The 57,305-nt window shown below is 75.2% G+C and carries 48 protein-coding genes (2 of these 48 only partly in view); 31 read left to right on the top strand and 17 right to left on the bottom strand.

What is annotated here, in order from left to right; translation table 11 throughout:
* The 11 genes from ftsZ to nrdR form a co-directional block, all read left to right on the top strand.
* Window positions 1–1,170: the 3' portion of a cell division protein FtsZ gene (gene ftsZ / locus LQU92_RS02575; protein WP_230660491.1), read on the top strand. Its footprint begins 72 nt before the window's first position; 1,170 of the gene's 1,242 nt are visible here — the last part of the coding sequence; the start codon falls outside the window, past its left edge; it ends in the stop codon at window positions 1,168–1,170.
* Between the two features lie 91 nt (window positions 1,171–1,261).
* Window positions 1,262–1,993 (top strand): polyphenol oxidase family protein, encoded by a 732-nt coding sequence (locus tag LQU92_RS02570; protein WP_230660488.1) that lies wholly within the window; start codon window positions 1,262–1,264, stop codon window positions 1,991–1,993.
* Window positions 1,990–2,748, top strand: a complete 759-nt coding sequence (locus LQU92_RS02565; RefSeq protein WP_230660485.1) for a YggS family pyridoxal phosphate-dependent enzyme — start codon at window positions 1,990–1,992, stop codon at window positions 2,746–2,748. Before LQU92_RS02570 ends, LQU92_RS02565 begins: the two co-directional genes overlap by 4 nt.
* A 112-nt stretch (window positions 2,749–2,860) precedes the next feature.
* A complete protein-coding gene (locus LQU92_RS02560; RefSeq protein ID WP_101852533.1) occupies window positions 2,861–3,397 on the top strand; it encodes a cell division protein SepF in 537 nt (178 codons plus the stop codon).
* On the top strand, window positions 3,394–3,684 hold the full coding sequence (locus tag LQU92_RS02555) for a YggT family protein (RefSeq protein WP_058858573.1): 291 nt from the start codon (window positions 3,394–3,396) through the stop codon (window positions 3,682–3,684). The genes LQU92_RS02560 and LQU92_RS02555 overlap by 4 nt, the downstream gene beginning before the upstream one ends.
* A gap of 98 nt (window positions 3,685–3,782) precedes the next feature.
* Window positions 3,783–4,451, top strand: a complete 669-nt coding sequence (locus tag LQU92_RS02550) for a DivIVA domain-containing protein (protein ID WP_230660482.1) — start codon at window positions 3,783–3,785, stop codon at window positions 4,449–4,451.
* Window positions 4,452–4,473: 22 nt separating this feature from the next.
* Window positions 4,474–5,082, top strand: a complete 609-nt coding sequence (gene lspA, locus LQU92_RS02545; protein ID WP_230660480.1) for a signal peptidase II — start codon at window positions 4,474–4,476, stop codon at window positions 5,080–5,082.
* Window positions 5,075–6,022, top strand: a complete 948-nt coding sequence (locus LQU92_RS02540; protein ID WP_230660478.1) for an RluA family pseudouridine synthase — start codon at window positions 5,075–5,077, stop codon at window positions 6,020–6,022. Before lspA ends, LQU92_RS02540 begins: the two co-directional genes overlap by 8 nt.
* A 79-nt stretch (window positions 6,023–6,101) precedes the next feature.
* Window positions 6,102–9,650 (top strand): DNA polymerase III subunit alpha, encoded by a 3,549-nt coding sequence (gene dnaE, locus LQU92_RS02535; RefSeq protein ID WP_101852531.1) that lies wholly within the window; start codon window positions 6,102–6,104, stop codon window positions 9,648–9,650.
* Between the two features lie 72 nt (window positions 9,651–9,722).
* Window positions 9,723–11,078, top strand: a complete 1,356-nt coding sequence (hisD, locus tag LQU92_RS02530; protein WP_230660475.1) for a histidinol dehydrogenase — start codon at window positions 9,723–9,725, stop codon at window positions 11,076–11,078.
* A 6-nt stretch (window positions 11,079–11,084) separates the two neighbouring features.
* The gene (gene nrdR, locus LQU92_RS02525; protein ID WP_101852529.1) at window positions 11,085–11,657 is read left to right on the top strand and encodes a transcriptional regulator NrdR; all 573 of its coding nucleotides are present in this window, start codon (window positions 11,085–11,087) and stop codon (window positions 11,655–11,657) included.
* A 312-nt stretch (window positions 11,658–11,969) separates the two neighbouring features.
* Here the strand turns inward: nrdR and ppgK are convergent, their stop codons facing one another.
* Entirely contained in the window at window positions 11,970–12,782 is an 813-nt protein-coding gene (ppgK, locus tag LQU92_RS02520) for a polyphosphate--glucose phosphotransferase (protein ID WP_230660473.1), read from the bottom strand.
* A 38-nt stretch (window positions 12,783–12,820) separates the two neighbouring features.
* A complete protein-coding gene (gene map, locus LQU92_RS02515; protein WP_230660470.1) occupies window positions 12,821–13,717 on the bottom strand; it encodes a type I methionyl aminopeptidase in 897 nt (298 codons plus the stop codon).
* Between the two features lie 119 nt (window positions 13,718–13,836).
* Here map and LQU92_RS02510 point away from each other — a divergent pair, with 119 nt between their 5' ends.
* Window positions 13,837–14,013, top strand: coding sequence for an SPOR domain-containing protein (locus LQU92_RS02510; RefSeq protein ID WP_143709912.1), 177 nt, complete (start codon window positions 13,837–13,839; stop codon window positions 14,011–14,013).
* A gap of 10 nt (window positions 14,014–14,023) precedes the next feature.
* On the opposite strand, the gene panB is transcribed toward LQU92_RS02510, so the two are convergent.
* Window positions 14,024–14,869, bottom strand: a complete 846-nt coding sequence (panB, locus tag LQU92_RS02505; RefSeq protein WP_101852526.1) for a 3-methyl-2-oxobutanoate hydroxymethyltransferase — start codon at window positions 14,867–14,869, stop codon at window positions 14,024–14,026.
* A gap of 139 nt (window positions 14,870–15,008) precedes the next feature.
* On the opposite strand from panB, the gene glnA (LQU92_RS02500) reads away from it, so the two are divergent.
* Window positions 15,009–16,349, top strand: a complete 1,341-nt coding sequence (glnA, locus tag LQU92_RS02500) for a type I glutamate--ammonia ligase (RefSeq protein WP_230660467.1) — start codon at window positions 15,009–15,011, stop codon at window positions 16,347–16,349.
* Window positions 16,350–16,368: 19 nt separating this feature from the next.
* The gene (locus LQU92_RS02495; RefSeq protein ID WP_230660464.1) at window positions 16,369–19,434 is read left to right on the top strand and encodes a bifunctional [glutamine synthetase] adenylyltransferase/[glutamine synthetase]-adenylyl-L-tyrosine phosphorylase; all 3,066 of its coding nucleotides are present in this window, start codon (window positions 16,369–16,371) and stop codon (window positions 19,432–19,434) included.
* A gap of 79 nt (window positions 19,435–19,513) precedes the next feature.
* On the opposite strand, the gene glnA (LQU92_RS02490) is transcribed toward LQU92_RS02495, so the two are convergent.
* Window positions 19,514–20,938, bottom strand: a complete 1,425-nt coding sequence (gene glnA / locus LQU92_RS02490) for a type I glutamate--ammonia ligase (protein WP_058858583.1) — start codon at window positions 20,936–20,938, stop codon at window positions 19,514–19,516.
* A 204-nt stretch (window positions 20,939–21,142) separates the two neighbouring features.
* Here glnA (LQU92_RS02490) and LQU92_RS02485 point away from each other — a divergent pair, with 204 nt between their 5' ends.
* Window positions 21,143–21,586: an RDD family protein gene (locus tag LQU92_RS02485; RefSeq protein WP_101852522.1), complete on the top strand. Its 444-nt coding sequence runs from the start codon at window positions 21,143–21,145 to the stop codon at window positions 21,584–21,586.
* Between the two features lie 118 nt (window positions 21,587–21,704).
* Here LQU92_RS02485 and LQU92_RS02480 read toward each other — a convergent pair whose 3' ends face one another.
* The 3 genes from LQU92_RS02480 to lipB form a co-directional block, all read right to left on the bottom strand.
* Window positions 21,705–22,490, bottom strand: a complete 786-nt coding sequence (locus LQU92_RS02480) for a DUF4191 domain-containing protein (protein ID WP_101852521.1) — start codon at window positions 22,488–22,490, stop codon at window positions 21,705–21,707.
* Window positions 22,491–22,610: 120 nt separating this feature from the next.
* Window positions 22,611–23,618 carry a lipoyl synthase gene (gene lipA, locus LQU92_RS02475; protein ID WP_230660460.1) on the bottom strand — a complete coding sequence of 336 codons (1,008 nt, stop codon included), beginning with the start codon at window positions 23,616–23,618 and terminating at the stop codon, window positions 22,611–22,613.
* Window positions 23,619–23,686: 68 nt separating this feature from the next.
* Entirely contained in the window at window positions 23,687–24,388 is a 702-nt protein-coding gene (gene lipB / locus LQU92_RS02470; protein ID WP_230660457.1) for a lipoyl(octanoyl) transferase LipB, read from the bottom strand.
* A 486-nt stretch (window positions 24,389–24,874) separates the two neighbouring features.
* On the opposite strand from lipB, the gene LQU92_RS02465 reads away from it, so the two are divergent.
* Entirely contained in the window at window positions 24,875–26,449 is a 1,575-nt protein-coding gene (locus tag LQU92_RS02465) for a hypothetical protein (protein WP_230660454.1), read from the top strand.
* 37 nt (window positions 26,450–26,486) lie between these two features.
* On the opposite strand, the gene LQU92_RS02460 is transcribed toward LQU92_RS02465, so the two are convergent.
* From LQU92_RS02460 to LQU92_RS02445, 4 genes are all read right to left on the bottom strand, one after another.
* Complete coding sequence (locus LQU92_RS02460; RefSeq protein ID WP_101852518.1) at window positions 26,487–26,834, bottom strand: hypothetical protein; 348 nt, start codon at window positions 26,832–26,834, stop codon at window positions 26,487–26,489.
* A 110-nt stretch (window positions 26,835–26,944) separates the two neighbouring features.
* A complete protein-coding gene (gene sucB / locus LQU92_RS02455) occupies window positions 26,945–29,152 on the bottom strand; it encodes a 2-oxoglutarate dehydrogenase, E2 component, dihydrolipoamide succinyltransferase (RefSeq protein ID WP_230660451.1) in 2,208 nt (735 codons plus the stop codon).
* Between the two features lie 108 nt (window positions 29,153–29,260).
* Window positions 29,261–30,628: a dihydrolipoyl dehydrogenase gene (gene lpdA / locus LQU92_RS02450; protein ID WP_101852517.1), complete on the bottom strand. Its 1,368-nt coding sequence runs from the start codon at window positions 30,626–30,628 to the stop codon at window positions 29,261–29,263.
* A gap of 148 nt (window positions 30,629–30,776) precedes the next feature.
* The gene (locus LQU92_RS02445) at window positions 30,777–32,333 is read right to left on the bottom strand and encodes a leucyl aminopeptidase (RefSeq protein ID WP_230660448.1); all 1,557 of its coding nucleotides are present in this window, start codon (window positions 32,331–32,333) and stop codon (window positions 30,777–30,779) included.
* A gap of 225 nt (window positions 32,334–32,558) precedes the next feature.
* Between LQU92_RS02445 and LQU92_RS02440 the strand changes: the two genes are divergently transcribed.
* The 4 genes from LQU92_RS02440 to LQU92_RS02425 all read left to right on the top strand — a co-directional run bounded on the left by LQU92_RS02440 (window position 32,559) and on the right by LQU92_RS02425 (window position 38,179).
* Entirely contained in the window at window positions 32,559–33,476 is a 918-nt protein-coding gene (locus LQU92_RS02440; RefSeq protein WP_083529365.1) for a PAC2 family protein, read from the top strand.
* 87 nt (window positions 33,477–33,563) lie between these two features.
* On the top strand, window positions 33,564–34,859 hold the full coding sequence (locus LQU92_RS02435) for a nitrate/nitrite transporter (RefSeq protein WP_230660445.1): 1,296 nt from the start codon (window positions 33,564–33,566) through the stop codon (window positions 34,857–34,859).
* 116 nt (window positions 34,860–34,975) lie between these two features.
* Complete coding sequence (locus tag LQU92_RS02430) at window positions 34,976–36,376, top strand: DUF4192 family protein (RefSeq protein WP_230660442.1); 1,401 nt, start codon at window positions 34,976–34,978, stop codon at window positions 36,374–36,376.
* Between the two features lie 264 nt (window positions 36,377–36,640).
* Window positions 36,641–38,179, top strand: a complete 1,539-nt coding sequence (locus LQU92_RS02425; RefSeq protein ID WP_230660439.1) for an RNA polymerase sigma factor — start codon at window positions 36,641–36,643, stop codon at window positions 38,177–38,179.
* Between the two features lie 109 nt (window positions 38,180–38,288).
* On the opposite strand, the gene LQU92_RS02420 is transcribed toward LQU92_RS02425, so the two are convergent.
* On the bottom strand, window positions 38,289–38,489 hold the full coding sequence (locus LQU92_RS02420; protein WP_058858595.1) for a hypothetical protein: 201 nt from the start codon (window positions 38,487–38,489) through the stop codon (window positions 38,289–38,291).
* Window positions 38,490–38,774: 285 nt separating this feature from the next.
* On the opposite strand from LQU92_RS02420, the gene LQU92_RS02415 reads away from it, so the two are divergent.
* Together LQU92_RS02415 and LQU92_RS02410 are read left to right on the top strand one after the other, a co-directional pair.
* Window positions 38,775–40,883: a type IIA DNA topoisomerase subunit B gene (locus LQU92_RS02415; RefSeq protein WP_230660436.1), complete on the top strand. Its 2,109-nt coding sequence runs from the start codon at window positions 38,775–38,777 to the stop codon at window positions 40,881–40,883.
* Between the two features lie 89 nt (window positions 40,884–40,972).
* Window positions 40,973–41,998 (top strand): malate dehydrogenase, encoded by a 1,026-nt coding sequence (locus tag LQU92_RS02410; RefSeq protein WP_230660433.1) that lies wholly within the window; start codon window positions 40,973–40,975, stop codon window positions 41,996–41,998.
* 22 nt (window positions 41,999–42,020) lie between these two features.
* Here the strand turns inward: LQU92_RS02410 and LQU92_RS02405 are convergent, their stop codons facing one another.
* Window positions 42,021–44,519, bottom strand: a complete 2,499-nt coding sequence (locus tag LQU92_RS02405) for a DNA topoisomerase (ATP-hydrolyzing) subunit A (protein WP_101853176.1) — start codon at window positions 44,517–44,519, stop codon at window positions 42,021–42,023.
* Between the two features lie 123 nt (window positions 44,520–44,642).
* Here LQU92_RS02405 and LQU92_RS02400 point away from each other — a divergent pair, with 123 nt between their 5' ends.
* The 4 genes from LQU92_RS02400 to LQU92_RS02385 are packed head-to-tail and all read left to right on the top strand — an operon-like array spanning window position 44,643 to window position 50,747.
* Window positions 44,643–47,333, top strand: a complete 2,691-nt coding sequence (locus LQU92_RS02400) for a GNAT family N-acetyltransferase (protein ID WP_230660430.1) — start codon at window positions 44,643–44,645, stop codon at window positions 47,331–47,333.
* Window positions 47,334–47,345: 12 nt separating this feature from the next.
* Window positions 47,346–48,818, top strand: coding sequence for a serine/threonine-protein kinase (locus tag LQU92_RS02395; protein ID WP_230660427.1), 1,473 nt, complete (start codon window positions 47,346–47,348; stop codon window positions 48,816–48,818).
* 46 nt (window positions 48,819–48,864) lie between these two features.
* A complete protein-coding gene (locus tag LQU92_RS02390; RefSeq protein WP_101852506.1) occupies window positions 48,865–49,575 on the top strand; it encodes a DUF5998 family protein in 711 nt (236 codons plus the stop codon).
* The gene (locus LQU92_RS02385) at window positions 49,572–50,747 is read left to right on the top strand and encodes an alkaline phosphatase family protein (protein WP_230660424.1); all 1,176 of its coding nucleotides are present in this window, start codon (window positions 49,572–49,574) and stop codon (window positions 50,745–50,747) included. Before LQU92_RS02390 ends, LQU92_RS02385 begins: the two co-directional genes overlap by 4 nt.
* Before the next feature lie 7 nt (window positions 50,748–50,754).
* Here the strand turns inward: LQU92_RS02385 and LQU92_RS02380 are convergent, their stop codons facing one another.
* Entirely contained in the window at window positions 50,755–51,537 is a 783-nt protein-coding gene (locus LQU92_RS02380) for a hypothetical protein (protein ID WP_230660685.1), read from the bottom strand.
* 194 nt (window positions 51,538–51,731) lie between these two features.
* Window positions 51,732–52,961 carry a septation protein SepH gene (gene sepH / locus LQU92_RS14850; RefSeq protein WP_255666940.1) on the bottom strand — a complete coding sequence of 410 codons (1,230 nt, stop codon included), beginning with the start codon at window positions 52,959–52,961 and terminating at the stop codon, window positions 51,732–51,734.
* A 290-nt stretch (window positions 52,962–53,251) separates the two neighbouring features.
* Here sepH and LQU92_RS02370 point away from each other — a divergent pair, with 290 nt between their 5' ends.
* The gene (locus LQU92_RS02370) at window positions 53,252–53,551 is read left to right on the top strand and encodes a DUF4193 domain-containing protein (protein ID WP_058858605.1); all 300 of its coding nucleotides are present in this window, start codon (window positions 53,252–53,254) and stop codon (window positions 53,549–53,551) included.
* Between the two features lie 177 nt (window positions 53,552–53,728).
* On the opposite strand, the gene LQU92_RS02365 is transcribed toward LQU92_RS02370, so the two are convergent.
* Window positions 53,729–54,232 carry a DUF3093 domain-containing protein gene (locus LQU92_RS02365; RefSeq protein WP_101852501.1) on the bottom strand — a complete coding sequence of 168 codons (504 nt, stop codon included), beginning with the start codon at window positions 54,230–54,232 and terminating at the stop codon, window positions 53,729–53,731.
* Between the two features lie 137 nt (window positions 54,233–54,369).
* On the opposite strand from LQU92_RS02365, the gene dut reads away from it, so the two are divergent.
* The 4 genes from dut (at window position 54,370) to LQU92_RS02345 (ending at window position 56,780) form a co-directional block, all read left to right on the top strand.
* Window positions 54,370–54,798: a dUTP diphosphatase gene (gene dut / locus LQU92_RS02360; protein ID WP_308071570.1), complete on the top strand. Its 429-nt coding sequence runs from the start codon at window positions 54,370–54,372 to the stop codon at window positions 54,796–54,798.
* A gap of 100 nt (window positions 54,799–54,898) precedes the next feature.
* A complete protein-coding gene (locus tag LQU92_RS02355) occupies window positions 54,899–55,591 on the top strand; it encodes a DUF3710 domain-containing protein (RefSeq protein WP_230660419.1) in 693 nt (230 codons plus the stop codon).
* A 3-nt stretch (window positions 55,592–55,594) separates the two neighbouring features.
* The gene (locus LQU92_RS02350) at window positions 55,595–55,999 is read left to right on the top strand and encodes a hypothetical protein (protein WP_230660416.1); all 405 of its coding nucleotides are present in this window, start codon (window positions 55,595–55,597) and stop codon (window positions 55,997–55,999) included.
* Window positions 56,000–56,063: 64 nt separating this feature from the next.
* On the top strand, window positions 56,064–56,780 hold the full coding sequence (locus tag LQU92_RS02345; protein ID WP_230660413.1) for a DUF3159 domain-containing protein: 717 nt from the start codon (window positions 56,064–56,066) through the stop codon (window positions 56,778–56,780).
* 16 nt (window positions 56,781–56,796) lie between these two features.
* Here the strand turns inward: LQU92_RS02345 and LQU92_RS02340 are convergent, their stop codons facing one another.
* Window positions 56,797–57,305, bottom strand: the 3' portion of a protein-coding gene (locus LQU92_RS02340; RefSeq protein ID WP_230660410.1) for a TrkA family potassium uptake protein. 181 nt of this gene lie beyond the right edge of the window; 509 of the gene's 690 nt are visible here — the last part of the coding sequence; the start codon falls outside the window, past its right edge; it ends in the stop codon at window positions 56,797–56,799.

Here is a 57,305-nt window from a genome sequence, read left to right as displayed (position 1 = left end):
GCCGTCAACCGGATGATCGAGGAGGGGCTGCGCGGCGTCGAGTTCATCGCGATCAACACCGATGCGCAGGCCCTGCTGATGAGCGACGCCGACGTCAAGCTCGACGTCGGCCGGGAACTCACCCGCGGCCTCGGCGCCGGCGCGAACCCGGACGTCGGGCGGCAGGCGGCGGAGGACCACCACGAGGAGATCGAGGAGGTCCTCAAGGGGGCCGACATGGTCTTCGTGACCGCCGGCGAGGGCGGCGGCACCGGCACCGGCGGCGCCCCCGTCGTCGCGCGCATCGCCCGCTCCCTGGGGGCCCTGACCATCGGCGTGGTCACCCGCCCGTTCACCTTCGAGGGCCGCCGCCGCTCCAACCAGGCCGAGAACGGCATCGAGACCCTGCGCGACGAGGTCGACACCCTCATCGTCATCCCCAACGACCGGCTCCTGTCGATCTCCGACCGCAACGTCTCGATGCTCGACGCGTTCAAGTCCGCCGACCAGGTCCTGCTCTCCGGCGTCCAGGGCATCACCGACCTGATCACGACCCCGGGGCTGATCAACCTCGACTTCGCCGACGTGAAGTCCGTGATGCAGGGGGCCGGGTCCGCGCTGATGGGCATCGGCTCCGCCCAGGGCGAGGACCGTGCGGTCAAGGCCGCCGAGCTGGCCATCGCCTCGCCGCTGCTGGAGGCCTCCATCGACGGCGCCCACGGCGTGCTGCTGTCCATCCAGGGCGGGTCCGACCTCGGGCTGTTCGAGATCAACGAGGCCGCCCGCCTGGTCCAGGAGGTCGCCCACCCCGAGGCCAACATCATCTTCGGCGCCGTCATCGACGACGCCCTGGGCGACCAGGCCCGCGTCACCGTCATCGCCGCCGGCTTCGACTCGGTGAGCCCGGAGACCAACGCCAACAACACCAGCCCCGCGGCGCAGCAGGCCGCGAGCACCCGGGCGGCCTTCGGCTCCGGCGCGGCGCAGCCCGCCGGGGTCGGCCGCGCCCCGCAGCGCGGCGGCTCGCCCTCCTACGCCCAGCAGCCGGCCCCGCAGAAGTGGTCCCAGCCGGCCGCCAACGACGACGTGCCCGACGACGCCGGGTTCGACGTCGACCTCCCGGCGGAGGCCGAGACCGGGGCGGGCCCGGCCCGCAAGGACTCCCTGGACTTCCCCGACTTCCTGAAGTGAGCACCGGCCGGGGGGCCGGGCGCGCACCGCGCGCCCGGCCCCCGGCCGTCCGCGCAACGGCACGTCAGGCAGCAGGAGCAGGAGGAGCCAGGTGTTCTGGTGGCAGGAGGACGCCGGGGACGGCGTCCGGGTGGCGTTCACGGACCGTGCGGCGGGCAACCTCGCGCTGCACACGGGCGACGACCCGCAGGCGGTGCGGGCCCGGCGCGCGGCCCTCGAGCGGGAGATGGGCGTGCCCCGCGGCACGCTGCTGTTCCTCGACCAGGTGCACGGCACCGACGTCGTCGACGCCGACGCCCCGGACCGCCCGCAGGTCCCGCGGGCGGACGCCGCGGTCAGCGCCGGCGCGACGCCGCTGGCGGTGATGGTCGCCGACTGCGTGCCCGTGCTGCTCGCCGGGACGTCCCCTGCCGGACCGGTGACGGGGGTGGCCCACGCCGGACGACGGGGCCTGCTGGAGGGCGTGCTCGAGCGCACCGTGGACCGGCTGCGCGCGCGGGGGGCCGAGCGGCTGCGGGCCTGGATCGGGCCCGCCGTGTGCGGGGCCTGCTACGAGGTCCCCGCGGCCATGCAGGCCGACGCGCTGCGGCACCTGCCGGCCGCGGCGGCCACGACCCGCCACGGCACCCCGGCCCTCGACCTGCCCGCCGGCGCCCGCGACGTCCTCGGACGCCTGGGCGTGGCCGTGCGCACCCCGCAGGGCGGGCCCGGCCCGGCGTGCACCCTCGAGAACGAGGGGCTCTCCTCCCACCGCCGCGACCCCGCCTCCGGGCGGATCGCCGGCCTCGTGTGGCGGCCCGCCGCCGGGGAGCGTGCCGCGTGAGCGCCGCCCCCGACGACCCCCGCACCCGCGAGCTGGCCGCCGCCCTGGAGCGCGTCCGCCGGCGCGTGCGCACGGCCGCCGCGGCGGCCGGGACCGCCGAGCCCGTGCTCGTGGCCGTGACCAAGTTCTTCCCCGCCGCGGACGTCGTGCGCCTGCACGCACTGGGCGTGCGCGACGTCGGGGAGAACCGCGACCAGGAGGCCGCCGCCAAGGCCCGGGAGGTCCGCGCGCTGGTCGAGGACCCGCCCGCGTGGCACTTCGTGGGACAGCTGCAGTCGAACAAGGCCAGGTCGGTCGTGCGCTACGCCTCGTGGGTGCACTCCGTGGACCGCGCCTCGCTCGTCGACGCCCTCGGCCGGGCCGTGGCCCGCCACCGCGAGGCGGCCGCGGCGGGGGAGCAGGAGCCGGGCCCGTGCGCCGCCGCGGACCTCGTGTGCCTGGTGCAGGTCTCCCTCGACGCCGAGGAGCACCGCGGGGGAGCCCGCCCCGAGGACGTCGTCGAGCTCGCCCGCCGGATCGAGGACACCGAGGGCCTGCGCGCGGGCGGCGTCATGGCGGTGGCCCCGCTCGGGGCCGAGCCCGGGCCCGCCTTCGACCGGCTCCGGGAGGTCTCGCACCGGCTGCAGGAGGCCCTGCCGGGGGCCCGTGCGGTCTCGGCGGGCATGAGCCAGGACCTCGAGGAGGCGGTCGCCCGGGGGGCCACGCACGTGCGCGTCGGCTCGGATATTCTCGGTTCCCGGCCGCCCGTAGGATAGCTTGGAGGACGGCCCGCACCCGGTCCCCCGACGGGCACGGCGCCGCCCAGGATCACGGTCCTTCCCCCACCGCCGACATCCGCACCGACAGACCTTCCCCAAGGAGAGCACCATGGCCGGAGCCCTGCGCCGCACCATGATCTATCTCGGCCTGGCCGAGACGGACGAGGACTACGACGACGCACCGGCCCGTGAGGAGCACTCGTCCGCGGTCGCGGTCCGCGAGGAGCCGCGGGAGGCCCGCACCCCCGAGCCGGCGGCCGCCGTCGCGACGCGGCGCCCCGCGGAGTACCGGGCCCCGGTCACCCCCATCAAGCGGGCCGGCGCCCGTTCCCGAGAGGACAGCTCGACCTTGCGCACGATCACCACGGTCCACCCCCGGTCCTACAACGACGCGAAGTCCATCGGCGAGGCCTTCCGCGAGGGCACGCCCGTCATCATGAACGTCTCCGACATGGGGGAGGCCGAGGCCAAGCGGCTCGTCGACTTCTCCGCCGGACTGGTGTTCGCGCTGCACGGGTCCATCGAGCGGGTCACCGGCAAGGTGTTCCTGCTCACCCCGTCCTACGTCGAGGTCGTGGGCCAGGCCGGCCCTGCCGAGGACGCGGACGGGACCGACGACGACCGCGAGGACCGGGACACCCCATGAGCCTGCTGCTGTCCGTGCTGTACCTGGCCCTCCACCTCGTCTACGTGGCGCTGCTGGGCCGCCTGGTCCTGGACTGGGTGCAGATGTTCGCCCGGAACTGGCGGCCCCGCGGTGCCGCCCTCGTGGTGGCCTCGGCCGTCTACACGCTCACGGACCCCCCGATGCGCCTGCTCCGCCGCCTCGTGCCGCCGCTGCGCTTCGGCGGCGTGGCCCTGGACCTCGGCTTCCTCATCCTGATCTTCGCGGTCAGCATCGTGCAGAGCATCGTCGGCTCCCTGCTCGTCTGACCCGCCCGCCCGGCCCCGGTAGCCTGGGACCGGGCGGACCCCCGCCGCCACCGGGCGCGCCCGTCGCCGCGCCCGCCCTTCCCGAGGAGGAGAGCCCCATGGCCCTGAGCCCCGAAGACGTCATCAACAAGCGGTTCCAGCCCACCAAGTTCCGCGAGGGCTACGACCAGGACGAGGTCGACGACTTCCTCGACGAGATCGTCGTGGAGCTGCGCCGGCTGAACCAGGCGAACGCCGACCTCGAGAAGCAGCTCGAGGCCGCCGGCCACCCCGTGGCCCCGAAGGGGACGGGCCCCGCCGCCGCGCCCGCCGAGGAGCAGCCCGGCCCGGCGGAAGGCACCTCCGCCGCCCCGGCGGCCGGGGTCGAGGAGACCCCCGCCGCCGCGGTCGCCGCGGGGCCGGCGGCCGGGCCGGCCACCGCGGCCCCCGACGCCGCGCAGTCCGCCGCCGGCGTGCTGGCCATGGCCCAGAAGCTGCACGACGACTACGTCGCCGAGGGCACCGCCGAGCGCGACCGCCTCGTCGCGGAGGGCCGCGCCCAGGCCGAGGAGCTCGTCGAGGACGCCCGCCGCACCCGCGAGCAGACGCTGTCGGTGCTGGAGCAGGAGCAGAGCGAGCTCGAGGCCCGGGTCGCCGGGCTGCGCGACTTCGAGCAGCGCTACCGCACGGGCCTGAAGGGCTACATCCAGGACCAGCTGCGCGACCTCGACGCCACCCCGTCCCCCGAGCCCGAGCCGTCCGCCGAGGTCCCCGCGGACCGTGCCTGAGCCGGACCCGGCCGAGGAGACCATGACCGACCGCCCCCGGGACCCCGCGGCCCGCCCCGCGCCCGCCGCCCGCCGCGGCGTGCTGCCCCTGGCCGTCGGGGCCGCACTGCTGGTCTACGCCCTGGACCAGCTCACCAAGTGGTGGGCCGTGGCCCGGCTCGTGCCGGGCGTGCGCGTGCCCGTCGTCGACGGGCTGCTGTGGTGGCAGTTCATCCGCAACCCCGGGGCGGCGTTCTCCCTCGGGGAGGACATCACCTGGGTGTTCACCCTCGTGATGGCGGTGGTCTCCGTCGCCGTCGCCCTCACGCTGCGCAGGGTGCGCTCCCGCGCCTGGGCCCTCGCCCTCGGGCTCGTCCTCGGCGGGGCCCTGGGCAACCTCACGGACCGGCTGCTGCGCGAGCCCGGCTTCGGCGTCGGGCACGTGGTGGACTTCATCGCCGTGCCCCGCTTCGCGATCTTCAACGTCGCCGACTGCGGCGTGGTCGTGGGCGTGGGCCTGGTCGTCCTGCTCACCCTGCTGGGCCGCGAGCTCGACGGCACGAGGACCGGGCGCGGCGCCGGGGGGACCGCGGCGCCCGGGGACGGGCAGCCCGCCGGCGCGCCCGGACCGGAGGAGCAGGCCCGTGGCTGAGCCCGCGCACACCGAGGAGCGCTTCACCGTCCCGGCCGAGCTCGAGGGCGCCCGGGCGGACGCCGCCGTGGCCGCCCTCACCGGCCTGTCGCGCACCGTCGCCGCGGAGCTGTGCGCCCAGGGCCGGGTCCTGCACCGGGGCCGGGCCCTGGCCAAGTCCGCACGCGTGGAGGCCTCGCAGACCCTCGTCGTGCACGTGCCCGTCCCGGAGGACCCCGGAGCGGTCGTCCCGCAGCTCGTGGAGGACTTCCGGGTGGTCCACCTCGACGACGACATCGTGGTGGTGGACAAGCCCCCGGGCGTCGCGGCCCACCCCTCGCCCGGGTGGCGGGGCCCGACCGTCGTCGGCGCCCTGGCCGGGGCCGGGATCGCGATCACCACCTCGGGCGCGCCCGAGCGGCAGGGCATCGTGCACCGGCTCGACGTCGGGACCTCCGGGCTGATGGTCGTGGCCCGGACCGAGCGCGCCTACACCCTGCTCAAGCGGGCGTTCAAGGAGCGGACGGTCACGAAGGTCTACCACACCGTGGTCCAGGGCCTGCCCGACCCCCTGCGCGGCACCGTCGACGCCCCCGTGGGCCGGCACCCGGGCTACGAGTGGCGCTTCGCGGTCGTCGAGGACGGCCGGCGGGCGGTGACCCACTACGAGGTGCTGGAGGCCTTCGGGCGCGCCGCCCTCGTGGAGGTCCACCTCGAGACCGGGCGCACCCACCAGATCCGCGTCCACTTCGCGGCCCTGCGCCACCCCTGCTGCGGGGACCTGACCTACGGCGCCGACCCGGCGCTGTCCGCCGGGCTGGGCCTGACCCGCCAGTGGCTGCACGCCCGCCGCCTGGGCTTCGAGCACCCCGGCACGGGCGAGCCGGTCGAGTACGAGAGCCCGTACCCGCCGGACCTCGCCTTCGCCCTGGAGACCCTCCGGGACGGCGGGCCCGCCTGACCCGGCGGGCCCCCGGGCCCGCCCGGGCGCGCGCCCGGGCGGCGGACGCGCGCACGGCGCGGGCCACTACACTGGTCGGGTGACGACGGCGACCGGCAAGAACAGCTTCACCCACCTGCACGTGCACACCGAGTACTCGATGCTCGACGGCGCGGCCCGCCTCGACGACCTCTTCGAGGCCTGCCACGAGCTCGGCATGACGTCCCTGGCGAGCACCGACCACGGCTACGTGTTCGGCGCCTTCGACTTCTGGGACAAGGCCCGCAACGCCGGGATCAAGCCCATCATCGGCGTCGAGGCGTACCTGACCCCGGGCACCGCCCGCAGCGACCGCACGCGCGTGAAGTTCGCCGACGGCGGGCGCGACGACGTCTCCGGCGGCGGCGCCTACACGCACATGACCCTGCTCGCGGAGACCACCGAGGGCATGCAGAACCTCTTCCGGGCCTCCTCCCTGGCCTCCCTCGAGGGCCAGCTGTACAAGCCCCGCATGGACCGCGAGCTGCTCAACACCTACGGCAAGGGGCTGATCGCCACGACCGGCTGCCCCTCCGGGGAGGTCCAGACCCGGCTGCGCCTGGGCCAGTACCAGGAGGCCCGGGCCGCCGCGGCCGAGTTCCGCGACATCTTCGGGGCCGAGAACTTCTACTGCGAGCTCATGGACCACGGCCTGGGGATCGAGAAGCAGGTCACCTCGGACCTGCTCAGGCTCGCCAAGGACCTGCAGCTGCCGCTCGTGGCGACCAACGACCTGCACTACACCCACGCCGAGGACGCGAAGTCCCACGCGGCGCTGCTGTGCGTGCAGTCGGGCTCGACGCTGGCCGACCCCAAGCGGTTCAAGTTCGACGCCGACGAGTTCTACCTGAAGTCCCCGGCGGAGATGCGCGAGCTCTTCCGCGACTTCCCCGAGGCCTGCGACAACACCCTCGAGATCGCCGAGCGCTGCAACGTCGAGTTCGACACCTCCGCGAACTACATGCCGCGCTTCCCGGTGCCCGAGGGCGAGGACGAGGAGTCCTGGTTCGTCAAGGAGGTGCAGAAGGGCATGCACCACCGGTTCCCGGGCGGGATCCCGGAGGAGTGCCAGCGCCAGGCCGACTACGAGATCGGCATCATCATCCAGATGGGCTTCCCCGGCTACTTCCTCGTCGTGGCGGACTTCATCAACTGGGCCAAGAACAACGGCATCCGCGTCGGACCGGGCCGCGGGTCGGGGGCCGGCTCCATGGTGGCCTACGCGATGCGCATCACGGAGCTGAACCCGCTGGACCACGGGCTGATCTTCGAGCGCTTCCTCAACCCCGAGCGCGTGTCCATGCCCGACTTCGACGTCGACTTCGACGACCGCCGCCGCTCCGAGGTGATCCGCTACGTCACCGAGAAGTACGGCGACGAGCGCGTGGCGATGATCGTCACCTACGGCACGATCAAGGCCAAGCAGGCCCTGAAGGACTCCTCCCGCGTGCTCGGCTACCCGTTCTCCATGGGCGAGCGGCTCACCAAGGCGATGCCGCCGGACGTCATGGGCAAGGGCATCTCCCTCAAGGACGTCTACGACACCTCCGCCAAGCGCCACGGGGAGGCCGAGGAGCTGCGCGAGATCCTCGCCGAGGACCCCGAGGCGAAGAAGATCTTCGAGACCGCCCAGGGCCTCGAGGGCCTCAAACGCCAGTGGGGCGTGCACGCCGCCGGCGTGATCATGTCCTCGCACCCGCTCATCGACGTCATCCCGATCATGCGCCGCGAGCAGGACGGCCAGGTCATCACGCAGTTCGACTACCCCACGTGCGAGGGGCTCGGGCTGATCAAGATGGACTTCCTGGGCCTGCGCAACCTCACGATCATCTCCGACGCCCTGGAGAACATCGCGTTCAACCGGGACGGCTTCGAGCTCGACCTCGAGACCCTCGCCCTCGACGACGCCGCCTCCTACGAGCTGCTGGGGCGCGGCGACACCCTCGGGGTGTTCCAGCTCGACGGCGGGCCGATGCGCCAGCTGCTCAAGCTCATGCGCCCGGACAACTTCGAGGACATCTCGGCGGTGCTCGCCCTGTACCGCCCGGGGCCCATGGGCGTGAACTCGCACACCAACTACGCCCTGCGCAAGAACGGCCAGCAGGAGATCACCCCGATCCACCCGGAGCTCGAGGAGCCGCTCGCGGAGATCCTCGACACCACCTACGGGCTGATCGTCTACCAGGAGCAGGTCATGGCCGCGGCGCAGAAGCTGGCCAACTACTCCCTGGGCCAGGCGGACCTGCTGCGCCGGGCGATGGGCAAGAAGAAGAAGTCCGAGCTGGACAAGCAGCAGGCTGTCTTCTTCGAGGGGATGCAGGCCAACGGCTACTCCCTGGACGCCTGCCAGACGCTGTGGAACGTCCTGGAGTCCTTCTCCGACTACGCGTTCAACAAGGCCCACACCGCCGCCTACGGGCTCGTCTCCTACTGGACGGCCTACCTCAAGGCCCACTACCCGGCCGAGTACATGGCCGCGCTGCTGACCTCCGTGGGCGACGACAAGGACAAGCTCGCGCTCTACCTCAACGAGTGCCGGCGGATGGGCATCACCGTCCTGCCCCCGGACGTCAACGAGTCGGCCCTGAACTTCACCCCCGTCGGCACGGACATCCGCTTCGGCATGGGCGCGGTGCGCAACGTCGGCGCCAACGTGGTCACCGCGATGGTCGAGGCCCGCGAGGAGAAGGGGGAGTTCACCTCCTTCAACGACTTCCTGGCCAAGGTCCCGGCCGTCGTGTGCAACAAGCGCACCATCGAGTCGCTCGTGAAGGCCGGGGCCTTCGACCGCCTCGGCCACACCCGCCGGGGGCTGGTGATGTGCCACGAGGAGGCGGTCGACGCGACCGTGGCCGTCAAGCGACAGGAGGCCGCCGGCCAGTTCGACCTGTTCGGCGGCATGGGCCTGGACGAGGACGACCCGACGGCGTCCCTGACCGTCGCGGTCCCGGAGGTGCCGGAGTGGGAGCGCAAGGACCTGCTCGCCTTCGAGCGGGAGATGCTGGGGCTCTACGTCTCCGACCACCCGCTGCGCGGGCTCGACGAGGCGCTGGGCCAGTACGCGGACACCGCGGTCCAGCCGCTGCTGGGGGAGGACGGGCGCCCGGACGGCGCGGTCGTGACGGTCGCGGGGATGATCACCTCCCTGTCGCGGCGGATCGCGAAGACCTCCGGCAACGCCTACGCCCGCGTGGAGCTCGAGGACCGCACGGGCTCGATCGAGGTGATGTTCTTCGGCAAGGCCTACGCGCCCATCGCCGGCGTGCTCGCCGAGGACCTGATCTGCGTGATCAAGGGCCGGCTGCAGCGCCGCGACGACGGCTCGGTGACCATCTCCGCCCAGGAGCTCACCGTGCCCGAGCTCAGCGCCGACGGGCACAGCGGGCCGGTGCTCATCGCGCTGCCGGAGTTCCGGGCCACCGAGGCGACCGTCAAGGAGATCGGCGCGGTCCTGCGCAACCACCGCGGCGACTCCGAGGTGCGCATCCACCTCGAGACCCGGCAGAAGGTGCAGGTGCTGCGCCTGGGACCGGACCTGCGGGTCAACCCGTCGCCGGCGCTGTTCGGCGACCTCAAGGTCCTGCTCGGGCCCACCTGCCTGGAGGTCTGAGGCCGGGCCGCCCCGCCGGCGGGACCGGGCGGCCGCGGCCCGGCCAGCGGCGGGCCGCCCCGGTGGAATACCATGGATGCCGTGACGACAGCTGAGACGACCACGACCCCGGCCCTGCGGACCATCGACCTGCGCGGGCGCCGCCTGTCCTGGTCCGAGCTGCGCGCGGTCGTCCCGCGGCAGAGCGCCGGCTCGCGGGCCTCCGCCGAGGAGGCCGTCGAGCAGATCCTCGCGGCCGTGCGCACCGAGGGTGCGGCCGCCCTGCGCGGCTACGCCCGCCGCTTCGACGGCGTGGAGCAGGAGCGCCTGCGCGTGGACCCGGCGGAGATCCGCCGCGCCGTCGACGCCCTCGACCCCGCGGTGCGCCGCGGTCTGGAGACCGCGATCGCGCGCACCCGGGCCTTCGCCGAGGCCCAGCGCCCGGCCGACGCCCGGCTCGAGGTCGCCCCCGGCGCCGTGCTCGTGCAGCGGTGGACCCCCGTGCGCCGCGCCGGGCTCTACGTGCCCGGTGGCCTGGCGGTCTACCCCTCCTCGGTGGTGATGAACGTCGTGCCCGCCCAGGCCGCCGGCGTGGACTCCGTGGTGCTGTGCTCCCCGCCGCAGCGCGAGTTCGGCGGGCTGCCCCACCCCACGATCCTGGCCGCCGCCGGGCTGCTGGGTGTCGAGGAGGTGTGGGCGATCGGCGGGGCGCAGTCCCTGGCCGCGATGGCCTACGGCGTGCGCGACGGCGAGGACGTCCTCGAGCCGGTCGACACCGTCACGGGCCCGGGCAACGTCTACGTCGCCACCGCCAAGCGGCTGCTGCGCTCGGTGGTGGGCGTGGACGCCGAGGCCGGGACGACCGAGATCGCCGTGCTCGCCGACGACACCGCCGACCCCGCCTACGTGGCCGCCGACCTCATCTCCCAGGCCGAGCACGACCCCGCCGCCGGGTCCGTGCTCATCACGGACTCCCCGGAGCTCGCGCGGCGGGTCGCCGCCGAGCTCGAGCGCCAGGTCCCCGCCGCGAAGCACCGCGAGCGGATCACGACCGCCCTGACCGGGCCGCAGTCGGGCGTCGTGCTCACCGACGACCTCGACGCCTCGGTGGCCGTGGCCGACGCCTACGCCGCCGAGCACCTGGAGGTCCACACCGCCGACGCCCGGGAGGTCGCCGCCCGGGTCCGCAACGCCGGGGCGATCTTCGTGGGCCCGTACAGCCCCGTCCCGCTGGGCGACTACGCCGCAGGGTCCAACCACGTGCTGCCCACCGGCGGCACCGCGGTGCACACCCAGGGGCTGTCCACCACCTCGTTCCTCAAGGCCGTGCAGGTCGTGGAGTACACCCGGGACGCACTGGCCGAGATCGGCGAGGACGTCGTGGCCCTGGCCGAGTGCGAGGACCTGCCCGCCCACGGGCGGGCCGTCACGATGCGCACCGGGGACTGATCCCGCGTGCACTGCCCCTTCTGCCGGCACACCGACTCGCGCGTCGTGGACAGCCGCACCACGGACGACGGCACCTCCATCCGCCGCCGCCGCCAGTGCGCCGAGTGCGGGCGGCGCTTCACGACGCTGGAGACCACGACCATCTCCGTGATCAAGCGCTCGGGGGTGACCGAGCCGTTCGACCGGCAGAAGATCGTCAACGGCGTGCGCAAGGCCTGCCAAGGGCGCCCGGTCAGCGAGGACGACCTCGCGATGCTCGCCCAGGAGGTCGAGGAGACGATCCGTGCGGCGGGCGCCGCCGAGATCGAGGCCCACGAGGTGGGCCTGGCGATCCTCGCGCCGCTGCGCCGCCTCGACGTGGTCGCCTACCTGCGCTTCGCGAGCGTCTACCAGGCCTTCGGCGGACTGGAGGACTTCGAGGACGCCATCGAGCTGCTGCGCGCCCAGCAGGCCGAGCACAGCGGCCAGCAGACCATCCCCGCGACCGTCGACCCGCCGGGCGCGGGGCCGAAGAAGCGCTCCGGGCGGCGGCCCCGGGCCCGCAACGGGGAGGGCCTCACGCAGCCCCGCCTGCTCTGAGCACGCCTCGCCCTCGGGTGGAGGTTGAAGGTTTTCCACCCCTCGAGGTCTCGACCTGAGGACGAGGTGAAGAAATCCGGCGTGTCTCTTGCCCGATGCGGGGACCGGTCGTAGAGTGGTGCTCACAACAGGCTCCCGCCGGGGCCGCGGAGGGGAAGCCGCGGCCCCGGCGGGTTTATTTCTGCCCGGGTGCTCTCCCGGACCGGCACGGTGCGCCGCGCCCGCCGGACGTGCTCCCCGGACGACGGACGCCCGGGGTCCCGCCGCTGCGGCGGGACCCCGGGCGTCCGGTGCGCGGGTGCGGCCGGGCGCTCAGCCCTCGGCGTCGTGCGGCACGGAGGCCCACAGGGCAGAGCCCACGATGCCCGCGTTGTTGCGCAGACGGGCCACCTCCACGGGCGTGCGCAGGGAGAGGTGGGGGAGGAACTTCTCGGCCTTCTTCGACACGCCCCCGCCCACGATGAACAGGCTCGGGGTGAAGAGGAACTCCACGTGGCTGAAGTAGCGCTGCAGGCGCGTGGTCGCCCACTTCTTCCACGGCAGGTCCTCCCGCTCGCGGGCCGCGGCGGAGGCGCGGGTCTCGGCGTCGTGGCCGTCGATCTCGAGGTGGCCGAGCTCCGCGTTGGGCACGAGCTTGCCGTCCATCACGAGCGCCGAGCCGATCCCGGTGCCGAGGGTGATGACGATCACCAGGCCCTTCACGCCGCGCCCGGCCCCGTAGACCGCCTCGGCCAGCCCGGCCGCGTCGGCGTCGTTGAGGGCCTCGACGGGCCGGCCCAGGCGCTCGGTCATCAGGGCGTCGACGTCGGTGCCGATCCAGGACTTGTCGATGTTCGCCGCCGAGAGCGCGACCCCGTCCTTGATGATCGCGGGGAAGACGATGCCGACCGGGGAGTCGGGCTCGGGCGCCTCCGGGCGGGACTGGAGCTCGTCCACGATCTGCGCCACGACCTCGGCCACGGCCTCGGGGGTTGCCGGCCGCGGCGTGGCGATGCGGAAGCGCTCGCCCACGAGCTCACCGGTGTCCAGGTCGACGATGCCGCCCTTGGTCCCGGTGCCCCCGAAGTCGATGCCGATCACCCGGCGGCTGGGCACGGGGACGACGGTGGTGTCTGGCGTGGTCATGGAGCGGTCCTCTCGGGGCGGGAGTTCAGGGCGGCAGTCTACGGCAGGGTCAGGACGTCGGCGCCGTCCTCGGTGACCGCCAGCGTGTGCTCGAACTGGGCGGTGCGGCGGCGGTCCCGGGTGGTGACCGTCCAGTCGTCGTCCCACTGCTCCCACTGCACGGTGCCCAGGGTCAGCATGGGCTCGATGGTGAAGACCATGCCGGGGACCATGACCGTGGCATAGGAGGGCGCGGCGTCGTAGTGCGGGACGATCAGCCCGGAGTGGAACTCGCGGCCGACCCCGTGGCCGGTGAAGTCGCGCACCACCCCGTAGCCGAAGCGCTGGGCGTACTTCTCGATCACCCGGCCCACGACGTTGATCTCCCGGCCGGGGCGCACCGCCCGGACGGCCCGCCGCAGCGCCTCCTCGGTGCGCTCCACGAGCAGCCGGGACTGCTCGTCGACCTCGCCCACCAGCAGCGTGCGGTTCGTGTCGCCGTGGAAGCCGTCCTTGTACGCGGTCACGTCGAGGTTGACGATGTCGCCGTCCTCGAGGACCGTCGAGTCCGGGATGCCGTGGCAGATGACCTCGTTGAGGGAGGTGCAGATCGACTTCGGGAACCCCCGGTAGCCCAGGGGCGAGGGGTAGGCGCCGTGGTCGCAGAGGTACTCGTGGGCGATCCGGTCGAGCTCGTCCGTGGTGGTCCCGGGCACGGCGGCGCACCCGGCCTCCTGCAGCGCGCGGGCGGCGATCCGCCCGGCGGCCCGGATCCGTTCGACGTCCTCGGGGGAGTAGACGTCCCCGGACCGGCCCTCGTCCGGCTCCGCGCGCCCGACGTACTCGGGGCGGGGGATGGCGGGCGGCACGGGGCGGGCGGGGCCCACGGTGCCGGGGGCGAGGGTGCCGAGCGGTGCGGCGCCGGCGGCGGGAGCGGGGCTGTTGTGCGAGGGCACGGGGGACTGGACCTCCTGGATCGGGACCGCCCGGCCCCGTCGGTGCGGGTCCGGGCCTAGGATCTACCCTAACGCGCCGGGGCGCCGAGCAGCCCGGGTGCCCGAGACGAGGAGGCGGCATGAGCGAGTACTGGTTCAACCTCTACACCGAGCAGGTGGAGGAGGGCCCGCAGTCCGACTACCGCAAGCTCCTGGGGCCCTACGCGACCCGGCAGGAGGCCGAGAACGCGCTGCGGCTGGCCGCCGAGCGCACCCGCCGCTGGGACGAGGAGGACGAGGCCTACCGCGAGGGGTGAGCCGACCGGCTCAGAAGCCGTGCTCGGGGGCCGGGAAGCGGCCCTCGCGCACGTCCTCGACGTAGCGGCCCACGGCCTCGGTGACGACCCCGTGCAGGTCCGCGTAGCGGCGCACGAAGCGCGGCATGCGCCCCTGGCGCAGGCCCAGCATGTCCTGCCACACCAGCACCTGGCCCGTCGTCGTCGCCCCCGCGCCGATGCCCACGGTCGGCACCTGCACGGCGGCGTCCACGGCGGCGGCCGCCTCGGCCGGGACCATCTCCATCAGCACGGCGAAGGCCCCGGCCTCCTCCAGGGCCCGGGCGTCCTCGACGAGGGCCCGCCCGGCCTCGCCGCGGCCCTGCACCCGGTAGCCGCCCAGGGCGTGCTCGCTCTGCGGGGTGAAGCCGATGTGCGCCACGACCGGGACCCCCGCCTGCGTCATCGCCCGCACGTGCGGGGCGAACCACGCCCCGCCCTCGACCTTGACGGCGTGCGCGCCGCCCTCCTTCAGGAACCGCACGGCGGTGCCGACCGCCTGCTCCGGGGAGGCCTCGTAGGAGCCGAAGGGCAGGTCGACGACGACGAGCGCCCGCTGCGCCGCCCCGGCGACCGCCCGGCACAGGGGCAGCAGCTCCCCGACCGTCACCGGCAGGGTCGTCGCGTGGCCCAGCACGGTGTTGCCCGCCGAGTCCCCCACGAGCAGCACGTCGACGCCGGCGGCGTCGAAGACCGCCGCGGTGAGCGCGTCGTAGCACGTGAGCATGGCGAACCGCTCCCCGCGCCGCTTGGCCTCGCGCAGGTGGTGGGTGCGGACCCGGCGCACGTCGAGCGCGCCGGTCGCCGGGCGGGGGCCGTCCTGGGGCTGCTGGGTCATGCGCCCAGCCTATCGGGCGCGCCCGCGCCCCCGGGCCCGCTCCGGCGGCGCGTTAGAGTGGGCGGGACAGCCACGTCCCCGGTTCCCCGGTCCCGCCAGCGGCCGGGGCGGGCCGGGGAGACGACGAGGGAAGAGGACCATGGACCGTCAGCAGGAGTTCGTGCTCAGGACCATCGAGGAGCGCGACGTCCGCTTCGTCCGCATGTGGTTCACCGACGTCGTGGGCGCCCTGAAGTCCGTCGCGCTCGCGCCCGCCGAGGTGGAGGCCGCCTTCGAGGAGGGCCTGGGCTTCGACGGCTCCTCCATCGAGGGGCTCTCCCGCGTGTCGGAGTCCGACATGCTCCTGCAGCCGGACCCCTCCACGTTCCAGATCCTGCCGTGGCGCGGGGAGACGGAGCCGACGGCCCGGATGTTCTGCAACATCCTCACCCCCGACGGCGAGCCGTCCTCCTCGGACCCGCGCGGCGTGCTGGGCCGGGTGCTGGAGAAGGCCTCGGACATGGGCTTCACCTGCTACACGGCGCCCGAGATCGAGTTCTACCTGCTGAAGTCCGACCAGCTCGACGCCGAGGGCGAACCCGTGCCGGTGGACCACGAGGGCTACTTCGACCACGTCCCCGGCGGCGTGGTCCAGGACTTCCGCCGCAAGGCCGTCGCGATGCTCGAGGCCGTGGGGATCTCCGTGGAGTTCTCCCACCACGAGGCCGGTCCCGGGCAGAACGAGATCGACCTGCGCTACGCCGACGCGCTGCAGACGGCCGACAACATCATGACGTTCCGCACCGTCGTGAAGGAGGTCGCGCTCTCCCAGGGCCTCTACGCGACCTTCATGCCCAAGCCCTTCACCGAGCACCCCGGCTCGGGGATGCACACCCACTTCTCGCTGTTCGAGGGCGACACCAACGCGTTCTTCGAGGCGGGCGCGGAGTTCCGGCTCTCCCGCACGGCCCGGCACTTCATCGCGGGGCTGCTGCGCCACGCCCCGGAGTTCACCTCGATCACCAACCAGTTCGTGAACTCCTACAAGCGGCTGTGGGGCGGCGGGGAGGCCCCCTCCTACCTGTCCTGGGGGCACAACAACCGCTCCGCCCTGGTGCGGGTGCCGCTGTCGAAGCCCGACAAGGTGCAGGCCGCGCGCGTGGAGTACCGCGGGATCGACTCCGCCACCAACCCCTACCTCTCCTACGCGGTGCTGCTCGCCGCCGGGCTCAAGGGCATCGAGAACGAGTACGAGCTGCCGCCGGCCGAGCTGGACGACATCGCCGCCATGAGCTCCGCGGAGCGCCGCGCGCTCGGCCACAACCCGCTGCCCTCGAGCCTCTACGACGCGATCCGCGAGACCGAGGACTCCGAGTTCATGGCGGAGCTGCTGGGCGAGCAGGTCTTCGAGCACTTCCTGCGCAACAAGCGCCGCGACTGGAACGACTACCGGCGGGTCGTGACGCACTTCGAGCTCAAGAACAACCTCGGCATCCTCTGAGCCGCGGACGGAGCGGGCCATGACGCAGCCTCCCCAGCCCAGCGGCACGGCCGCGCCCGTCCCCGCGAGCCGGCTCATCCGGGTGGGCTTCGCGAACCTGGAGAAGGCCCAGCGCTGGCTGGGTTTCCGCGAGCTCGCGGGCGTGGACCGCGAGCGCCTGCTCGACGGCCTGGCGCTCGCGGCCTCCCCGGACACCGCCCTGCGCCAGACCGTGCGCCTGATCGAGCGGGTCCCGGACCTGGCGCGGCGCGTCGACGCCGGGCCGGAGGCCTCCGCCACGATGTTCCGTCTGCTGGGCGCCTCCGAGGCGCTCGGGGAGTTCCTGCTGCGCCGACCGGAGCACCTCGACGTGCTCGACGAGCCCGCCGCCGCGGAGCCGGAGGAGATCCCGGCCGGGCAGTTCCGCACGGCGCTGCTCGAGGCCGTCGGCGCCGACCCCGGGGCCGCCACCCCCGTGGCGGCGGAGACCGGCGAGCCCGCCCGCACCGCCCTGCGCACCGCCTACCGGCGGGGGCTGGCCCGGGTGGCGGTCCGGGACCTGGGCGCCGCCCGCCCGGCCGAGCACATGCCCGCCGTCGGGCGCCAGCTGGCCGACCTCGCCGCCGCCGCCCTGGAGGCCGGGCTCGCCGTGGCCCGGGCGGAGGCCGCCGAGACGTGGGACCCGGGAACCGTCGAGCGGGTCCGGCTCGCCGTGATCGGGATGGGCAAGTGCGGGGCCCGGGAGCTGAACTACGTCTCCGACGTCGACGTCGTGCACGTGATGGACGTGACCGACCCGGACGGCGCCCCGCCGCTGGACCCCGCGGAGGCGACCGCGGTGGCCACGGCCCTGGCCACCGGCACCGCCCGGGCCGTCATGGCCCGCGGCGAGGAGCCGCCGCTGTGGGAGGTCGACGCGAACCTGCGCCCCGAGGGCAGGGACGGCCCGCTCGTGCGCACCCTCGACTCGCACGTGCGCTACTACGAGCGCTGGGCGCAGTCCTGGGAGTTCCAGGCGCTGCTCAAGGCCCGCCCCGTGGCCGGGGACCCCGACCTGGGCCGGGCCTACCGGGAGGCGATCGACCCGTTCGTGTGGCGCAGCGCGGCCCGGGAGAACTTCGTCGAGTCCGTCCAGGCGATGCGCCGGCGGGTGACGGAGAACATCCCCGACGCCGAGCGGGACCGCCAGCTCAAGCTCGGGCCCGGGGGGCTGCGCGACGTCGAGTTCACCGTCCAGCTCCTGCAGCTCGTGCACGGGCGCACGGACGAGCGGGTGCGCACCCGCGCCACCACCGAGGCGCTCGCGCTGCTGTCCGAGGGCGGCTACATCAGCCGCCGCGACAGCGAGCGGTTCGGCGCCGACTACCGGTGGCTGCGGCTGCTCGAGCACCGCATCCAGCTCTTCCGGCTGCGCCGCACCCACCTCGTGCCCCGGGACGAGGAGGAGCTGACCGTGCTGGCCCGCTCGGTGCGGGGGGCGGGGGACACGTCCCTGCCCACGGGGGAGGCGCTGCTCGAGCAGTGGCGGCGGGTCAAGCGCGCGGTGCGGGGGATGCACGAGCGGATCTTCTACCGGCCGCTGCTCGCCGCCCTCGCCCACCTGCCCGAGGCGGGGACCACGCTCTCGCCCGAGTCGGTGCGCGACCGCCTCGCCGCCCTCGGCTACCGCGACCCCCGCGCCGCCGTGCGCCACATCGAGGCCCTCACCCGCGGGGTCAGCCGCCGCGCCGAGATCCTGCGCACGCTGCTGCCCGTGCTCCTGGGCTGGTTCGCGGACGGGGTCGACGCCGACGCCGGGCTGCTGGGCTTCCGCCGGCTCGCGGAGTCCCTGGGCACCTCGCCGTGGTTCCTGCGCCTGCTGCGGGACTCCAACGCCGCCGCCGAGCGGCTGTGCCACATCCTCTCCAGCTCCCGCTACGTCACCGACCTGCTGGAGAACTCCCCCGAGGCCACGGCGTGGCTGGGCCACGACGACGACCTGCGCCCGCCGTCCTTCGAGGCGCTGTGGGCGGAGATCCGGGCCCAGATGTCGCGCCACCCCGAGTCCGCGGAGGCGGTGCGCATGGTCCGGCTGCTGCGTCGGCGCGAGGAGCTGCGGATCGCGCTCGCCGACACCTCGGGCCTGCTCGACGTCGAGGAGGTCGTGGCGGCGCTGTCCGCCGTCGACCACGCCTGCATCCTCGGTGCCCTGCACGTCGCCGAGCGCGAGGTCCACGGGCGGGAGGGCCGCCTCGCCGAGGTCCTCGTCGTCGCCATGGGCCGCCAGGGCGGGCGCGAGACCGGCTACGGCTCCGACGCGGACGTCGTCTACGTGTACGGCCCGGTCGACGGCGCCGACGACGACGCGGCCCGCCGGCAGGCCGAGACGCTGCTGCAGCGCATGGTGCAGCTGCTCAAGGCCCCGTGCTCGCCGCCGATCGTGGCCGAGCGCGTCCTGGAGATCGACAACGACCTGCGCCCCGAGGGCCGCCAGGGGCCGATGGTGCGCTCGGTGAGCTCCTACGCCGAGTACTACGCCCGGTGGGCGGAGACGTGGGAGTTCCAGGCCCTCACCCGCGCCCTGCCCGTGGCCGGCAGCGACGCGCTCGCGGAGGCCTTCCGCCGGGTGATCGACCCCCACCGCTACCCGAGCGCGTTCACGGAGCGGCAGGTGCTGGAGATCCGCCGGATGAAGGCCCGGGTGGAGAACGAGCGCATGCCCCGCGGTGCCGACCCGGCCCGGCACGTGAAGCTGGGCCGCGGCGGCCTCTCGGACGTGGAGTGGCTCGTGCAGCTGCTGCAGCTGCAGCACGGCCACGAGGTCGAGGGGCTGCGCACCACGAGCACCCTCGGGGCCCTGCGCGCGGCGGAGCAGGAGGGGCTGCTGCGCCCCGAGGACGCCGCGGCGCTCGAGGCCGCCTGGCGGCTGGCCACGGCCGTGCGCAACGGGACCGTGCTGCGCACCGGGCGCCGCTCGGACGTGCTGCCCGCCAAGCGCGGGGACCTCGAGGCGGTCTCGCGCTGGTGCGGCTATCCCCACGGCGCGGCCGGGCGCTTCGAGGAGGACTACCTGCGCACGACCCGCCACGCGCGGGCCGTGTTCGAGCGGCTCTTCTACGGGACCTGAGCCCGCACCGGCCCGCCGGTGTCGCCGCACGCGCAGGGCCCCGGATCCGTGCGGATCCGGGGCCCTGGACGTGCGGCGATCAGACGCCGTAGTACATCGAGAACTCCAGCGGGTGCGGAACGACGGCCAGCGGCAGCAGCTCGTTCTCGCGCTTGTACGCGATCCAGGTCTCGATCAGGTCCTCGGTGAAGACGTCACCGGCGAGCAGGAACTCGTGGTCCTCCTCGAGCGCCTGCAGGGCCTCCTCGAGCGTGCCCGGGGCCTTCTTGATGTCCTTGGCCTCCTCCCACGGCAGCTCGTAGAGGTCCTTGTCGATCGGGTCGGCCGGCTCGATGCGGTTGCGGATCCCGTCCAGGCCCGCCATCAGCTGCGCGGCGAAGGCGAGGTAGGGGTTGCACGAGGGGTCCGGGGCGCGGAACTCGAGGCGCTTGGCCTTCGGGTTCGTGCCGGTGATCGGGATGCGGATCCCGGCCGAGCGGTTGCCCTGGGAGTAGACCATGTTGACCGGCGCCTCGAAGCCCTTCACGAGGCGGCGGTAGGAGTTCACGGTCGGGTTGGTGAACGCGAGCACCGCCGAGGAGTGCTCCAGCAGCCCGCCGATGTACCAGCGGGCCAGGTCCGAGAGCCCGGCGTAGCCCTTCTCGTCGTAGAACAGCGGCTCGCCGCCCTTCCACAGCGACTGGTGGCAGTGCATGCCGGAGCCGTTGTCGTTGAACACCGGCTTGGGCATGAAGGTCGCGGACTTGCCGAAGGCGTCGGCGGTGTTCTTGATGACGTACTTGAACTTCAGCAGGTCGTCGGCGGCCCTGGTGAGGGTGTTGAAGCGGTAGTTGATCTCCGCCTGGCCCGGGGCGCCGACCTCGTGGTGGGAGCGCTCGACCTCCAGGCCGACCTCGTCCATGGCCACGCACATCGCGTCGCGCAGGTCCGCCTGCTTGTCCACCGGGGAGACGGGGAAGTAGCCGCCCTTGGTGGCGGTCTTGTTGCCGAGGTTGCCGCCCTCCTCCGTGCGGCCGGTGTTCCACGGCGCCTCGTCGGAGTCGATGGCGTAGAAGGAGCCCTGCGGCTGGACGTCGTAGCGGACGTCCTCGAAGATGAAGAACTCCGCCTCGGAGGCGAAGTTCGCCACGTCGGCGATGCCGGTGGAGGCCATGTAGGCCTCGGCCCGCTCGGCGACCCCGCGCGGGTCGCGGTGGTAGGGCTCCCCGGTGCGCGGGTTGACGATCGAGCAGGTGACCACGAGGGTCTTCTCGACGCGGAAGGGGTCCACGAACGCGGAGGACGGGTCCGGGATGAGCTGCATGTCGGACTCGGCGATGCCCTGGAAGCCGCGGATGGAGGAGCCGTCGAACAGCTGGCCGTGCTCGAAGAAGTCGCCGTCCACCGACTTGGCCGGGAGGTTGAAGTGCTGCTGCACGCCGGGCAGGTCCGTGAACCGGATGTCGACGAAGACGATCTCCTCGTCCTTGATGAACGCGAGGACTTCCTCGGGTGTCTGGAACATCTGCTGTTCTCCTTGGTAGGTGGGCGGGACGGCCGTGCCGCAGCGTCGTGCGGCGTCCTCTTCCGCTGTCCACGCTACGGAGGGGCCATTAAGCGACCGTGTCCCTGGTGTTTCCGCGGTGTTACGCCCAGCGGGGAGGAGCGCCGGCTCCGACCAGTCTAGGCGAGGCCGGCCGTGCGCCGGGCGGGCGATACGCTGGGGTCCATGATCGACAGACGTGACCTGGGCTCCTGGCTCGAGGGCCCGCGCACCCGCGGCGGGCATCCCGGGGAGCGCCTCGGACGGCCCGCGCAGGGCCCGGGCTCGGTGGGGCGGCCGGGACGCCGGCTCGTGGCGCTGGTCGTGGACTGGTACCTGTGCTGGGCGCTGGCCCAGTGGCTGCTGCCCGGGTGGAACGACCACGGCCTCGTCACGCTCGGGGTGCTGCTGGTGCTCAACGTCCTGGCCGTGGGGGCCACCGGTCACACCCCGGGGCACCTGCTCACGGGGCTGCAGGTGCAGACCCTCGAGGGACGCCCGGCGGGCTTCGCCCGGGCCGTGGTGCGCGCGGTGCTGCTGTGCCTCGTGATCCCCGCAGTGGTCTTCGACGCCGACCAGCGCGGCCTGCACGACCGCGCCGCCGGGACCCTGCTGGTGCGGGTGCGCTGAGCCGGCACCGGGGACGCCGCCCGCGTCCGCGCCGCGCGCACGCCGGTCGCGGGGCCGGCGACGACGGACGGAGGCGCCCCTCGGCGAGGAGCGCCTCCGTCCGTCGTCGCGGACCGGGTCAGCGGCCGCGCATGGCCCGCCGGTCGGGGCGGGCGCGCATGGGGTCGACCCCCTTGGGGATGGGCAGGCGGTTGCCCAGGGTGCTGATCCGCCGGTGCACGGTCTGCACCTCCTGCTTGGTGAGCTTCTTCTCGAGCTTGTTCATCCGCTTGGACAGCTCGCGCAGGGGCACCTGGCCCTCACCCTTGCCGGTCTTCAGGACGTGGATCGGCACGTTCTGGATGACGGGACCGATCCGGCGCCGCTCCTTGGTCACGAGCTTGTCGACCCGGCCCGACGGGCCCTCGGTGACGAGCACGACCCCCGGGCGGCCCACGGCGCGGAAGACCAGGTCGCGGGTGCGGGGGTCCATGGCGGCGGGCTGGTCCTCGACGATCCACCCGCGGCGCAGGGAGGACAGGGCCGCGCCGGCCGCCCCGGGCTGGTCCTCGATCCGGGCGAACGCGGCGCGCTCGGCCCGGCGGGAGAGGAAGAAGGACGCGGAGAGCACGGCGAAGGGCAGGCCGATCAGCAGCCACGTGATCCAGTTGCCGGTGAGCAGGCCGATCAGCAGGAACACGGCCAGCACGGCGAGGCCGATGAGCAGCATCCACCAGCCGATGTTCGGCTCGGTCTCCCGGGTCATCCGGAAGACCTGCTTGATCTGGCCGAGGAACCCCGGGCCCTTGGCGGCCCGGCGCCGCTGCTTCTCCTCGCGGCGCTGCTCCCGGGACGGCTTCCCGGCGGGCTTACCGCCCGGTCTCCCGGCGGAGGCGGCGCGCGACTTGGCGGTGGAGGGTGACACGGTGGGACCTCGTCTGTGTGGTGCGGGCGGGACATCCGGGACGCCGGGGGAGGTGCCGGGGGCACGTCCGCAGCGGCGGTCCGGCGTCCAGTCTAGCCGGTGGCGCGGCCCCCGGCCCGCTCAGCGCAGGCGCTCGACGAGGGAGGACGCCTCCTGCGAGGCGCTGCCGGTGTCCTCGATGTGCGCGAGGTGGGCGGGGATCTCCCGGCCGGACTTCTCCATGGCGCGGGCCCACAGCCGCCCGGCGCGGTAGGAGGAGCGGACCATGGGCCCGGCCATCACGCCGAGGAACCCGATCTCCTCGGCCACCTGCGAGAGCTCCACGAACTCCTCCGGCTTCACCCACCGGTCGATCGGGTGGAAGAGCGGGGAGGGCCGCAGGTACTGGGTGAGGGTGATGATGTCGCACCCGGCGTCGTGCAGGTCGCACAGCGCCTCGTGGATCTCCTCGTTGGTCTCGCCCATGCCGAGGATCAGGTTCGACTTGGTGATCATCCCCGCCTCCTTGCCCTGGGTGATGACGTCGAGGGAGCGCTCGTAGGTGAACGCGGGGCGGATCTGGCGGAAGATCCGCGGGACCGTCTCGACGTTGTGCGCGTAGACCTCGGGCCCGGCGTCGACGATCTGCTGCAGCCGGTCCGGCTTGCCCTGGAAGTCGGGGATGAGGATCTCCACCCCGGTGTTCGGGTTCAGCGTGTGGATCGCCCGGATCGTCTCGGCGTAGAGCCAGGCGCCGCCGTCGTCGAGGTCGTCGCGGGCCACGCCCGTGACGGTCGCGTAGCGCAGCCCCAGCTCCTTGACGGACTCCGCGACCTTGCGGGGCTCCGTGACGTCGAGCAGGTCCGGCTTGCCGGTGGCGATGTCGCAGAAGTCGCAGCGGCGCGTGCACTTGGACCCGCCGATCAGGAACGTCGCCTCGCGGTCCTCCCAGCACTCGTAGATGTTGGGACAGCCCGCCTCCTCGCAGACCGTGTGCAGGCCCTTGCCGCGGGCGAGCGACTTCAGCTCCTGGAACTCCGGGCCCATGCGGGCGGTGTTCTTCAGCCAGGAGGGCTTCTTCTCGATCGGCGTCTGGGCGTTGCGCGCCTCGACGCGCAGCAGGCGGCGGCCCTCGGGGGCAACGGTCATGGTCGGTCTCCTAGGTCGGGGTCTCGACGGCGGGCACCCGGACCCCTCGCTGCGGGGCCCGGTGCGGATCAGCCGACGGCGGTGGGCCGCGGCAGCGGGGCGGGTGCGCCCGCGGGGGTGAACTGTTCGCACAACTCGGCGGCGCGGGCGGAAAATTCCTGCTCGACGCGCCCGACCACGTGCGCGGGGGTCACGAGCCGGCCGGTCTCGGCCGAGATGCTGGTGACCGAGGCGTCCGTGATCCCGCACGGGATGATCTTGCCGAACGGGCGCAGGTCGTTGGAGCAGTTGAGCGCGAAGCCGTGCATGGTCGCCCGGCGGGAGACCTGCACGCCGATCGCGGCGATCTTCCGGTCGGGGCCGCGCTCGTCGGCGAGCACCCACGCGCCGGAGCGGCCCTCCACGGTGGTGGCGGCCACGCCCAGGTCGGCGAGCACGGACACGAGGACCTGCTCCAGCTGACGCACGAAGCGCACGACGTCGATCGGGACGGGCAGCCGCACGATCGGGTAGCCGATCAGCATCCCGGGCCCGTGGTAGGTCAGCTTGCCGCCGCGGCCGATCGGGACGACCTCGGTGCCGTCGTAGGGGTACTCGTGCGGCTCGGTGCGGCGGCCCGCCGTGTAGACCGGCGGGTGCTCCAGCAGCAGCAGGGTGTTGTCCCGCTCGCCGGCCACGACCCGGCGGTGGACCTCCTGCTGCAGCTCCAGGGCCGCCCGGTAGTCGACGAGGTCGGGGGCGAACCCGACGCGGTGGAAGGTGAGGGACATGGGCCCAGCCTATCGCGGTGCACCGACGGGCCCGGACCCCGTGACGGCTGTGGACAGCGCCCCCGCGCCGACCCGGCGGCGGGGCATGGTGGTCCCGTGCAGCGGAGCAGGGGACAGGACGAGCAGCAGGACCCGGGCCGGGTCGCGGGCCCGGCCCGCCGGGCGGAGGGCGGGCGGACGGACGGGGGGCGCCGGCCCCCGGCCCGGCGCGGCCGGTCCACGGGGGCCGGCGGGACCGGCGGGGCCACGCCGCGGGCCCGGCTCGCGGCCGCGACCGCGGGGGAGCCCGCGGAGCCCGTGGCCCCGCCCGGCCGGCAGGCCCGGCCACGGCCCGCCGACCGGCCGGGCACCTCCGGCCCCGGCGGGCCCGCCGCCGGGGGAGGCGTGCCGGGCCCGGGGCACGGGCACGGGGGTGCAGCGGCCGGGGACCCCCCGGAGGACGGCGGCGCGCTCCCGCCCCCGGTGCTGGCCCCGGAGGAGGGCCTGGTGCCCGTGCGCGCCCTCGGCGCCCGGACCTGGCTGGTCCGGGAGACCCGCACCGGCGAGCCGTTCGTGCTGCGCCGGTGCGCCGGTGCGGACGGCGCGGCCGCGGCCCGGGCGGCCGCCGTGCAGCTGGCGCGGCGGGAGCTGCCCGGCCTGGTCCGCCTGCACGCCCTGGCGGGCCCGGCCGGCCGTCCCGCGGGTCTCGTCGAGGAGCACGTGGCCGGTGGTTCCCTCGAGCAGCGCGTGCGCGCGGACGGCCCGCTCGACCCCGGTGCGGCCGCCGCGCTGCTCCGCGGGGCGGCGGCCGGGCTCGCCGCCCTGCACGGGCTGGGCTGGCGGCACGGGCGGCTCACCCCGGCGCGGGTGCTGCTGCGCGGGCCCGGCGCGGAGGGGGCGGTCCTCACCGGGGCCGGGCTCCCGCCCGGTGCCGAGGGACCGGACCCGGCCGAGGACGTGCTCGCCCTCGGCGCGCTCGTGTGGTGGGCCATGACCGGACGGTGGCCCCGGCCGGGGACCGGCCGTCCGCCGCTGGGGCTGCTCTGCCCCGGGTCCGGGCCGGAGCTGGCCGCCGCGGTGGAGGCGGCGCTCGCCGAGGATCCCGCACGCCGGCCCACGGCCGCCGAGCTGGTGGCGCGCACGGCCGCCCCGACGGGGTCGGGCGGCGCCGAGGGACCGGCCCCCGGCGGGAGGGCCGCACGGGCGACCGGCGCGCCCCCGGTCCCCGGGGCCGCCCCCGTCGACGGTCCCGAACCGGCCGCCGGCACGTCTCCGGCGGACGCGTCCGCGCCGGTCCCCGGCCCCGGTGACCGCGACGGCGCCTCCGCGGCGTCCGGGCGGCGCCGGGCGGGCGGCGACGCGGGCTCCCGGCCGACGCTCCGGCGCCCCGCGGGGGGACGCCCCGGGAGCCGGGCGCGGCGGCCCACGGCGGGACGGGACGGGAACCGGCCTGTCCCGGCCCGGGCGGCGACGCTCCTGCTCGCCCCGGCGGCGGCGCTGCTGACCGGCTGGCTGCTGTTCGGGGCGCTGGTGCCGGCACCGCCGGGGAACTCCGGACCCGCGGCGGAGCCCGTGCCGGCGGCCGGACCGCTGCGGCTCATGGGCGGTGCCGGGGCGGCCGGGCCCCCGGCCGCCCCGGCACCGGCTGCGGAGGCCACCGGGGACCCGGCCGAGGCCCTGGCCGACCTGGTGCGGCTGCGAGGACGGGCGCTGCGCACCGGGGACGCGGCCCTGCTCGAGCGCGTCCACGCCGCGGGCAGCACGGCCCTGGCGGCCGACCGGCGGCTCGTCGGGGAGCTGGCGCGCCGCTGCACGGACCCGTTCGCCGCCCTCGAGCTCACGGCGGAGCGGATCCGTCCCCTGCCCGGGACCCGCGGCCCGGGCACGGCCGCCTTCCGGGCCCGGGTGCGCGCGGAGGGCTGGCGCGCCCCGCGGGACCCCGGTCCTGCGGTCGTGCCCGCCGGGGACGGCTGGGCCCAGGAGGTCGAGGCGCGGCTGGTGGACGACGGCGCCGGCTGGCGGCTCGCGGAGGTCGCCCCCGTGCACCCCGCGGACCGGGACGACGCCGGCCCCCGGCGCTGACGGACAGCACCGGGGGCCGGGACGGGAGCGGGAGGGCCTACCAGAGGGTGGCCACCGCCATGTTGATCAGCGCCGACCCGCCCACGGCGTGGGCCAGGCCCGTGGAGACGGGCTCCCCGCGCTTCGTCCGGCGCTGGCCGACGAACGCGGCGATCGCGACGGCGAGGGCGATCAGCAGCTTCACCGCGACCTTGGCGTGGTTGACCGGGTCCTCGCCCATCTCGTGGATGCCGACCAGGAGCAGACCCGTGATCAGGCTCAGCAGCGACGCGTGGAACTGGCCCGGCGAGACGGTGGGGCGCTTCATGGTGTAGATCCACGTGCCCACGATGATGGCGGCGCCGACGAGGTGCAGGAGGACGAGGAGACCGGTCACGAAAGTCATGCACCGAGCCTATCGGAGCCCCGTCCGGGGACGCCCGGAGGGCGTGCTCCTGTGATCAGGAACACGCCCTCCGGCGGTGTGCGCTCAGCGCGCGGGGGCGCGGACGGCCGTCAGAGCCCGACCTCCGAATCGAAGCGGCCCTCCTCCAGGCGCGCCTTCAGCGCCTGGAGGAAGCGGCCGGCGTCGGCGCCGTCGACCAGGCGGTGGTCGTAGGTCAGCGACAGGTAGCACATCCGGCGGATGGCGATGGTGTCGTTGCCGTCGGCGTCGGAGACCACCATGGGCCGCTTCACGATCGAGCCCGTGCCGAGGATCGCGACCTGCGGCTGGTTGATGATCGGGGTGTCGAACAGGGCGCCGAAGGAGCCCAGGTTCGTGATCGTGAAGGTCCCGCCGGTCAGGTCGTCCGGCGTGATGTTGCCCTCCTTGGCCCGCGAGCCCAGGTCGGCGATCTGCTTGGCCAGCCCGCCGAGGTTGAGGTCGCCCGCATCCTTGATCACCGGCACGAGCAGGCCCTTGGGCGTGTCCACGGCGATCGCGATGTTCTCGGAGGCGTTGTAGACGATCTCCTTCTCGGCCTCGCGGAAGGTGGCGTTGAGCTTCGGGTGCGTCTGCAGCGCCTCCGCCACCGCCTTCGCGAAGAACGGCAGGTAGGTCAGCTTCGCGCCCTCGCGCTCCTGGAACCTCGCCTTCGCCCGGTCGCGCAGCACGGCCACGCGGGTCATGTCGACCTCCGTGACCTGGGTCAGCTGGGCCGACTCCTGCAGGGACTCGCGCATGCGCTGGGCGATGGTGAGCCGGATGCGCGGTGCCTTCTCCGTGGTGCCGCGCTTGGCGTCCGGCTGCGGTGCCGCCTGCGGGGCGGACGGGGCCGACGGCGCGGCCTGCTGCTGCTCGGCGGCCGGGGCCGCGCCCTTCTTCTTCTCCTCGGCGGCGGCCAGCACGTCCTGCTTGCGGATCCGTCCGCCCACGCCGGTGCCGGTGAGCGTCGAGAGGTCGATGCCCTCCTTCTTGGCCAGCTTGCGCACGAGCGGGGTGACGTAGGGCGAGCCGTCGCCGGACCCGGCGCCGTCGGTGCGGGCGCCGTCGCGCTCGCCGGCCGGGCGCTGCTCCTCGTCGCCGGTCTCGGCGACCGCGGGCTCCTCGGTGCGCACGAGCGCCTCGTCGCGGGACGGGGCGGGCTCGGGCGCGCCGGCGGCACTGCCCTCGTAGCCCTCGGCACCGCCCTCGGCGCCGGCCGGGGACGTCCCGGCCTGCTCGGCGGCGGGCTGGCCGGAGGGCTTCTCCTCCTGGGCCGGGGCCTGCCCGGAGCCGATCACGGCCAGGACCTGGCCGACCTCGGCGTCCTCGTCCTCCTGCACGCGGATCTCCAGCAGGGTGCCGGCCACGGGGGAGGGGACCTCGGTGTCGACCTTGTCGGTGGAGACCTCCAGCAGCGGCTCGTCGACGGCGACCTCGTCGCCGACCTGCTTGAGCCAGCGGGTCACGGTGCCCTCGGTCACGGACTCGCCCAGGGCGGGGAGGGTGATCTCGGTGCCCTCGTCCGACTGCCGGGTCTCGGCGGTGGGCTTCTCGGCCGGGGCCTGCTCCGCCTCGTCGGCGGCCTCGCCGGTGTCCTCGGGGGCGGAGGCCTCGGTCGCGGCGTCCTCGGCCTGCTCGGCGGTGGGCTGGCCGGAGGGCTTCTCCTCCTGGGCCGGGGCCTGCCCGGAGCCGATCACGGCCAGGACCTGGCCGACCTCGGCGTCCTCGTCCTCCTGCACGCGGATCTCCAGCAGGGTGCCGGCCACGGGGGAGGGGACCTCGGTGTCGACCTTGTCGGTGGAGACCTCCAGCAGCGGCTCGTCGACGGCGACCTCGTCGCCGACCTGCTTGAGCCAGCGGGTCACGGTGCCCTCGGTCACGGACTCGCCCAGGGCGGGGAGGGTGATCTCGGTGCCCTCGTCCGACTGCCGGGTCTCGGCGGTGGGCTTCTCGGCCGGGGCCTGCTCCGCCTCGCCGGTGTCCTCGGGGGCGGAGGCCTCGGTCGCGGCGTCCTCGGCCTGCTCGGCGGCGGGCTGGTCGTCCCCGCCACCGCCGCCGGAGCCGTCCCCGATGACGACGAGGGGGGCGCCGACCTCGACGTCCTCGTCCTCCTCGACCAGGATCTTCTCGATCACCCCGGCCACGGGGGAGGGGATCTCGGTGTCGACCTTGTCGGTGGAGACCTCGACCAGGGGCTCGTCGACGGCGACCTCGTCGCCGACCTGCTTGAGCCACCGGGTCACGGTGCCCTCGGTCACGGATTCGCCCAGTGCGGGCAGGTTCACGGTTTCTGACATCGTCCGACCGTCTCTCTTTCGGTGCCTACTGTGGTGCGCTCCGGGTGCGGTGCCCGGGGCCGGGGTGCGGGGCGGGGCCTCGCCCGCGGGGGCGGGGCCCCGGTGCGGTCAGCCGTGCAGCGGCATGCCCGCGAGCGCCATGGCGGCCTCGCCGATGGCCTCGTTCTGCGTGGGGTGGGCGTGCACGAACGCGGCGACGTCCTCCGGGTAGGCCTCCCAGTTCACGATGAGCTGGCCCTCGCCGATCTGCTCGCTGATGCGCTTGCCGATGGCGTGGAAGCCGACGATGGGACCGTCCTTCTCGCGCACGAGCTTGATGATGCCGCCGGTGCCCAGGATGGAGCTCTTGCCGTTGCCGGCGAGGTTGTACTCGGCGACCTCGACGTTGTCCTCGCCGAACTTCTCCTTGGCCTTCGGCTCGGAGTAGCCCACGGAGGCGATCTCCGGCTCGGTGAAGGTGACCTTGGGGATGTTGACGTCCTCGACGATCGCCGGGTTCAGCCCGGCGATCTCCTCCGCGACGAAGCGGCCCTGCTGGTAGCCGCGGTGGGCCAGCTGGACGCCCGGGACGATGTCGCCGATCGCGTAGATGTTGCCGACGCCGGTGTGCAGCCGCTCGTCGGGGGTCACGAAGCCGCGGTCCATGGGGATCCCCTGCTCCTCGTAGCCCATGTCCGCGGTGTTCGGGCCGCGGCCGACCGCGACGAGCACGATGTCGGCCTCGAAGACCTTGCCGTCGGCGAGGGTCACGCGCGCGACGTCGTCGTCCTGCTCGACCTTCTCGAAGAAGGTGCCCAGGTTGGACTTGATCCCGCGCTTCTTGAACTCGCGCTCGAGGGTCTTCACGATCGCGGGGTCCTCGTTGGCCACGAGGTGGGGCAGGCCCTCGATGACGGTGACGTCGACGCCGAAGGACTTCCACATGGAGGCGAACTCGCAGCCGATCACGCCGCCGCCGAGCACGATCGCGCTCTTGGGCACGAAGTCGATCTCCAGGGCCTCGGTGGAGGTCATGATCCGGCCGCCGATCTCCACACCCAGGGTCTTGGACACCGAGCCGGAGGCCAGCACGATGTGCTTGCCGGTGTAGGTCGTGCCGTCGACCTCGATCGTGTTCTGACCGGTGAGCCTGCCGACGCCGTCGATCACCGTGACCTTGCGCATCTTCATCAGCCCGGACAGGCCCTTGAACTTGCCGGCGACGATCTTGTCCTTGTACTCGCGCACCGCGGCCATGTCGATGGACTCGAGCGTGGTGTGCACGCCGTACTTGGCGCTCTCGCGGGCGTCCTCGGCGAGCTCGGCGGAGTGCAGGTACGCCTTCGTGGGGATGCAGCCCCAGTGCAGGCAGGTGCCCCCGAGCTTGTTCTTCTCGACCAGACCCACCGTGAAGCCGAGCTGCACGGCCCGGAGCGCGGCGGCGTAGCCCGCGCTGCCGCCGCCCAGGATCAGGATGTCGAATTCGTTGTCGGCCACGTGTTTGGCTCCTCGTCGGTTGGCGTCGGGGGACGGGCGGGTGGCGCTCCGTCCGGTGACACGGTGTCTGTCGTGCTTACCTTATCCTCACCGTCCAGCGAGTCTCCAGGAAGGCTGGAGCGCGCCGGACGGCGGGGTGCGGGCGGCCTCAGCCGCGGCGCGCGGCGGTGTCCTCGAGCAGGCGCACGAGGGTGCGCACGCCCGCGCCGGTGCCCTCGGCGGGGGTGTAGCCCCACGGGGAGGACTCGTTGAAGGAGGGGCCGGCGATGTCGATGTGGGCCCACGGGATCCGGGTGTCCCCGGTCCCGCCCGCGAACTCGCGCAGGAACAGCCCGGCCACGAGCATGCCCCCGTGCTTGTCCCCGATGTTCTTCAGGTCGGCGACCTTGGAGTCCAGCGAGGCGCGCAGGTGCTCCGGCAGCGGCATCGGCCACGCGTCCTCCCCGGCCGCCCGCGCGGCGTCGACGACGGCGGAGCGCAGGTCGTCGTCGCCCATGACGCCCGCGGTGCGGGTGCCCAGGGCGACCATCTGGGCGCCGGTGAGGGTGGCGATGTCGACGACGGCGTCGGGGCCCTCCTCGCACGCGGCCACGAGCCCGTCCGCGAGGACGAGCCGGCCCTCGGCGTCGGTGTTGAGGACCTCGACGGTGCGTCCGCCCCGGATCGTGATGACGTCGCCGGGGCGGGTGGCGGTGGCGGAGGGGAGGTTCTCGGCCAGGCACAGCCAGCCGGTGACGCGCACGGGCAGGCGCAGCTCCGCGGCGGTGAGGACCGCGGCCAGGACGGCGGCCGCGCCGGCCATGTCGGACTTCATGGTCATCATCGAGGCGGCCGGCTTGAGCGAGAGCCCGCCGGAGTCGAAGGTGATGCCCTTGCCCACGTACGCCACGTGCCGGGAGGCGCGGGCGGGGGCGTAGTCGAGCCTGACCAGGCGCGGGCCGTTCACGGAGCCCTGGCCGACGCCGACCAGGCCGCCGTAGCCGCCCTCGGCGAGCTCCTTCCCGCCGAGCACCCGCACGGAGACCTTCGTGCCCCGGGCGGCCCGGCGGGCGTACTCGGCGACGGCCTCGGGGGAGGTCACGTTGGGGGAGAGGTCCACGAGGGTGCGCGCGGCCCGCACCCCGCGCCCGAGGGCCGCGGCGCGCTCGAGCGCCCGGCCCAGGGCCGCCTTCGGGACCTCGGGCGCGTGGACGACGGCGGAGGCCAGCGGCGTCTTGACCGCCCCGGCGGTCGCGGCGCGCTGGTGGGCGAACGCGAAGGCCCCGAGCGCGGCGCCCTCGGCCACGGCGGCGGCCTCCTCGGGGGTCCCGGCCGGCAGGGCGAGCACGGCGGAGTCGCGGCCGGCGAGCCGGCGCACGGCCGCGCCGGCGGCCCGCCGCAGCGCCTCGGCACGGGCGTCGGGGTCACCGGCGGGGGTGCCGAGGCCGGTGAGCACGACGACGGACCAGGGCAGCCCCGGAGGCGCCGGCAGCACCGCGACCTCGTCCGCGCCCCCGCCGGCGGCGACCGCCTCGGCGGCCTCGACCACACCGGCGAGCCGGCGCTGCTCACCGGCGGGCAGCAGCACGCGGGCTGCGGCGCCGGGGGCGTCCCCGTCGCGCTGCACGGCCAGCACGAGGGCCTGCGCCGGGGTGCGGGCGAGGGACTTGTGGGTGGCGGTGAGCTCGATGCCCCGGGGCTCGAGCAGGTCCTGTACGTCGGGCATGGGTCGTCCTTTCGCTGGCGGTCGCCGGAGCCGGCGCGGGAGTCCCGGCCGCGCCGGGCCCGACCCGCGGGCGTCCCCCGATCCTAGCCCCGGGCGGCCCGCCGGCCGGCACGCGCGGCGCGGCGGCGTGCGGGAATACCGGGCGGGGCCCCGCCGTTGGAACCCACCGAGGCACGACCGCCGGCCGTGCCGCGCCGACCGACCCGCATCCCAGGAGGACTCACCGTGCTGGACCCCACCTCGCTGTACCTGAGCAACCCCGCGCTGCTCGAGGACGCGCGGGTCCGAGGCCTGCCGCTGATCGTCGCCCTGTCGGGCTACGCGGAGGCCGGTCACGTGGCCGACCAGCTGGAGAACGCCATCACCGACGCCCTGCCGCACGAGGTCGTGGCGCGCTTCGACCTCGACCAGCTCTACGACTACCGGGCCCGGCGCCCGCACGTGCGCTTCGTCGAGGACCACTTCGAGCAGTTCCGCAACCCGGAGCTGTCCCTGCGCCTGGTCACCGATCCCCTGGGCCGCAGCTTCGCCCTGCTCACCGGCCCCGAGCCGGACCTGCAGTGGAACCGGTTCGTCGAGGCCGTGGTCGGGCTCGCCCGCCGCCTCGACGTCTCCCTCGTGGCGCTGGTGGCCGGCATCCCCATGCCCGTGCCGCACACCCGCCCGGTGCTGGTGTCCGTCCACGGCAGCCGGGCCGACCTGCTGCCCACCGAGCACGCCTGGAAGCCGGTGGTCGAGATGAGCTCCTCCGCGGCCCAGCTGCTGGAGATCCGCCTCACCGAGGCCGGGATCGACAACATCGGCTTCACCGTCCACGTCCCCCAGTACCTCGCCGAGGCGCACCTGCCGCACGCCGCGGTGGCCGCCCTCGAGCACGTCAGCGCGGTGACGTCCCTGACGCTGCCCTCCGACGAGCTGCGCGAGGCCGCGCGGGAGATCGAGCGCCAGATCGACCACCAGGTCGGCGCCTCGCCGGAGGTCCAGGCCGTCGTGGCGGGCCTGGAACAGCGCTACGATGACGTCGTCGACGCCTCGGCCCCCCGCTCCCTGCTGGTCGGGGACGAGTCCGAGCTGCCGGACGCCGACGAGATCGGCGCCGCGGTCGAGGCGTTCCTCGCCGCCCAGGAGGACGACCAGGACTGAGCCCGCCCGCCGGGTGCCGCGGTCCGGCGCGCCCCGGGCGGCGCCGTCCACCCCGGGCCCGGCCCGCCGTCCCGAAGAGCGGAGCGCATGAGTTCCCACCGGTCCCGTCCCCGCGAGCCCGGCAGGGACTCCGCGCGCGCGTACGTCGTCCTGGGCATCGGCACCTTCGCCTACTTCAGCGCCGTCGCCCAGCGCACCAGCTTCGGGGTCGCCTCCGTGGACGCCGCCGAGCGCTTCGGGGCCGCCGCGTCGGTGCTGTCCCTGTTCTCCCTGATGCAGGTCCTCGTCTACGCCGCGCTCCAGGTCCCGGTGGGCGTGCTCGTGGACCGCTACGGCTCCCGCGTGCTGGTCGCCACCGGCGCGGCGCTCATGGTGGTCGGACAGGTGCTGCTCGCGGCGGCGGACACGGTCCTGGAGGGCGTGACCGCCCGCGTCCTGGTCGGCGCCGGGGACGCCGCGACCTTCGTGTCGGTGATGCGCCTGATCCCGGCGTGGTTCTCCGCGCTGCGCGTGCCGATGCTCACGCAGTTCCTGGGCGTGGTCGGCAACCTCGGCCAGCTCGTCTCCGTCATCCCCTTCGCCTGGGCCCTCGAGCGGGCGGGCTGGTCGCCGTCGCTGCTGTCCCTGGCCGGGCTCGCAGCCCTGGCGTCCGTGCTGGCTGCGGCCGTGCTGCGCGACGCCCCTCCCGGAACCGGCGTCCGCCGCCGCGAGCCCGGCCGGCGGCGCACGGGCCGGGTGGTCCGGGAGAGCCTGGCGGAGCCGGGCACCCGGCTGGGGTTCTGGGTGCACTTCACGACCCAGTTCGCCGGCAACACCTTCGTGCTCATGTGGGGCTACCCCTACCTCGAGTACGCCCAGGGCCTGCCCGACCGCGCCGTCTCGGTCGTGATGACGTCCTTCGTGCTCACCAACGTGGCCGTGGGCCTGGTGCTGGGCCGGCTCACCGCCCGCCGCCCGGGCCGGCGCGTGCGCCTCGCCCTGACGGTCACCGCCGTGATCTTCGCGGCCTGGGGCGTGCTGCTGCTGTGGCCGGGGGCGGCCCCGGCCCCGGTCGTGCTCGTGGCGGTGTGCACGATCGCGATCAGCATGCCCGCGTCCATGATCGCCTTCGACGTCGCGCGCAGCTTCAACCCGTCCCACCGCTCGGGCACGGCCACCGGCATCGTCAACGTGGGCGGGTTCACGGCGACCGTCCTCGCCGTCCTGCTCACGGGCCTGGTCCTGGACGCGCTGCACGCCGCCGGCTTCCGCCCCGACCGCTACGACCCCGACGCGTTCCGGCTGGCCGTCGCCGCCCAGTACCTCGTGGCCGCCGCCGGCGCGGCCGGCGTGCTGGCCACGGCGCGGCGGGTGCGTCACCGGCACGGGCCCGGCCGGGTCTGAGGCCTCCCGGCGTCCGCCCTGCACCGGCTCACGGACGCGCGGCCCGCCGCTGCCGCCGTCCCCAGGTCCTGTCCCCGGCCGGCGGCGCGCGGACGGCGCGGTCCACCGTGGCGGGCATGAGAGAGCACCCCTTCCCGAACCCGTTCGCCCCCGTCGTCCGCTGCGCCGCGGACCTGCTGGCCGTGGTGCCCCACACCCTCGGCTACTGGCCGGCGGACTCGCTCGTGCTGCTCGCCGCCGGCGGGGGCACCGCCGGCGCCTGCGTGCGCGTCGACCTGCCCGCCGCGGCGGCGCCGGGCGCGGCGACGGAGCACTTCGTGCGCGAGCTGGCCGAGCTCGTCGGCCACGACGCCCTGAGCGACCGCGTCTTCGTGGTCGTCTACACCTCCGCCGGCGCGGGCACGGCCGGACCGGCGGAGCGCGCCGCAGCCGTGCTGACGCTCGCCGAGGAGGCGGCCGCCAGGGCCGGGCGGGAGGTCGCCGCCCGCTGGGTCGTCGCGGGCGAGCGCTGGTGGCCGGCCGAGGACCCCGGGGACGTGCAGGCCGTGGCCGGCATCCTCGACAGCGCCGTCAACGCCGCCCTCGTGGCCTCCGGCAGCTCCTGGGCCGCCGCGCCGCGCCGGGCGATGGACCACGAGTACGGCGCCCTGCCCGCCGGCACCGACCGGTCCGCCGCCGCCGCGGCGCGGCGCTGGGTCCGCGAGGGCCGCGGCACCTGGCACCGCCTGACCCGCGTGCACGAGCTGCTGGGGCTCTGGGACCGGGTGCTGGTCCAGGTCGGGGGTGCCGGGGAGGACTGGCTCCCGCGGCTGCTGGCGCTCGACGACGACCTGCTCGGCTGCCTGGCCGCCGGCTGGACCGACCCCGTGCTCGCCGACCTGCTCCTGGCGTCGTGCGCCACCGGGCGGCCCCGCACCGTCGGGGCGGCCGCGGCCCTGTGGGCGCAGCTGTGCGAGGAGCTCCCCGACGAGGAGCCGGTCCCGCCCTCCGGGGCGCACGGCACCCCGGACGGGGATCCCCCCGGGACGGGCTCGGCCGCCGCGGCCGGGCCGACCCGCCGCGCCCCCTCCGTCCCGGCCCCCGCCCTGCCCGCGGGCCCGGGTTCCCCCGGAGCCGGGGACCCCCGCCCGGCGCCGGGGGAACCCGGCCCGGACGCCGGGGCCCTGATCCTGCTCACCCGGGTGCTCGCCGGGGAGTGGGAGCGGCGCCCGGACTGGGAGCGCCTGGACGCGCTGTACCGCGTGCTCCTGGCCCTGAGCTGGCTGCTCGAGCCCGGCGACGGGTCCGCCGCGGCGGATCCGGAGGACGGACCGGACCCCACCGCGCTCGTCGGCGTGCTCGTCGGGCTCGCGCAGCTGAACCGGCTGCGGGCGCGCGGCTCCCACACCGCCCACTTCGTCCGGCGGGCCACGGCCCTGGTGCCGGACCACCCCGGGGCCCTGCGCGTGCTGCGCCTGGCCGCGGCGCGCCCGGTGCCGCGGTGGGCCCGGGACCGGCGCACCGCGTGGCACGGCTGAGCCCCGTCCGCCGCCCCGCCGCGACCGGGCCGTGCAGGCCGGAGCCCGGTCAGCGGGGGTGCGCGCGGCGCGCCGGAGGGCGGTGCCGCACGGGCACGAGAACGTCGGGGAGGAGCGGGAACAAAATCCTGGCGGGGGTGGTTCCGCATCCTAGGACCCTTCAAGGCCACCGCGGCGGGCGATGCCCGGCGCACGGACTTGACAGGGTCATAGGCGTGTTGCCCCGAGGGCGGGCGCCGGAAACCGCTCAACGAAAGGCTCTCTGTGTCACCTGCCGCCAGCAACAAGACGACTGACACCACGGCCGAGGCCCAGGCCTCGGGGGCGACCGGCGCCCCCACCCGGGCCAGGAGCGCCGCGGCGAAGTCCACCGCGGCCAAGAAGACCGTGGCCGCCAAGAAGACGACGGCGGCGAAGTCCACCGCCGCCAAGCCCACCGCGGCCCGCTCCACGGCCGCGCGCTCGAGCGCGTCCCGCTCCGCCGCCCCGGCCTCGCGCACCGCCGCGAAGCGTGCGGCGGCCCCGAAGACCGCCGAGCCCGCCGCCGAGGAGGTGCTCGCGGACGGGACCGCCCAGGAGCAGGCTCCCGCCCGGCCCGCCGCGCGGCGCAAGGCCGCCGGCGGCAAGGGCGCCGGCAAGCAGGCGAAGGCCGCCCCGGCCGAGGACGGGACCGCGGCCGACGACGACCTCGAGGTGGACCTCACCGACGAGGCCGGCGTGGTCGAGCCCGAGGCCGACGAGGACGAGGAGACCGCCGCCGAGGAGGAGACCGCCGAGGAGGCCGAGGAGCAGGTCCCCGCCGCCGCGCCCCGCGACGAGAAGAAGTCCGGGTTCGTGATCACCAACAACGACGACGACGACGCCCCCGCGCAGCAGGTCGTCTCCGCCGGCGCGACCGCCGACCCGGTCAAGGACTACCTGAAGCAGATCGGCAAGGTCGCCCTGCTGAACGCCGAGCAGGAGGTGGACCTCGCCCTGCGGATCGAGGCCGGCCTCTACGCCGAGCACAAGCTCGCCGAGCAGAAGGACAGCCTGGACCCGCAGACCCGCAAGGAGCTGCGCTGGGTCATCCACGACGGCAAGCGGGCGAAGAACCACCTGCTCGAGGCGAACCTGCGCCTGGTCGTCTCCCTGGCCAAGCGCTACACCGGGCGCGGGATGCTGTTCCTGGACCTGATCCAGGAGGGCAACCTCGGCCTGATCCGCGCGGTGGAGAAGTTCGACTACACCAAGGGCTTCAAGTTCTCGACCTACGCCACGTGGTGGATCCGGCAGGCGATCACCCGTGCCATGGCGGACCAGGCCCGCACCATCCGCATCCCCGTGCACATGGTCGAGGTGATCAACAAGCTCGCGCGCGTCCAGCGGCAGATGCTGCAGGACCTCGGCCGGGAGCCGACCCCGGAGGAGCTGGCCAACGAGCTCGACATGACCCCCGAGAAGGTCGTCGAGGTGCAGAAGTACGGCCGTGAGCCGATCTCGCTGCACACGCCCCTGGGCGAGGACGGGGACTCCGAGTTCGGCGATCTCATCGAGGACTCCGAGGCCGTGGTCCCGGCCGACGCGGTCAGCTTCACCCTGCTCCAGGAGCAGCTGCACTCCGTGCTGGACACCCTCTCCGAGCGCGAGGCAGGGGTCGTGGCCATGCGCTTCGGGCTCACCGACGGCCAGCCCAAGACGCTCGACGAGATCGGCAAGGTCTACGGCGTGACCCGCGAGCGGATCCGCCAGATCGAGTCGAAGACGATGTCGAAGCTGCGCCACCCCTCCCGCTCCCAGGTGCTGCGCGACTACCTGGACTGAGCACCCGTGCCGCCCGCCCCGCACGGGGCGGGCGGCACGACGGACAGCGGGCCCCGGCACCTCGTGCCGGGGCCCGCTGTTCGTCGGGGTCGTGGGGGCCGAACGGCCGTCAGGAGCCGATGCGCTCCGTCTCGTCCTGCCACGTGGCCGCGAGCGGGCGCAGCTTCTCCTCGTTCTTGCGCGCGTGGTGGGCGCAGAAGAGCAGCTCGCCGCCCGTGGACTCGAGGATCACTCGGACGTAGGCCTGGGCGCCGCACGCGTCGCAGCGGTCGGTCGCGTTCAGCTCTCGGCTTTCCAGTGTGGCGTTCACGGGATCCTCCTCCTGTGTCGTACGCGTCGCACGCGGGGTGCTCGTGCTCCCCCCGGTGCCGGTACCCGGGGTCTCGTGGACGCATCGGGGTACTGCTACATACAACCACGACGGTCGGACATCCGATCCCGTCCGGAGCGGATTTTCGCCCCGGGCGTAGGTGCCCGCCCGCCCGGGGGCCGCCCGCGGCCGGCCCCGGGCCGCCGGGCGGGGCCGGCGCGGCCGTGTCGGGGGCCGCGACTACAGTGGGGGAGAACCCCGCCGTCCCCCAGGAGCCGTACCCCCGTGACACCGTCCCGTTCCGAATACAACGCCCGCCACCTCTCGGTCCTGGAGGGCCTCGAGGCCGTCCGCAAGCGACCGGGCATGTACATCGGCTCCACCGACTCCCGGGGGCTGATGCACTGCCTGTGGGAGATCATCGACAACTCCGTCGACGAGGCCCTCGCGGGCTACGGCCAGGAGATCACCGTGGTCCTCCACGCGGACGGCGCGGTCGAGGTCCACGACGACGGACGCGGCATCCCCATCGACGTCGAGCCCCGCACCGGGCTGCCCGGCGTCGAGGTCGTGTTCACGAAGCTGCACGCGGGCGGGAAGTTCGGCGGCGGCTCCTACAGCGCCTCCGGCGGTCTGCACGGCGTGGGCGCCTCGGTGGTCAACGCCCTCTCGGCCCGCCTCGACGTCCAGGTCGACCGCGGCGGGAAGACCTACCAGATGTCCTTCCGCCACGGCGAGCCGGGCCGCTTCCTCGACAAGGGCCGGCCCTCCCCGCACGCGGAGTTCGCGCCGTTCACGGAGGGCTCCGAGCTCGACGTCGTCGGCCGGGCCAAGCGCGGGGTCACGGGCACCCGCATCCGCTACTGGGCGGACGAGCAGATCTTCACCGCGGACGCCCGGTTCAGCTACGAGGACCTCGCCCGGCGCGCCCGCCAGACCTCCTTCCTGATCCCGGGGCTGCGCATCACCGTCCGGGACCAGCGCGGGCTGCCGGGCACCCCGGGGGAGTTCGGCGTGCACGAGGAGGTCTTCCAGCACGACGGCGGGATCGCCGAGTTCGTCGACCACCTCGCCGTGGACAGCCCCGTCACCGACGTCTGGCGCCTGCACGGGGAGGGCCGGTTCAAGGAGACCGTGCCCGTCCTCGACGACACCGGCCGGTCCCGGCTCACGGAGGTCGAGCGCACCTGCGAGGTGGACCTCGCCGTGCGCTGGGGCATCGGCTACGACACCACGGTGCGCTCCTTCGTGAACATCATCGCGACCCCCAAGGGCGGCACCCACCAGGCCGGCTTCGAGGCCGCGCTGCTGAAGACGTTCCGCAAGCAGGTCGAGGCCAACGCCCGGCGGCTGAAGGCGGGCACCGACAAGGTCGAGAAGGACGACGTCCTGGCGGGGCTCACCGCCGTGCTCACCGTGCGCCTGGCGGAGCCGCAGTTCGAGGGCCAGACCAAGGAGGTCCTCGGCACCCCGGCGGTGCGCCAGATCGTGGCGCGCGTGGTGGAGAAGGAGCTCACGGCCCGGCTCACCGCCTCCTCCCGGCACGGCAAGCAGCAGGCGGGGGCGCTGCTGGAGAAGGTCGTGGCCGAGATGAAGTCGCGCATCTCGGCGCGCGTGCACAAGGAGACCCAGCGGCGCAAGAACGCGCTGGAGACCTCCTCGATGCCCGCCAAGCTCGTGGAGTGCCGCTCGACCGACGTCGAGCGCTCCGAGCTGTTCATCGTCGAGGGCGACTCCGCGCTCGGCACGGCCCGGCTGGCGCGGTCCTCGAACCACCAGGCGCTGCTGCCGATCCGCGGCAAGATCCTCAACGTGCAGAAGGCCTCGATCACCGACATGCTCGCCAACACCGAGTGCGCCGCGCTGATCCAGGTCATCGGCGCCGGCTCGGGGCGCACCTTCGACCTCTCCGCCGCCCGCTACGGCAAGGTCATCATGATGACCGACGCCGACGTCGACGGCGCCCACATCCGCACCCTCCTGCTGACCCTGTTCTACCGGTACATGCGCCCGCTCGTGGAGGCCGGCCGGGTCTACGCGGCGGTCCCGCCGCTGCACCGGGTCGAGGTGGTCAACCCCGGCGGGAAGGCCAACGAGATGGTCTACACCTACTCGGAGCGCGAGCTCGACGGGCTGCTGGCGCGCCTGGAGCGGGAGGGCCGCCGCTACAAGGAGCCCATCCAGCGCTACAAGGGCCTGGGCGAGATGGACGCCGACCAGCTCGCCGAGACGACGATGGACGTGCGCCACCGCATGCTGCGCCGGATCCGGGTCGAGGACGCCGAGGCCGCCGAGCACGCCTTCGCGCTGCTCATGGGCTCAGAGGTGGCCCCGCGCAAGGACTTCATCATCGAGGGCGCCGCGCAGCTGGACCAGGACCGCATCGACGCCTGACCCGCGCCCCGGGCTGGGCGCGGGGCGGCCGGGGCTAGGCTGGGCGCGACGACACCGTCCGCGACCGCGCGTCCCCGGAAGGACCCCGCATGAGCACCTCCTCGCCCGCCCGCCCCGTGACCGTGACCGTGACCGGCGCCGCCGGGCAGATCGGCTACGCCACCGTCTTCCGAGCCGCCGCGGGGGACCTGCTCGGCCCCGGCACCCCCGTGCGCCTGCACCTGCTGGAGCTGCCGCAGGCCCGCCGCGCGGCCGAGGGCACGGCCCTCGAGCTGCAGGACGGCGCGTTCCCGCTCCTGGAGGGCGTGGAGGTCTTCGACGACCCGGCGGCGGCTTTCGAGGGGGCCTCCGTGGGGCTGCTCATCGGCTCCCGCCCGCGCGGGCCGGGCATGGAGCGGGCGGACCTGCTGGAGGCCAACGCCGGGATCTTCTCCGTCCAGGGGCGGGCGATCAACGCCGGCGCGGCCGAGGACTTCCGCGCGGTGGTGGTCGGCAACCCGGCGAACACCAACGCGCTCATCGCCGCGTCCCACGCCCCGGACGTGCCGCGCGAGCGCTTCACGGCCCTCACCCGCCTGGACCACCACCGGGCGGTCGCCCAGCTGGCCGCCGCGACCGGGGCGCGCACGGCCGAGGTCGACGGCGTGGCGGTCTGGGGCAACCACTCGGCCACCCAGTACCCCGACCTCACCCACGCCACGGTCGGGGGCCGGCCCGCGCTCGAGGTCCTCGCCGCGTCGGGCCACGACCGGGACTGGGTCGCGGGCACGTTCATCCCGCGGGTGGCCCGCCGGGGCGCCGAGATCATCGAGGTGCGCGGCGGCTCCTCGGTGGCCTCCGCCGCCCACGCGGCCCTGTGCCACGTCCGGGACTGGGTGCTCGGCACCCCCGAGGGCTCCTGGACGTCCATGGCCGTGGCCTCCGACGGCTCCTACGGGGTGCCCGAGGAGCTGGTCAGCTCCTTCCCGGTGACCTGCCGGGACGGGGCGGCCACCGTGGTGCCGGGCCTGGAGCTGGACGCGTTCTCCCGCGAGCGGGTGGAGCGCTCCGTGCAGGAGCTCGCCGAGGAGCGCGCCGCCGTCGCCGCCCTGGGGCTGCTGGGCCCGCGCGGCTGAGCCCGGGGGCCGGCCCCCGGGCTCAGCCGTAGGCCGGGCCGACGGCGTCGATGACCTGCTCCAGCGGCACGCCCGAGCCGTCCCGGCGCCCGTGCTCGACGGGCAGCGCCCGCGCCACCCCGGTGGCGGAGACGGCCTTGGCCGGGCCGTGGCCGGCCCAGGCCAGCACGAGGCCGGTCTCGCCCTTGAGGAAGCGGTGGGCCCGCACACCGCCGGTGGCCCGGCCCTTGGGCGGGTACTCCGCGAACGGGGTGACCTTCACGGAGTACGGCGACATCCCGGGCAGCACCTCGCCGGCGCGGGCGACCGTCACGACCACGGGCGTCTCGTCCGCGGCGCGCACCGCGCCGAAGAACACGACCTCGTCGCCGGGGGAGAGCTTCATCCCCGCGACCCCGCCCGCGGTGCGGCCCTGGGGGCGCACCGAGCCCGCGGGGAAGTGCAGCAGCTTGCCCTCCCTGCTGATCAGCACCAGCGCGTCGTCGTCGGCGGCGGACTCGGCCAGGCCCACGACCTCGTCGCCGTCCTTGAGGCCGATGACCTCCCAGTCCTCCCGGTTGAGCGGGTGGTCGGGGTTGACCCGCTTCACGACGCCGCGGCGGGTGCCCAGGGCCAGGACCGAGCCCAGCGGGGCCAGGCCCACGAGCCGCTCGCCCCGGGCCAGGGTGAGGAAGTCCTTGACGGGCACGCCGTCGCCGAGCTTCGGGGTCCCCTCGAAGGCCGTCAGCACGGGCACGTCCATCACCTGCACGCGCACCATCCGCCCGGCCGAGGTCAGCGCCCCGATCTCGCCGCGGGCGGTGGCGCGCACCGCGGAGGTCAGGGCGTCGTGCTTGACCCGCCGCGGGGGGTCCACGAGCGGGACCTGCACGGAGGTCCGGGCCAGCTGCCCGGAGGTGGACAGCAGCACCCAGCACGGGTCGTCGGCGATCTCCAGGGCCAGGCCCGCGCCGGCGCGCCGGCCGGGCTCCGGCAGGACGGCCGCGGCCGGTCCGGGCAGGGCCTCGGCCTCCAGCAGCTCGGTGCGCCGGTCGTCGCCGTGGGCCGCGGCGACCTCGGCGAGCTCGGCGGAGACCAGCGCGCGCAGCCGGGCGTCGGAGGCGAGGACCTCCTCGAGCTCGCCGATCTCCCGGCGCAGCCGCTCCTGCTCCTGCTCGAGCTCGACGCGGGAGAACTTCGTGAGCTGCCGCAGCCGCAGCTCGAGGATGTGCTCTGCCTGGGTGCGGCTCAGCCCGAAGGCCTCGACGAGCCGGTCGCGGGCCACGGCGGTCTCGTCGGAGTCCCGCACGATCCGGATCACCTCGTCGATGTCCAGGATCGCGACGAGCAGCCCCTCGACGAGATGGAGGCGGTCGCGCTTCTTCCCGAGGCGGAAGCCGGTGCGCCGGCGCACCACGGACAGGCGGTGCTCGACGTAGACCTGCAGCAGCTCCAGCAGGCCCATGGTGCGCGGCTGGCCGTCGACCAGCGCCACGTTGTTGATCCCGAAGGAGTCCTCCATGGGAGTGTGCTTGTACAGCTGCTGGAGGACGGCCTGGGGGTTGAAGCCGTTCTTGAGCTCGATCACGAGCCGCAGCCCGTTGCGGCGGTCGGTGAGGTCCACGACGTCGGAGACGCCCTGCAGCTTCTTCGCCTGCACGGCCTCCTTGATCTTCTCCGTCACCTTCTCGGGACCCACCATGTAGGGCAGCTCGGTGACCACGATGCCCTGCTTGCGCGGGGTGACCTGCTCGATCGAGACCTTCGCCCGCGTCTTGAACGAGCCCCGGCCGGTGCGGTAGGCGTCCTTGATCCCCTCGAGGCCCACGATCCGCCCGCCCGAGGGCAGGTCCGGGCCCGGGACGAAGCGCATGAGCTCCTCGAGCGTGGCCTCGGGGTGCTCCACGAGGTGGCGGGCCCCGGCGACGACCTCCCGCAGGTTGTGCGGGGCCATGTTCGTGGCCATCCCCACGGCGATCCCGGAGGAGCCGTTGACGAGCAGGTTCGGGTAGGCGGCCGGGAGCACCCCCGGCTGGGAGAACTGGTTGTCGTAGTTGGGCACGAAGTCCACGACGTCCTCGTCGAGGTCGGCCGTGAGCGCCAGCGCGGCCGGGGCCATGCGCGCCTCGGTGTACCGGGACGCGGCGGGGCCGTCGTCGACCGAGCCGAAGTTGCCGTGCCCGTCCACGAGGGGCAGGCGCATCGCGAAGGGCTGGGCGAGGCGGACCATGGCGTCGTAGATCGCGGAGTCCCCGTGCGGGTGCAGCTTGCCCATCACCTCGCCCACCACGCGCGCGCTCTTGACGTGGCCGCGGTCCGGACGCAGGCCCATCCGGTCCATCATGAACAGGATGCGCCGCTGCACGGGCTTGAGCCCGTCGCGGGCGTCGGGCAGGGCGCGGGAGTAGATCACCGAGTACGAGTACTCGAGGAAGCTCGTGCGCATCTCGGAGGTCACGTCGATGTCGACGATGTTCTCCCGGAAGTCGGCGGGCAGCTCGTCCGCGGGGGACGGGCGGGTGGACGCACGGCGGCGGGCCATCACAGCAGGGGGGTCCTTCGGGTCGGGGGTCGGCCCCGGCGGGCCGGCGGGCTCGGGCGAGCGCGCCGGGACGCACCGGGGCGCACCGTTGACGGTGCGGGTTTGTCTACTAGCCTGAATCCTATGGTTCCAGAGACCGCGGACACGGAGACCACCGGCCGGTACCCCGAGTACTGGGAGGCCGACGTGATCCTGCGCGACGGCGCCACGGCGCACCTGCGCCCCATCTCGCCGGCGGACCGGGACGCCCTCCGCCGCTTCCACGAGTCGCAGTCCGAGAACAGCATCTACCTGCGCTTCTTCTCCTACAAGCCGACCCTCAGCGCCCGGGAGCTGGACCGGTTCACGGTGGTCGACCACCGCGACCGGGTGTGCTTCGTGCTGCTGCTGGGGGAGCGGATCATCGGGGTGGGCCGCTACGACCGCACCCACGACCCGCACGACGCCGAGGTCGCGTTCATGATCTCCGACGCCCACCAGGGGCGCGGGATCGGCTCCATCCTCCTCGAGCACCTGGCCGCGGCGGCCCGCGAGAACGGCATCGACCACTTCTCCGCCGAGGTGTTGCCCGAGAACCGCAAGATGCTCCACGTCTTCGCGGAGGCCGGCTACGAGCTGACCCGCCGCTTCGACGACGGCGTGGTCGTGGTCGGCTTCGACATCGACCCCACCGAGAAGTCCCTGGCCGTGATGGCCGCCCGCGAGCACCGGGCCGAGGCCCGCTCCATCGCCGACCTCGTCAGCCCCTCCTCGATCGCGGTGATCGGCGCCTCCCGCGACCCCGGCCAGGCCGGGCGGATGGTCGTGGAGCACCTGATCGGCTCCGGCTTCACGGGCCGGCTGTTCGGGGTCAGCCCCACGCCCTTCGACCGGGAGGGGATGGTGCACGCCACGGCCATCGCCGAGGTCCCCGAGCGGGTCGACCTGGCCGTGGTGGCCGTGCCCGTGGACCAGGTCGCCGACGTCGTCGACCAGTGCGGGGCCGCCGGGGTGCACACCGTCGTCGTCGTCACGGGCGGCTACGCCGAGGCCGGGGCCGAGGGCCGGGCCCGGCAGCGGGAGCTCGTGCGCCGGGCCCGCTCCCACGGGATGCGCGTGGTCGGGCCCGCCAGCCTGGGCCTGTACCGCACCGGTCCCGCCCACCGCTTCAACGCCTCGGTGCTGCCCGTCCTCCCGCCCGACGGCACCCTGGGGCTGTTCAGCCAGTCCGGGGCGGTGGGCACGATGCTGCACGCGGCGGCCGTGCGCCACGGGGTGGGCGTGTCCACCCACCTGTCCGCGGGCAACCGGGCGGACGTCTCGGGCAACGACATGATGCAGTACTGGGAGGACGACGACGCCACCCACGCCTGCGGGCTCTACCTGCAGTCGGTCGGCAACCCGCGCAAGTTCTCGCGCATCGCCCGGCGGCTGTCGCTGCACAAGCCGGTGATCGTGGCCAAGAGCGAGGTCACCGGCCTGCGCCTGCCGCCGGGCCACACCGGGCGCACCACCCAGGCGCCCCCCGGCGCGCTCGACGCGATGTTCCGCCAGGCCGGGGTGATCCGCGCCGAGAGCAGCGAGCAGCTGATGGACGTGGCCGGGATCGTCACCGGCCAGCCGCTGCCCGCCGGGGGGCGCACGGGACTGGTCTCCAACGCCCTGGCCCTGGGCCAGCTCATGGAGGACCGCTGCATGCAGCTGGGCCTGGAGGTCGCCGCGGTCGAGGCGGGGGTCGTGACCGGCGCCGGCGGGCCCGAGGCCCTCGAGGCCCTGCGCGCCACCGCCGACCGGGTCCTGCGCGGGGCCGACGCCCTCGTGGTGACGCTGATGCCCGTGCCGGGCGCGACGCGGGAGGAGATCGCCGAGACCGTCGGGCGGGTCGCCCGGGAGCACGGGCGCCCCGCCGTCGTCGTGTTCACCGGCAGCACCGAGCCGGGGGCGATCTCCGCGGTCCACCACGGCCCCGACGGGCTGACCGTGCCCTGCTTCGACTCCCCGGGGGCGGCCCTGCGCGCGCTGGCCAAGGCCGTGGACTACGCCCGCTGGCGGGCCCAGGACCAGGGCGTGCACGCCGGCCCGGAGGGCGTGGACCGCGAGGCCGCCGAGACCTTCGTCGAGGAGCTGGCTCCCCGGGTGCCCGGTGACGGGCTGCTGGAGCTCGACCCCGGGCAGACCGCCCGGCTGCTGGGCACCTACGGCATCGAGGTCCTGCCCAGCGTGCGCTTCACCGGCACGGACGAGGCCGTGGCCGCCGCCGAGCGGATCGGCTGGCCCGTGGTGCTCAAGACGACCGACCCCAACCTGCGCCACCGCCTGGACCTCGGCGGGGTGCAGCTGAACATCCAGGACGCCGCGCAGCTGCGCGCGGCGGTGGCCACGATGCGCGCGGCGCTCGCCGCCTACGGCTCCTTCGACCTCGAGGTCCAGCGGATGGCCCCGCCCGGGCAGGCGGTGGTGCTGCGCGCGATCGAGGACCCGCTGATCGGCCCGGTCGTCTCCTTCGGGATGGCCGGGGACGCCGTGAACCTCCTCGAGGACTGGGCCCACCGGGTGCCCCCGCTGACCGACCAGGACATCACCCGCATGGTGCGCGAGCCCAAGGCCGCGCGCAAGCTCTTCGGCCTCCAGGGCGTGCCCGCCGTGGACGTGAACCGGCTCGAGGACCTCATCAGCCGCGTGGCCCTGCTCAAGGACCGGCACCCCGAGATCGCGCGGGTGCAGCTGAACCCGGTGCTGCTGTCCACCGGGTCGCTGACCGTGCTCGGCGCGTCCGTCGGGCTCGGCAACCCGCAGCAGCGGACGGACAGCGCGCGCCGGGCCATGCGCAGCTAGGCCGGCGGGGACGTGGCCGACACCATCGCCGGGCGGTACACGCTCATCGACCCCATCGCCCGCGGGGGCAGCGGGTCCGTGTGGCGCGCCTGGGACGGGCGGCTGCACCAGCTGTGCGCCGCGAAGGTGCTGCGCCAGCGCGACTCCGCCGACCTGCTGCGCTTCGCCCGGGAGCAGTCGGTGAAGCTCGACCACCCGCACGTGCTCGCCCCCTACGGGTGGGCCGCCGAGGACGCCCACGTGGTGCTGGCCATGCCCCTGGTGCACGGGGGCACCCTCGAGTCCGCGCTGCAGGACAACGGCGCCGCCTCGCCCGAGCTCGTCGAGGAGGTCCTCGCCCAGCTGCTGCAGGCGCTGCAGTTCGTCCACGCCCAGGGGTGGGTCCACCGGGACGTGAAGCCCGCCAACCTCATGCTCGAGAGCACCGGCACGGGACGACCGCACGTGCTGCTGTCCGACTTCGGCATCGCCGTGCGGGTCGAGGACGCCCGGCTCACCCGCACCGGCACGCTCGTGGGCACCCCCGGCTACCTCCCGCCGGAGGCCTACGAGCTCGCGGACCCGGACCCCGCCCAGGACCTCTACGCGGCCGGGGTCACCGCCCTGCGCATGCTCGACCCCTCGCTCGAGCCGCCGGAGGGCCTCGGGCCGGCCGACGCCCGGCGGGTCGTGGGACGGCCCGGAGACCTCGCCGAGCACCTGGCGGCGCTGCTGACCCCGGACCCCGCCCAGCGCCGGCGCGCGGCCGTGAGCGTGCTGCACGCGCTGACGGACGCCGCCACCCGGCGCCGCTTCGACCCCGCCCGCACCCGCGACGGGGAGCCCTTCGAGGTCTTCGACGTCCTCGAGCCGCTGCCCGCCCCGTGGGCGCGGCGCGTCGCGGCCGCCGCGGCCGGCACGCCGCTGCCCGGACCGGCCGCGGAGGGCCCCCGGGCGGGGGAGCCGGCCGGGGCCCCGGCCGGCTCCCCCGCCCCCGGGGAGGGGCCCGAGACCGAGCGGGCCGGCGCGGCACCGACCGGCGCGACGCAGCCCGGGGCGGGGCCCGGGACGGGGGAGAGCCCCGTGGCCGGGAGCTCCGCGGGGCCCGCCGGGACCGGACGGGCGCCCGACGGTCCCGGGCGCCCGTCCGGTCCCGGAGGACCCCCGGCCCGCACCGGCCCGGTCCCGGAGGGGCCCGTCACCCCCGCGGCCGTGGCGGCCACCGCGACCCTCGAGCGGGAGCCCCCCGCCCGTCCCCGCAGAGCCCCCCGCCGCGGTGCGGCGGGGGGCGTGCTGCTGGCGCTGATCACCCTCACCCTGCTGCTGGGCGCGTGGCTGCTCGTCGAGCAGGGCGGGTCCGGGCGGCCGACGACCCCGGACCCGACCGCGCCCGCCCCCACCCCGGCCGCGCCGCAGACGCCGGGGGAGGAGGACCCCTACGTGCTGGAGCGGGTGTGCGAGGACCGCGGCGGCGGCGTGGAGGAGTGCTTCTTCCGCGCCCGGTGAGGGCCCGTGTTGGGCCGAGGCGGGCCGGTGGGGGAAAATGGCCCCCATGACGTATTCAGGTGAGCGCGGCCAGCGGCTGGTCGACGACATCAACAAGGCCGGGTTCTACCCCCAGCTGGTGATCGACGTGGTGCAGGACTCCCTCGACGGACGGTCGCCGGTCTCCCACCTCGTGCAGCTCGAGACCCACCTCGACCGCACCGAGGTGCACCGCCACATCACGGCGCTCGTGCTCGCCGAGGACGTCCTGCACGTCACGCACGTGGACGACGAGGAGTTCGACGAGAACGGCCGCGACGTGGTGGCGCGCGTGTCCACCGAGACGGTGGGCATCTCGCAGATCCGCTCGGTGACCCTCAGCTACTCCTACTACCAACCGGCGAACTACCGCCCCGACAGCCCGATCTCCGAGGTGACGCTCGCCATCGCGTGGACGGGCACCCTGCACGTGGACCTGACCCCCGCGGTGTGCGACGACCCGCAGTGCCAGGCCGACCACGGTTACACGGGCACCGCCGCCCGCGAGGACATCGTCCTGCGGATCAGCGCGGAGGCGGACGGTCCGGCCGCGGTCGAGGGCGCCCGCGAGTTCGCCCGCACGCTGCGCCGGGCCAACCTGGCCCCGCTGACCAACGGCGCCCAGATCGCGCAGCCCGTCCACGCCCGCACGCCGGCGCCCCGCCGGGGACCCACGGCCACCCCGCGGACCCGCTTCACCGACCGGCTCACCGGCCGGGACGGCGGCGCCGCCCGATGAGGGCCCTTGAGGAGCACCTGCCCGGTCTGCCCGAGGGCCTGCCCGCCCCGCCGCGCTACGGCACCCGCTCGGTCGCCGAGGTCCTCGGCTCCGCCGCCGCCTCGATCGGCGTGCCCGGGTTCACCGACGCGCTGGGGCTGCCGGCGGCGCGCCGCGTCGTCGTCGTGCTCGTGGACGGGCTCGGCCGCGCCCAGCTGCGCGCCCGGGCGGGCCACGCCCCGCTGCTGTCCGGGGCGCAGGCCCTCGGCACCCTCGACGCGGCCTTCCCGACGACGACGGCGGCGTCGCTGGCCTCCCTGGGCACGGGCACGCCCCCGGGCCGCCACGGGCTCGTCGGCTACGACGTGCTCGACCCGGCCCGGGACGCGGTCGTCAACCAGCTCGGCGGCTGGGACCCCGCGGTGGACCCGGCCCGCTGGCAGCCGGTGCCCACCGTGCTGGAGCGCGCCGCCGAGCACGTCGACGTCGTCACGGTCAGCCGGCACCGGTTCGCCGGCTCGGGCCTGACCGGGGCGGCGCTGCGCGGGGGCCGCTTCGTGCCCGCGGACGGGCCCGCCGCCCGGGTGAGCACCGCGCTCGACCAGCTCGCCCCCGGGCGCGAGAGCCTTGTCTACTTCTACTGGGACGAGCTGGACCGCACCGGCCACGCCCGCGGCTGGGAGTCCACCGAGTGGACCGAGCAGCTCGAGGAGCTCGACGGGGCGCTGCGCCGGTTCGTGGCCCGCGTCCCGAAGCACACGACCGTGCTGGTCACCGGCGACCACGGCATGCTCGACGTCCCGGCCGCCGCCCGGGTCGACTACTCCGCGCTGCCGGGGCTGCTGGACGGGGTCCGGCACACCGCGGGCGAGCCGCGCGCGGTCCAGCTGCACCTCGAGCCCGGCCTCTCGTCCCGCGAGGCCGGGGACCTGGTCGCCGCCTGGCGCGAGCACTTCGGGTCGCGGACCTGGCTCGTGACCCGGGAGGCGGCGCTGGCCGCCGGCTACTTCGGCCCGCCGGCGCAGGTCCGCGACGAGGTGCGCGGGCGGATCGGGGACCTGCTGGTCCTGGCACGGGAGCCGCTGGCGCTGTTCGACCTCCGGCGCCAGCCGGCCAGCGTCCTGGCGATGGTCGGCCAGCACGGCTCGCTGACCCGGGCCGAGCGCGAGGTCCCCCTGCTGCGCCTGGCCTGATCCGGGCTCAGTCCCCGGCGTCCGCCCCGGGCCGGTCCTCGCCGGTCTCCCCGGCGGGATCCTGTGCGTCCGCGTCCTGTTCGTCCGCGTCCGGGGCGTCCTCGCCGCCCGCCCCGGGGAGCTCCTCCTCGGCGCCCCCGGCCGGGGACGTCGCGGGCGGGGCCGTCGGCTCCTCCGGCGCCGGGGGCGGGGGCGCCGGGGCGGGCGGCGCGGGGGCGGGCACCGGGGCGGGTGCCGGCGGGGGCGGCGGCGCCGGTGCCACGGGCTCGGGCACGGGCGGCGGCGCGGGGGCCGGCTGCGGCGGCACGTACGGCGCGGGGGCGACCGGCTCCGGGGTCGGGCTCGGCGTGGGGGTCGGGGTGGCCGTGCGCGTGCGCGCAGGCGTCGGCGAGTGCGTGGGGGACGGCGCGGTGGTGACCTCCGGGGCGGGGACGAACTCCGCCTCCCGCCCGGCGCCGAAGAGGTCGCGGCCGACGCCGCCGAGGTAGAGGGCCCCGAGCCCGGTCAGCAGCACGAGCACGACCGCCCCTGCCACCAGCCCGGCGACGAGCCCTCCGGGGGCGGGGGCCTCCGGTGCCCCCGCCCCCGGGGCGGCGGCCGCGGGACCGGAGGACGGCGGCGCTGCGGCGGGGGACCGGTCGGGGTCCTCGTCGACGGCGCCCAGCCCGCCGAGCAGGTCCAGGCCCTGGTCGGCGTCGGCGGCGCCCGCCGGCCGCGCGGGTGCGGCCGGTCCCGGCGAGGCGTCGAAGTCGTCCTCCCCGAAGAGATCGTCCTGGATGGAATTGGCCATGCCGTGCAGCCCCTGACGCGGTCTCGTCCTCTGCCGGGCGCGCCAGGTGGGGGAGCGCGCGGGTGCGGGGCCGCGGCGCGGTCCCCTGCTGGGTGCACTGTAGCGCGCCGCCGGCCCGGGACCCGGCAGGGCGCGCGCTGCCGGGCGGGGCCGGGCCGCGGGCAGGGGCGGCGGACCGCCCGGTGCTGCCGGACCTACTGGTCCGAGGAGCTCCCGAAGACGATCTCGTCCCAGCTGGGGACGGAGGAGCGGGTGGAGCGGCGGGACTTGCCGGTGCGGTTGCGCGGGCGCGGCCGCGCGGAGGACCCGTCGTCCCCGGGGTCCGTGCCCGTGCCGCCGTCGGCCGGTCCGTCCTCGCCGCCGGATTGCGGAGCGGCGGGCGCGGGCGCGTCCTCGGCCGCCGGCTCCGGGCCGGCGCCGTCCACCCCGGTCCCGGCCGCGGGGGACGCCTCCGGCCCGGGGACGGAGGGCTGCGCACCGGGCTCGGCCCCGGACTCGGCGGGGCGGGGCGGGGCCGCGGGGCCGGCCGGGTCCGGGAACTCGGTGGCCGGCTGGTAGGGGCGGTCGAAGACCGGCAGGTCCTCCGGGGCGGCCAGCGGGCGCGGCCGGCGCTCGGAGCGGCCCATCCCGCGCCCGAGCAGCTCGGCGAGGGCGTCGTCGCCCTCCTCGTCCTCGCCGATGCGCTGCCCGCGGCGGGACTGCAGGACGTCGAGCAGCTCGTCGGCCTCCACGGCGGGGCGGCGCAGCGGCGCCGGGGCGGTGTCCGCGCCGCCGGGCAGCACGCCGAGGGCGGCGGCGACGGGGGTGTCCGGGCGCGGGGGCTCCGTGAGCGCCTCGGCCCACGCGTTGGCCGGGCGGACGCTCTGGTTGGCCGGGTTGTACAGCCACTCCGCGGGGGGCTCCTCGCCGGGTCCGGCCGCGGGGTCGTCGACGGCGAAGCGGGCCACGACCGTCCACAGCTGGTCCTCGCGCTGCCACGAGTCCCACTCCAGGCTCGCGGGGTCCACCCCGAGCTGGCCCGCGCGGTGGGCGACGGCCCGGCCCAGGGTCAGGGGCTCGCCCTCGAAGACGGAGTGGTAGCCGCGGTGGGCGGTGGGGTCGTCGATCTCCACCTTCTGGGCCTCGGTGGCCACGTGGGCGCGCTCGGCGAGGATGGGCCACTCGTAGCGGCGGACCCGGGCGGCCTCCCACCCGCTCTCGGCGACGATCTCCTCCACGGTGGCCCCGGCGCGGAACCGGGCCTGGATCTCGCGGGGACCGAACTGTCCTGCGCCGCGGGGCCGGCCCCCCGGCAGCCGGCGGGCGCGCTGCACCGCGAGGCGCAGCTCCTGGTCGATCCGCAGGAGGCGGCGCGTGCCCGTCCCGTCCTCGAGGACGAGGTGCTCGCCGTCGTCGTGCACGCCTGCCAGGCGCAGCTGCTCCATGCTGTTCATCCTCCGGTGGGTCTGTGGGGTGCGCCGCGGCGGTCGGCGGGGCGGCAACGGGCCGACGGCGTGCTCCCCGCGCGGCGCCCCCATCCTACTGGCCGGAGCGCGGGCCGGGAGGGGCCGTGCGGCACCGTCCGGGAGCGGTTCCGGGGCGTGCTCCGGGACGGTCGCCACGGTTGGATTTTTGACCCCGTTTGGTGAACAATCTACGCGATACAGGGCCGGGCGGGCCTCTCCGACGCCCCGCCGGAGCCCATCCCCGGACCCATTGGAGCAAAGACCTCACCATGGCCACAGATTACGACGCGCCGCGCAAGCAGGACGACGAGCTCAAGGAGGACTCGATCGAGGAGCTGCAGACGCGCCGCAGCGACTCGCAGTCGGGCAGCGTCGACGAGGACGAGGCGGCCGCGGCCGAGAGCTTCGAGCTGCCGGGGGCCGACCTGTCCAACGAGGAGCTCTCCGTGGTCGTCCTGCCCGCGCAGGAGGACGAGTTCACCTGCGGCTCCTGCTTCCTGGTGCGCCACCGCTCGCAGATCGCCGAGGAGAAGAACGGCGTGAAGTACTGCGTCGAGTGCGTGGGCTGAGACCCCGCCGCGCTCCCCGGGCGGCCCTGCGCGGGCCGGTGCGCCACGAGAACCCCGCCGCGACGGACGTCGCGGCGGGGTTCTCGTCCTGCACGGGGCCTGCACGGGGGACGTCCGGGCGGGCCCGGCCGCCCTGGGCCCGGCCGCCCTGGGCCCGGCCGGTCGGGGCCCGGTCGCTCAGGGGCCGGTGAGGACCTCGACGAGCCGCTCGGGGTGGCGGGTGGAGGTCAGCCAGTAGGGGGTCGGGTCGACGGGGTCGGTGATGCGGATCCGCACCAGCGGTCCCACGGAGGCGCGGAAGTTCATGTAGGCGCGCCCGTCGAGCTCCGGGCCGCGCACCCGGCGCACGTCGTCGCCGCGGAAGGCCTCCGCCCCGCCGACGAAGCGGCGCTCGATGCGGGCCCGCCCCACCTGCAGGTGCTCGTCCGTGACGACGATCGACCGGCTCGAGGTGACGAGCAGGACACCGGCGCCGCCGGCGGCGACGACCGCGGCCACGACGGCGACGACCATGTCGATGGGGGCCAGCGAGACGAGCACGACGACCCCGGCGAAGAGCACGAGCAGCCACATCCACCACGCGGGGGTGAGGCGCTCCTCGTAGAGCACCCCGCCGGCGGAGGAGGGGCGGGTGCGCGGGGCGTCGGCGGGACCGGGGTCGGAGGGTGCGGGACGGGACATGCCCCGATTCTCTCACGAGCACCGCACGACCTCTTCCGCCGCCCGCGCCGGGGCGGGGAGGGAGCGGGCTAGAGTGGGGCACTGTGAACGACCAGTCGACAGCCCACCGGCCGCCGGCCACCCGGAGCCCCCTCCGCGTGGCGCTGCAGGCCCTCGACCCCGACCTGCCCCCGCCCGCCTACGCCCGGCCCGGCGACGCGGGCGCGGACCTGCGCTCGCGCGTGGACCTGGTCCTGGCCCCGGGCCGGCGCGCCCTCGTGCCGACCGGGATCGCCGTGGCCCTGCCGGAGGGCTACGCCGGCTTCGTCCACCCGCGCTCGGGCCTGGCCGCCCGCCACGGCATCACCGTGGTCAACGCCCCGGGGACGGTGGACGCCGGCTACCGGGGCGAGATCATGGTCACCCTGCTCAACACCGACGCGGAGCAGCCCTTCGAGGTGCGCCGCGGCGACCGCATCGCCCAGCTGGTGGTGCAGCGCGTGGAGCAGGCGCAGTTCGAGGTGGTCGCCGACCTGCCGGACTCCGCGCGCGGCGCCGCGGGCTTCGGCTCCAGCGGCACCGCCTGAGGACACCCCCCCCGCACCCGGTCCCGCCGGCGCCCAGCGAGGGCGCGGCGGGCCGGCCCAGGAGCCGGCACCCGCTGCCGACGGAGGAGCAACGAAGAACATGTTCGGTCGCAAGAAGAAGCAGCCGGTCACCGGCGCCGCCGACCCGGCCCCCGCCGCGCCCGAGCCCGCGGCCGGGGACGGGCGCGAGGACCCGAAGGGCCCGCGCGACGCCGCCCGGGTGCCGGACCGCGAGGGCTATCTCGACCTCGGGGCGCTGCTCGTGAAGCCGCGCCCGGGACTGGGCGTGCGCCTGGAGATCGACGAGCGCAGCCAGCGCCCGCGGGCCGTCGCCCTCGACCTCGGCGGCGGCTCCGTGCAGGTCCAGGCCTTCGCCGCGCCCCGCTCCGAGGGGCTGTGGGACGAGGTGCGCCGCGAGCTCGTCCAGTCCCTGCGCGAGGGCGAGGGCGAACCCACGGTCGAGGAGGGCCCCTTCGGCCTCCAGGTGCTCACCCGCTTCCCCGCGACCGCCTCGGACGGCACGCGCGGCTACCGCCTGGCCCGCTTCGTGGGCGTGGACGGCCCGCGCTGGTTCGTGCGCGCCGTGTTCACGGGCACGGCCGCCGTGGCCGACGAGGCCGGGGAGCTCGAGGAGGTCGTGCGCGAGCTCCTGGTCGTGCGCGGCGAGGACCCCATGCCCCCGCGCGACCTCATCCCGCTCACCGTCCCCGAGGGCGCGGTGCGCCGCCCCGCCGGGGAGGAGCCCCCGGCGGCACCGCCCCGGCGCGGGCCCGAGATCACGGAGATCGGCTGAGCCGTGACCGTCCTGCACCGCACCGCCGACCTGCCCGCGACGACCGGAGGGACCGGCGCGATCGACGTCGTCACCGAGGCGCCGGTGTGCGCCGCCGACCTCGACCCCGCCGTGGCCGGGCGCGCCCGGCGCCGCCGCGTGATGGCCAGCGGCCTCGTCCAGGAGGTCACCGTGCCCCCGGCCTCGGGCGCGCAGAACTACACCGCGCTGCTCGTGCCCGAGTGCGCGCCGGCGGAGGGCCCCGGCCGGGCCCGCCCCCTGCGGCTGGTCTGGCAGGGCCAGCGGCAGGTCCCCGGCGTGGGGGCCGGCACCCGGCTGCGCTGCGTGGGCGTGGTGAGCTTCCGCGACGGCCGGCCCACGATCTTCAACCCCCGCTACGAGATCATCGCCAAGCAGGTCAGCAGATAGGCAGGTGCCCCATGCGGCAGACCCTCCCCGCGCCCACCGCCGAGCCGACGGACCGGGTCCCCCGGTGAGCGGCGAGCGGGCCCCCGGGCCGGAGCGCCCCGGGCGCGACGACGTCGAGCGCTCGGTCGCGGCCTACGCGGCCCGCTCCGGCATGCGCCGCCGCGACGACGGCCAGCTCGACGTCCTGCACGCCGTGGGCGGCTGGCGGGGGCTGGCCGAGACCGTCCTGCCGGGGCTCGTCTTCCTCGTCGTGCTCCTGGTCGGCGGCGCCCTGGGACCGGCGCTGACCGCGTCCCTGGGGGCCGCCGCGGTGTTCACGGTCCTGCGCCTGCTCCAGCGGCAGAGCCTGGTGCAGGCGCTGTCGGGGTTCGTGGGGGTGGCCGTGTGCGCCCTGTTCGCCCGGGCCACGGGCGAGGCCCTCGACTACTACGTGCCCGGCTTCTGGATCAACGCCGCCTGGTTCCTCGGCCTCGGGGTCTCCCTGGCGGTGGGGTGGCCGCTGCTGGGGGTCTTCTACGGGTTCGTGCGCGGGGAGGGCACCGAGTGGCGGGCCGTGCCGGTGCGCCGGCGCGCCTACCGGGTGGCCACGCTCATGCTCATGGCCATGTTCGCGGCGCGGCTGCTCGTGCAGGTCCCGCTCTACCTCGCCGAGAACCTCACCGGGCTGGGCGTGGCCCGGATCGCGATGGGCGTGCCGCTGTACGCGCTCACGCTGTGGCTCGCGTGGCTGGTCTCGCGGCCGCCGGAGCAGATCGCCGCCGAGGAGCAGGACGGGATCTGACCCGCGCGGCTCACCCCTACGGGGCCGGGTCCTCGTGCGGGCGCCGGTCGGCGGTCGTGAACATCGCCCGCAGCTGCGCCTCGCCCTCGGCGCTGGAGACGAAGAACAGCTGGTCGGCGCCCTCGAGGACGTCGTCGCCCGAGGGGGTGATGGGCACGCCGTCGCGCAGGATCGCCACGAGCGAGACGTCCGGTGGCCACGGCACCTGGGAGACCATCGTGGCGATCACCGGGTGCTCGTGGGGGACCGTGTAGGCCGACAGCGAGGCCCCGCCCGTCTGCAGGGTCAGCAGCCGCACGACGTCGCCGACCTCGACGGCCTCCTCGACGAGCGCGGTCATCAGCCGCGGCGTCGACACGGCGACGTCCACGCCCCAGGCGTCGTCGAAGAGCCACTCGTTCTTGGGGTTGTTGACCCGCCCGACGGTGCGCGGCACCCCGAACTCGCTGCGCGCCAGCAGGGACACCACGAGGTTCGCCTTGTCGTCGCCGGTGGCGGCCACGACGACGTCGGTGTCCTCCAGCC

It is taken from the genome of Kocuria sp. LUK, assembly GCF_021012935.1.
In the GTDB taxonomy this organism is placed as follows: domain Bacteria; phylum Actinomycetota; class Actinomycetes; order Actinomycetales; family Micrococcaceae; genus Kocuria; species Kocuria flava.
The sequence above is the reverse complement of the archived record's forward strand: the minus strand, read 5'-3'. Positions and strand labels throughout refer to the sequence as shown.

Bases quoted from the DNA above. Each gene is read 5' to 3' on its own strand.
- LQU92_RS02560 (WP_101852533.1), top strand. From the start codon at position 2,861: ATGGCCGGAGCCCTGCGCCGCACCATGATCTATCTCGGCCTGGCCGAG.
- LQU92_RS02460 (WP_101852518.1), bottom strand. From the start codon at position 26,834: ATGACTTTCGTGACCGGTCTCCTCGTCCTCCTGCACCTCGTCGGCGCC.
- LQU92_RS02445 (WP_230660448.1), bottom strand. From the start codon at position 32,333: ATGCCCGACGTACAGGACCTGCTCGAGCCCCGGGGCATCGAGCTCACC.
- lspA (WP_230660480.1), top strand. From the start codon at position 4,474: ATGACCGACCGCCCCCGGGACCCCGCGGCCCGCCCCGCGCCCGCCGCC.
- LQU92_RS02510 (WP_143709912.1), top strand. From the start codon at position 13,837: ATGAGCGAGTACTGGTTCAACCTCTACACCGAGCAGGTGGAGGAGGGC.
- LQU92_RS02365 (WP_101852501.1), bottom strand. From the start codon at position 54,232: ATGTCCCGTCCCGCACCCTCCGACCCCGGTCCCGCCGACGCCCCGCGC.
- LQU92_RS02390 (WP_101852506.1), top strand. From the start codon at position 48,865: ATGACGTATTCAGGTGAGCGCGGCCAGCGGCTGGTCGACGACATCAAC.
- LQU92_RS02495 (WP_230660464.1), top strand. From the start codon at position 16,369: ATGACGCAGCCTCCCCAGCCCAGCGGCACGGCCGCGCCCGTCCCCGCG.
- lipA (WP_230660460.1), bottom strand. From the start codon at position 23,618: ATGACCGTTGCCCCCGAGGGCCGCCGCCTGCTGCGCGTCGAGGCGCGC.
- ppgK (WP_230660473.1), bottom strand. From the start codon at position 12,782: ATGACCACGCCAGACACCACCGTCGTCCCCGTGCCCAGCCGCCGGGTG.
- lipB (WP_230660457.1), bottom strand. From the start codon at position 24,388: ATGTCCCTCACCTTCCACCGCGTCGGGTTCGCCCCCGACCTCGTCGAC.
- LQU92_RS02430 (WP_230660442.1), top strand. From the start codon at position 34,976: ATGAGAGAGCACCCCTTCCCGAACCCGTTCGCCCCCGTCGTCCGCTGC.
- LQU92_RS02555 (WP_058858573.1), top strand. From the start codon at position 3,394: ATGAGCCTGCTGCTGTCCGTGCTGTACCTGGCCCTCCACCTCGTCTAC.
- hisD (WP_230660475.1), top strand. From the start codon at position 9,723: ATGGATGCCGTGACGACAGCTGAGACGACCACGACCCCGGCCCTGCGG.
- LQU92_RS02370 (WP_058858605.1), top strand. From the start codon at position 53,252: ATGGCCACAGATTACGACGCGCCGCGCAAGCAGGACGACGAGCTCAAG.
- LQU92_RS02355 (WP_230660419.1), top strand. From the start codon at position 54,899: ATGTTCGGTCGCAAGAAGAAGCAGCCGGTCACCGGCGCCGCCGACCCG.
- LQU92_RS02410 (WP_230660433.1), top strand. From the start codon at position 40,973: ATGAGCACCTCCTCGCCCGCCCGCCCCGTGACCGTGACCGTGACCGGC.
- panB (WP_101852526.1), bottom strand. From the start codon at position 14,869: ATGACCCAGCAGCCCCAGGACGGCCCCCGCCCGGCGACCGGCGCGCTC.
- LQU92_RS02435 (WP_230660445.1), top strand. From the start codon at position 33,564: ATGAGTTCCCACCGGTCCCGTCCCCGCGAGCCCGGCAGGGACTCCGCG.
- LQU92_RS02405 (WP_101853176.1), bottom strand. From the start codon at position 44,519: ATGGCCCGCCGCCGTGCGTCCACCCGCCCGTCCCCCGCGGACGAGCTG.
- LQU92_RS02400 (WP_230660430.1), top strand. From the start codon at position 44,643: ATGGTTCCAGAGACCGCGGACACGGAGACCACCGGCCGGTACCCCGAG.
- sucB (WP_230660451.1), bottom strand. From the start codon at position 29,152: ATGTCAGAAACCGTGAACCTGCCCGCACTGGGCGAATCCGTGACCGAG.
- glnA (WP_230660467.1), top strand. From the start codon at position 15,009: ATGGACCGTCAGCAGGAGTTCGTGCTCAGGACCATCGAGGAGCGCGAC.
- sepH (WP_255666940.1), bottom strand. From the start codon at position 52,961: ATGGAGCAGCTGCGCCTGGCAGGCGTGCACGACGACGGCGAGCACCTC.
- glnA (WP_058858583.1), bottom strand. From the start codon at position 20,938: ATGTTCCAGACACCCGAGGAAGTCCTCGCGTTCATCAAGGACGAGGAG.
- LQU92_RS02380 (WP_230660685.1), bottom strand. From the start codon at position 51,537: ATGGCCAATTCCATCCAGGACGATCTCTTCGGGGAGGACGACTTCGAC.
- LQU92_RS02485 (WP_101852522.1), top strand. From the start codon at position 21,143: ATGATCGACAGACGTGACCTGGGCTCCTGGCTCGAGGGCCCGCGCACC.
- LQU92_RS02550 (WP_230660482.1), top strand. From the start codon at position 3,783: ATGGCCCTGAGCCCCGAAGACGTCATCAACAAGCGGTTCCAGCCCACC.
- LQU92_RS02385 (WP_230660424.1), top strand. From the start codon at position 49,572: ATGAGGGCCCTTGAGGAGCACCTGCCCGGTCTGCCCGAGGGCCTGCCC.